This window comes from Nonomuraea sp. NPDC050680 (assembly GCF_040654555.1).
In the GTDB taxonomy this organism is placed as follows: Bacteria; Actinomycetota; Actinomycetes; order Streptosporangiales; family Streptosporangiaceae; genus Nonomuraea.
The window spans coordinates 572,050-629,262 of the sequence record NZ_JBFAIF010000001.1 but is presented as its reverse complement, the minus strand read 5'-3'; the positions used below and the strand labels follow the sequence as shown (position 1 = coordinate 629,262).

The 57,213-nt window shown below is 70.8% G+C and carries 51 protein-coding genes, 1 pseudogene and 1 riboswitch; of the genes and pseudogenes, 29 read left to right on the top strand and 23 right to left on the bottom strand.

Going from position 1 to position 57,213, the window contains the following annotated elements:
* Positions 1-26: 26 nt before the first annotated feature.
* The 3 genes from AB0H88_RS03010 to AB0H88_RS03000 form a co-directional block, all read right to left on the bottom strand.
* Positions 27-725 carry a response regulator transcription factor gene (locus AB0H88_RS03010; RefSeq protein WP_357640511.1) on the bottom strand — a complete coding sequence of 233 codons (699 nt, stop codon included), beginning with the start codon at positions 723-725 and terminating at the stop codon, positions 27-29.
* Positions 722-2,284, bottom strand: a complete 1,563-nt coding sequence (locus tag AB0H88_RS03005; protein WP_357640508.1) for a histidine kinase — start codon at positions 2,282-2,284, stop codon at positions 722-724. The genes AB0H88_RS03010 and AB0H88_RS03005 overlap by 4 nt, the downstream gene beginning before the upstream one ends.
* Positions 2,285-2,532: 248 nt before the next feature.
* Positions 2,533-3,429 carry an aryldialkylphosphatase gene (locus AB0H88_RS03000; RefSeq protein ID WP_357640506.1) on the bottom strand — a complete coding sequence of 299 codons (897 nt, stop codon included), beginning with the start codon at positions 3,427-3,429 and terminating at the stop codon, positions 2,533-2,535.
* A 175-nt stretch (positions 3,430-3,604) separates the two neighbouring features.
* Here AB0H88_RS03000 and AB0H88_RS02995 point away from each other — a divergent pair, with 175 nt between their 5' ends.
* Positions 3,605-4,060, top strand: coding sequence for a TIGR02611 family protein (locus tag AB0H88_RS02995; RefSeq protein WP_357640505.1), 456 nt, complete (start codon positions 3,605-3,607; stop codon positions 4,058-4,060).
* 55 nt (positions 4,061-4,115) lie between these two features.
* Positions 4,116-5,069: a hypothetical protein gene (locus AB0H88_RS02990; RefSeq protein WP_357640503.1), complete on the top strand. Its 954-nt coding sequence runs from the start codon at positions 4,116-4,118 to the stop codon at positions 5,067-5,069.
* 3 nt (positions 5,070-5,072) lie between these two features.
* Here AB0H88_RS02990 and AB0H88_RS02985 read toward each other — a convergent pair whose 3' ends face one another.
* Positions 5,073-5,393 carry a co-chaperone GroES gene (locus AB0H88_RS02985; protein WP_357640500.1) on the bottom strand — a complete coding sequence of 107 codons (321 nt, stop codon included), beginning with the start codon at positions 5,391-5,393 and terminating at the stop codon, positions 5,073-5,075.
* Between the two features lie 49 nt (positions 5,394-5,442).
* A complete protein-coding gene (locus tag AB0H88_RS02980) occupies positions 5,443-6,414 on the bottom strand; it encodes an endonuclease/exonuclease/phosphatase family protein (RefSeq protein ID WP_357640497.1) in 972 nt (323 codons plus the stop codon).
* Positions 6,415-6,480: 66 nt separating this feature from the next.
* On the opposite strand from AB0H88_RS02980, the gene AB0H88_RS02975 reads away from it, so the two are divergent.
* Entirely contained in the window at positions 6,481-7,734 is a 1,254-nt protein-coding gene (locus AB0H88_RS02975) for an ArgE/DapE family deacylase (RefSeq protein ID WP_357640494.1), read from the top strand.
* Between the two features lie 97 nt (positions 7,735-7,831).
* Here AB0H88_RS02975 and AB0H88_RS02970 read toward each other — a convergent pair whose 3' ends face one another.
* Complete coding sequence (locus AB0H88_RS02970; RefSeq protein ID WP_357640491.1) at positions 7,832-8,146, bottom strand: rhodanese-like domain-containing protein; 315 nt, start codon at positions 8,144-8,146, stop codon at positions 7,832-7,834.
* Between the two features lie 36 nt (positions 8,147-8,182).
* On the opposite strand from AB0H88_RS02970, the gene AB0H88_RS02965 reads away from it, so the two are divergent.
* The 3 genes from AB0H88_RS02965 (at position 8,183) to AB0H88_RS02955 (ending at position 11,403) form a co-directional block, all read left to right on the top strand.
* Positions 8,183-8,815 (top strand): helix-turn-helix domain-containing protein, encoded by a 633-nt coding sequence (locus AB0H88_RS02965; RefSeq protein ID WP_357640489.1) that lies wholly within the window; start codon positions 8,183-8,185, stop codon positions 8,813-8,815.
* A 241-nt stretch (positions 8,816-9,056) separates the two neighbouring features.
* Positions 9,057-10,280, top strand: coding sequence for an iron-containing redox enzyme family protein (locus tag AB0H88_RS02960; protein ID WP_357640486.1), 1,224 nt, complete (start codon positions 9,057-9,059; stop codon positions 10,278-10,280).
* Entirely contained in the window at positions 10,243-11,403 is a 1,161-nt protein-coding gene (locus tag AB0H88_RS02955; RefSeq protein WP_357640484.1) for a glycosyltransferase, read from the top strand. The genes AB0H88_RS02960 and AB0H88_RS02955 overlap by 38 nt, the downstream gene beginning before the upstream one ends.
* On the opposite strand, the pseudogene AB0H88_RS02950 reads toward AB0H88_RS02955, so the two are convergent.
* The 5 genes and pseudogenes from AB0H88_RS02950 to AB0H88_RS02930 all read right to left on the bottom strand — a co-directional run.
* Positions 11,367-11,480, bottom strand: a pseudogene (locus tag AB0H88_RS02950) (hypothetical protein); the annotation flags it as partial. The gene AB0H88_RS02955 and the pseudogene AB0H88_RS02950 overlap by 37 nt on opposite strands.
* A 60-nt stretch (positions 11,481-11,540) precedes the next feature.
* Entirely contained in the window at positions 11,541-12,014 is a 474-nt protein-coding gene (locus AB0H88_RS02945) for a hypothetical protein (RefSeq protein ID WP_357640481.1), read from the bottom strand.
* 45 nt (positions 12,015-12,059) lie between these two features.
* Positions 12,060-12,878, bottom strand: coding sequence for an ABC transporter ATP-binding protein (locus tag AB0H88_RS02940; RefSeq protein ID WP_357640478.1), 819 nt, complete (start codon positions 12,876-12,878; stop codon positions 12,060-12,062).
* Between the two features lie 51 nt (positions 12,879-12,929).
* A complete protein-coding gene (locus AB0H88_RS02935; RefSeq protein ID WP_357640476.1) occupies positions 12,930-13,937 on the bottom strand; it encodes an iron chelate uptake ABC transporter family permease subunit in 1,008 nt (335 codons plus the stop codon).
* Positions 13,934-14,974: an iron chelate uptake ABC transporter family permease subunit gene (locus AB0H88_RS02930; RefSeq protein WP_357640474.1), complete on the bottom strand. Its 1,041-nt coding sequence runs from the start codon at positions 14,972-14,974 to the stop codon at positions 13,934-13,936. The genes AB0H88_RS02935 and AB0H88_RS02930 overlap by 4 nt, the downstream gene beginning before the upstream one ends.
* A 95-nt stretch (positions 14,975-15,069) precedes the next feature.
* Here AB0H88_RS02930 and AB0H88_RS02925 point away from each other — a divergent pair, with 95 nt between their 5' ends.
* Together AB0H88_RS02925 and AB0H88_RS02920 are read left to right on the top strand one after the other, a co-directional pair.
* Positions 15,070-16,083 carry an ABC transporter substrate-binding protein gene (locus tag AB0H88_RS02925; protein WP_357640471.1) on the top strand — a complete coding sequence of 338 codons (1,014 nt, stop codon included), beginning with the start codon at positions 15,070-15,072 and terminating at the stop codon, positions 16,081-16,083.
* Positions 16,084-16,274: 191 nt separating this feature from the next.
* The gene (locus AB0H88_RS02920; RefSeq protein ID WP_357640469.1) at positions 16,275-18,305 is read left to right on the top strand and encodes a zinc ribbon domain-containing protein; all 2,031 of its coding nucleotides are present in this window, start codon (positions 16,275-16,277) and stop codon (positions 18,303-18,305) included.
* On the opposite strand, the gene AB0H88_RS02915 is transcribed toward AB0H88_RS02920, so the two are convergent.
* Entirely contained in the window at positions 18,302-20,722 is a 2,421-nt protein-coding gene (locus AB0H88_RS02915) for a helicase-associated domain-containing protein (RefSeq protein ID WP_357640466.1), read from the bottom strand. The genes AB0H88_RS02920 and AB0H88_RS02915 overlap by 4 nt on opposite strands.
* Before the next feature lie 79 nt (positions 20,723-20,801).
* Positions 20,802-21,308 carry an ATP-binding protein gene (locus AB0H88_RS02910; RefSeq protein WP_357640463.1) on the bottom strand — a complete coding sequence of 169 codons (507 nt, stop codon included), beginning with the start codon at positions 21,306-21,308 and terminating at the stop codon, positions 20,802-20,804.
* Positions 21,309-21,529: 221 nt separating this feature from the next.
* Here AB0H88_RS02910 and AB0H88_RS02905 point away from each other — a divergent pair, with 221 nt between their 5' ends.
* From AB0H88_RS02905 to AB0H88_RS02890, 4 genes are all read left to right on the top strand, one after another.
* Positions 21,530-22,351, top strand: a complete 822-nt coding sequence (locus tag AB0H88_RS02905; RefSeq protein ID WP_225299863.1) for a helix-turn-helix transcriptional regulator — start codon at positions 21,530-21,532, stop codon at positions 22,349-22,351.
* The gene (locus AB0H88_RS02900) at positions 22,352-22,588 is read left to right on the top strand and encodes a DUF397 domain-containing protein (protein ID WP_225299640.1); all 237 of its coding nucleotides are present in this window, start codon (positions 22,352-22,354) and stop codon (positions 22,586-22,588) included.
* 87 nt (positions 22,589-22,675) lie between these two features.
* The gene (locus tag AB0H88_RS02895) at positions 22,676-22,927 is read left to right on the top strand and encodes a hypothetical protein (protein WP_357640460.1); all 252 of its coding nucleotides are present in this window, start codon (positions 22,676-22,678) and stop codon (positions 22,925-22,927) included.
* Between the two features lie 46 nt (positions 22,928-22,973).
* On the top strand, positions 22,974-23,732 hold the full coding sequence (locus AB0H88_RS02890; RefSeq protein WP_357640457.1) for a hypothetical protein: 759 nt from the start codon (positions 22,974-22,976) through the stop codon (positions 23,730-23,732).
* A gap of 84 nt (positions 23,733-23,816) precedes the next feature.
* Here the strand turns inward: AB0H88_RS02890 and AB0H88_RS02885 are convergent, their stop codons facing one another.
* Positions 23,817-24,401, bottom strand: a complete 585-nt coding sequence (locus AB0H88_RS02885; protein ID WP_357640455.1) for a histidine phosphatase family protein — start codon at positions 24,399-24,401, stop codon at positions 23,817-23,819.
* Positions 24,402-24,460: 59 nt separating this feature from the next.
* Here AB0H88_RS02885 and AB0H88_RS02880 point away from each other — a divergent pair, with 59 nt between their 5' ends.
* Positions 24,461-25,477: a zinc-binding dehydrogenase gene (locus AB0H88_RS02880; protein ID WP_357640453.1), complete on the top strand. Its 1,017-nt coding sequence runs from the start codon at positions 24,461-24,463 to the stop codon at positions 25,475-25,477.
* On the opposite strand, the gene AB0H88_RS02875 is transcribed toward AB0H88_RS02880, so the two are convergent.
* From AB0H88_RS02875 to AB0H88_RS02865, 3 genes are all read right to left on the bottom strand, one after another.
* Positions 25,467-26,378, bottom strand: a complete 912-nt coding sequence (locus AB0H88_RS02875) for a TIGR03621 family F420-dependent LLM class oxidoreductase (RefSeq protein ID WP_357640451.1) — start codon at positions 26,376-26,378, stop codon at positions 25,467-25,469. The genes AB0H88_RS02880 and AB0H88_RS02875 overlap by 11 nt on opposite strands.
* Positions 26,379-26,430: 52 nt before the next feature.
* Entirely contained in the window at positions 26,431-26,556 is a 126-nt protein-coding gene (locus tag AB0H88_RS02870; protein WP_357640450.1) for a hypothetical protein, read from the bottom strand.
* A gap of 71 nt (positions 26,557-26,627) precedes the next feature.
* The gene (locus AB0H88_RS02865) at positions 26,628-31,052 is read right to left on the bottom strand and encodes a cation-translocating P-type ATPase (protein WP_357640448.1); all 4,425 of its coding nucleotides are present in this window, start codon (positions 31,050-31,052) and stop codon (positions 26,628-26,630) included.
* A 189-nt stretch (positions 31,053-31,241) separates the two neighbouring features.
* On the opposite strand from AB0H88_RS02865, the gene AB0H88_RS02860 reads away from it, so the two are divergent.
* The 10 genes from AB0H88_RS02860 to AB0H88_RS02815 all read left to right on the top strand — a co-directional run bounded on the left by AB0H88_RS02860 (position 31,242) and on the right by AB0H88_RS02815 (position 40,596).
* Positions 31,242-31,739 carry a hypothetical protein gene (locus tag AB0H88_RS02860; protein WP_357640446.1) on the top strand — a complete coding sequence of 166 codons (498 nt, stop codon included), beginning with the start codon at positions 31,242-31,244 and terminating at the stop codon, positions 31,737-31,739.
* Between the two features lie 385 nt (positions 31,740-32,124).
* Positions 32,125-32,886 carry a phytanoyl-CoA dioxygenase family protein gene (locus tag AB0H88_RS02855; RefSeq protein ID WP_357640444.1) on the top strand — a complete coding sequence of 254 codons (762 nt, stop codon included), beginning with the start codon at positions 32,125-32,127 and terminating at the stop codon, positions 32,884-32,886.
* A 30-nt stretch (positions 32,887-32,916) separates the two neighbouring features.
* Positions 32,917-33,873, top strand: a complete 957-nt coding sequence (locus tag AB0H88_RS02850; RefSeq protein ID WP_357640442.1) for a phosphotriesterase-related protein — start codon at positions 32,917-32,919, stop codon at positions 33,871-33,873.
* On the top strand, positions 33,870-35,144 hold the full coding sequence (locus AB0H88_RS02845) for a cytochrome P450 (protein ID WP_357640440.1): 1,275 nt from the start codon (positions 33,870-33,872) through the stop codon (positions 35,142-35,144). The genes AB0H88_RS02850 and AB0H88_RS02845 overlap by 4 nt, the downstream gene beginning before the upstream one ends.
* A complete protein-coding gene (locus AB0H88_RS02840) occupies positions 35,141-35,956 on the top strand; it encodes an SDR family NAD(P)-dependent oxidoreductase (protein WP_357640437.1) in 816 nt (271 codons plus the stop codon). The genes AB0H88_RS02845 and AB0H88_RS02840 overlap by 4 nt, the downstream gene beginning before the upstream one ends.
* Before the next feature lie 31 nt (positions 35,957-35,987).
* Positions 35,988-36,851, top strand: coding sequence for a Gfo/Idh/MocA family oxidoreductase (locus tag AB0H88_RS02835; RefSeq protein ID WP_357640435.1), 864 nt, complete (start codon positions 35,988-35,990; stop codon positions 36,849-36,851).
* Between the two features lie 7 nt (positions 36,852-36,858).
* A riboswitch (cobalamin riboswitch) is annotated at positions 36,859-36,979 on the top strand.
* Positions 36,980-37,051: 72 nt separating this feature from the next.
* Positions 37,052-38,020 carry an ABC transporter substrate-binding protein gene (locus tag AB0H88_RS02830; RefSeq protein WP_357640432.1) on the top strand — a complete coding sequence of 323 codons (969 nt, stop codon included), beginning with the start codon at positions 37,052-37,054 and terminating at the stop codon, positions 38,018-38,020.
* An 11-nt stretch (positions 38,021-38,031) separates the two neighbouring features.
* Positions 38,032-39,030 carry an iron ABC transporter permease gene (locus AB0H88_RS02825; RefSeq protein ID WP_357641987.1) on the top strand — a complete coding sequence of 333 codons (999 nt, stop codon included), beginning with the start codon at positions 38,032-38,034 and terminating at the stop codon, positions 39,028-39,030.
* A complete protein-coding gene (locus AB0H88_RS02820) occupies positions 39,027-39,896 on the top strand; it encodes an ABC transporter ATP-binding protein (protein ID WP_357640429.1) in 870 nt (289 codons plus the stop codon). The genes AB0H88_RS02825 and AB0H88_RS02820 overlap by 4 nt, the downstream gene beginning before the upstream one ends.
* Before the next feature lie 49 nt (positions 39,897-39,945).
* Positions 39,946-40,596 carry an adenosylcobinamide amidohydrolase gene (locus tag AB0H88_RS02815; RefSeq protein WP_357640427.1) on the top strand — a complete coding sequence of 217 codons (651 nt, stop codon included), beginning with the start codon at positions 39,946-39,948 and terminating at the stop codon, positions 40,594-40,596.
* Here AB0H88_RS02815 and AB0H88_RS02810 read toward each other — a convergent pair whose 3' ends face one another.
* Positions 40,597-42,444, bottom strand: coding sequence for a hydantoinase B/oxoprolinase family protein (locus AB0H88_RS02810; RefSeq protein ID WP_357640424.1), 1,848 nt, complete (start codon positions 42,442-42,444; stop codon positions 40,597-40,599).
* A gap of 27 nt (positions 42,445-42,471) precedes the next feature.
* Positions 42,472-44,487, bottom strand: coding sequence for a hydantoinase/oxoprolinase family protein (locus AB0H88_RS02805; protein WP_357640421.1), 2,016 nt, complete (start codon positions 44,485-44,487; stop codon positions 42,472-42,474).
* Positions 44,488-44,593: 106 nt separating this feature from the next.
* Here AB0H88_RS02805 and AB0H88_RS02800 point away from each other — a divergent pair, with 106 nt between their 5' ends.
* The 5 genes from AB0H88_RS02800 (at position 44,594) to AB0H88_RS02780 (ending at position 51,479) form a co-directional block, all read left to right on the top strand.
* Positions 44,594-46,114, top strand: a complete 1,521-nt coding sequence (locus AB0H88_RS02800) for a hypothetical protein (protein WP_357640417.1) — start codon at positions 44,594-44,596, stop codon at positions 46,112-46,114.
* A gap of 5 nt (positions 46,115-46,119) precedes the next feature.
* A complete protein-coding gene (locus tag AB0H88_RS02795) occupies positions 46,120-47,652 on the top strand; it encodes a serine/threonine-protein kinase (RefSeq protein ID WP_357640414.1) in 1,533 nt (510 codons plus the stop codon).
* A gap of 88 nt (positions 47,653-47,740) precedes the next feature.
* Positions 47,741-49,810, top strand: coding sequence for a DUF6421 family protein (locus AB0H88_RS02790; RefSeq protein ID WP_357640411.1), 2,070 nt, complete (start codon positions 47,741-47,743; stop codon positions 49,808-49,810).
* Entirely contained in the window at positions 49,807-50,436 is a 630-nt protein-coding gene (locus AB0H88_RS02785; RefSeq protein WP_357640408.1) for an SDR family NAD(P)-dependent oxidoreductase, read from the top strand. The genes AB0H88_RS02790 and AB0H88_RS02785 overlap by 4 nt, the downstream gene beginning before the upstream one ends.
* Positions 50,433-51,479, top strand: a complete 1,047-nt coding sequence (locus AB0H88_RS02780) for a low specificity L-threonine aldolase (RefSeq protein WP_357640406.1) — start codon at positions 50,433-50,435, stop codon at positions 51,477-51,479. The genes AB0H88_RS02785 and AB0H88_RS02780 overlap by 4 nt, the downstream gene beginning before the upstream one ends.
* A 70-nt stretch (positions 51,480-51,549) precedes the next feature.
* Here AB0H88_RS02780 and AB0H88_RS02775 read toward each other — a convergent pair whose 3' ends face one another.
* On the bottom strand, positions 51,550-53,022 hold the full coding sequence (locus tag AB0H88_RS02775; protein ID WP_357640403.1) for an NAD(P)/FAD-dependent oxidoreductase: 1,473 nt from the start codon (positions 53,020-53,022) through the stop codon (positions 51,550-51,552).
* A gap of 81 nt (positions 53,023-53,103) precedes the next feature.
* On the bottom strand, positions 53,104-53,757 hold the full coding sequence (locus tag AB0H88_RS02770; RefSeq protein ID WP_357640401.1) for a DUF305 domain-containing protein: 654 nt from the start codon (positions 53,755-53,757) through the stop codon (positions 53,104-53,106).
* A 121-nt stretch (positions 53,758-53,878) separates the two neighbouring features.
* Between AB0H88_RS02770 and AB0H88_RS02765 the strand changes: the two genes are divergently transcribed.
* The gene (locus tag AB0H88_RS02765) at positions 53,879-54,586 is read left to right on the top strand and encodes a DUF3105 domain-containing protein (RefSeq protein ID WP_357640398.1); all 708 of its coding nucleotides are present in this window, start codon (positions 53,879-53,881) and stop codon (positions 54,584-54,586) included.
* Positions 54,587-54,906: 320 nt separating this feature from the next.
* Here AB0H88_RS02765 and AB0H88_RS02760 read toward each other — a convergent pair whose 3' ends face one another.
* Together AB0H88_RS02760 and AB0H88_RS02755 are read right to left on the bottom strand one after the other, a co-directional pair.
* Positions 54,907-55,704 (bottom strand): RloB family protein, encoded by a 798-nt coding sequence (locus AB0H88_RS02760; protein WP_357640395.1) that lies wholly within the window; start codon positions 55,702-55,704, stop codon positions 54,907-54,909.
* Complete coding sequence (locus tag AB0H88_RS02755; RefSeq protein WP_357640392.1) at positions 55,701-56,975, bottom strand: ATP-binding protein; 1,275 nt, start codon at positions 56,973-56,975, stop codon at positions 55,701-55,703. The genes AB0H88_RS02760 and AB0H88_RS02755 overlap by 4 nt, the downstream gene beginning before the upstream one ends.
* Between the last annotated feature and the right edge of the window lie 238 nt (positions 56,976-57,213).

Sequence of the window (57,213 nt, the reverse complement as noted above, 5' to 3'; positions counted from 1 at the left end):
TACGCCGGTAGGGCCAGGTCGGCTGGCTACGTCGGTACGGCCAGGCCGGCGCGCATCGCGAACACGACCAGCTGGGCGCGGTCGCGGGCGTGCAGCTTGACCATGGCCCGGCTGACGTGCGTGCGGACGGTGTCGGGGCTGATCACCAGCTCCTTGGCGATCTCCTCGTTGGACCGGCCGGTGGCCACCCAGGCGACCAGTTCGCGTTCGCGCGGCGTGAGGGTGTCGAGGCCCTCGACCGGTTCGGTGCCGTGGCGGCCGAACAGGCCGATGACCTTCCTGGTGATCGCGGGCGACAGCAGTGCCTCGCCCGCGGCCACCACCCGGACCGCGCCGGCCAGCTCGTCGGGGGCGCTGTCCTTGAGCAGGAACCCGCTGGCACCGGCCTGGAGCGCGGCGAAGATGTACTCGTCCACGGCGAACGTGGTCACCACCACGATCCTGGTGCCGCTCAGCTCACGGTCACCGGCGATGGCCCGCAGGGTCGCCAGGCCGTCCATACCGGGCATGCGGATGTCGAGCAGGAGTACGTCGGGACGGGTGCGGCGGATGAGCTGGAGCGCCGCCGCGCCGTCGGCCGCCTCGCCGACGCACTCCAGGCCAGGCTCCCGATCCAGCAACGCCCTGAGCCCCATCCGTACGACGGCCTGATCGTCGGCGACGGCCACCCGGATCACCGGCTCCTGCCCGGCTTCCTTGGGTACCTCGGCTGGGGCGGGGGTCACGCGAGGTCTGCCGGGGAGTCGGCGGTGTCGTGGTGGGCTGAGCCGTTCGGGGATGAGGGCTGCCGGTTGTGGTGAGCTGAGCCGTTCTGAGGTCCGGGTTGCCGGTTGTGGTGGGCTGAGCCGTTCTGAGGTCCGGGTTGCCGGTTGTGGTGGGCTGAGCCGTTCGGGGATGAGGGTTGCCGCGGGAGTGTGGCGAGGACCTGGAAGCCGCCGCCGTCCCGTGGGCCCGCCGTGAAGTGTCCGCCTGCGGCGACCACCCTGGCCCGCATCCCGGCCAGCCCCCGGCCCTCGGTCATGCCTGCCCGGCCGCGCTCCCCAGTCGTCCCTGCTCGGCCGCGCTCCCCAGTCGTCCCTGCTCGGCCGCGCTCCCCGATCGTGCTTGCTCGCCCGCGCTCCCCGGCCGTCCCTGCCCGGCCGCGATCCTCGGCCGCTCCCGGCTGGTCGGCGCCTTGGTCGGTGCCCCGGTCGGCGATTTCCAGGACGAGCGGCCCGGCCGGGTCGCCGGACAGCCGTACGAGCGCCTGCGTCGGGCCGGCGTGGCGCAGGACGTTGGTGAGCGACTCGCGTACCACTGCGTAGACGGTCGCGCTGAGGTGGGCGGGCACGGCGGGGTCGGCGGGTTCCATGTCCACCGCGAGCCCCGCGGCCCGGACCCCGTCGATGAGGCTCGGCAGGTCGTGCGCGCCGTCCCGCGCGTCATCGGCGCTGGCGTGCGGGTCCTGGGTGCTGTCGCGCGGGTCGAGCCGGTCGAGTGCGGCGCGTAGCTGGGTGAGGGCCGTCGTGCTGGTCTCCTTGATCGCCAGCAGCGAGGCGCGCGCCTGCTCGGGGTCGTCGTCGAGCGTGACGAGCGCGAGCCCGGCCTGCAGGGCGATGGCCGCCAGCCCGTGCCCGGCGGCGTCGTGCACCTCCCCGGCGATCCGCGCCCGCTCGGCGGCGAGCACGTTCTCCCGGCGCTCGTCACCCGATACGCCGTCACCCGATACGCCGTCGCCCGATGCGCCGTCACCCGATACGCCGTCACAGGGGACGTCGCCACGGAGGGTATCGCTATGGAGGGCGTCGCCACAGGGCGCGCCGTCACGGAGGGCACGGACCGTGCGGTGTGCCGGGGTGAGGCTGTGGGCGGCCGGGATGCCCCAGGCCATGGCGGGTGTCGCGGTCGCCAGCGAACCGGTTCGCACGGCATCGGCGGTGGCGCCGGTTCGTACGGCATCGGCGGTGGCGCCGGTTCGTACGGCTTCGGAGGGCAAGCCGGTTCGTACGGCTTCGGAGGGCAAGCCGGTTCGTACGGCATCGGAGGGCGTGCCGACTCGTAAGGCATCGGTGGAGGTGCCGGCTCCGGCCGTGCCCGTGGAGATGATCGGCGGCGGCTCGGCCTCCGCAGCGGCGGCGGCAGCGGCGGCGCGTGCCTGGGCCAGGCCGCTGAAGGACCACGGGACGGCCAGCCAGCCCGCCCAGGCCAGCATGATCACGACCGGGACGTCACCCAGCCGGGCCATGCGGGACAGCGCCTTGAACGGCCCGCGCGGGCCGTCACCGCTGTGCGTGTGCTCGGTCACCGTCCCCCTACCTGGCCAGGCTCACTCAGCCCATAATCCTAGCCAGTTTCCCGCCCTCCGGTTGGCGGCCGGACCACCCGGACCCCCAAGAGACGATCTTGTGGTGGGCGGTCAGCCGCCCACCTGGAGCGCAGCCGCCCACCTGGTGCGCTGTTCGGGGTCAAGCGGCTCCGCCCGGAGTGCAGCCGCCCACCTGGTGTGCAGCCGCCCACCTGGTGCGCGGCCGCCCACCTGGAGCGCTGTTCGGGTCAAGCGGAACCGCTGGTCAGCCAGCGCAGCGGGTTGTCCCGAGTGACGAGGCGGATCGTGTCGTCGGTGACCCCGGACTCGCGCAGGCGCGGCAGCAGCGTGTGGAACAGGTGCGCGTAGCCGGGCCCGCCGTACCGGTTGACCTGCGCGATCCGGCTCACGCCGGTGCTGAGCAGGAGGCGGTCGGCGTGGCCGTCCTCGATGAGGCCGAGCGCGATCCTGGCCGACTGGTCCGTGCCGAGGCTGAGTGAGCCCAGGCTGACGTACGCGCCGGCCTCGGCGATCTTGCGGGCGACGGCCGGGTCACCGCCCGCGTAGCCCACGCTCACCCTGTCGCCGGTCAGGCCCTGGGCGAGGAGGATCTCCAGCATGGCCAGCCCGTTGTGCCCGTACGTGGCCACGGGCAGGCGGGAGGCCAGCGCGGCGCGGGCGGCGGCGATCAGGCAGCGTTCCTCGGCCGGGGTGGGCTCTTTGCCGCAGCAGCCGGCCTGGCCGATCACGCCGGGGAAAACGCCGATGTCGTCGAGGCCGTCGGAGATCTCGCTCATCAGTCGCCTCGTGAGCGTCTCGACGTCCGCGTCGCGGGGACCGCTGAACGGCCCGGCGAACAGGCCCGTCGCCGCGATCACCGGAACCCGGCTGCCCATGGCGATCCGGGCCAGGGCGGCGGCGTCGCGGCCCATACCCTGGCAGGTAAGATCGATGATCAAGCCGAGGTGGTCGGACTGGCGCACCTCGCGGAGTTCTGTGGTGACGGTCTGGTCCTCGTCGAGCCACCGATAGGGGTCGGAGTCGATGCCGGTCGCCCAGCGCATGTCGGTGCGCAGGTGCTCGCGGGGAAGGACGGCGCCGTCGATGGCGGTCGCGGGTACGGGACCGGTGACGGTACGAAGCATGGCCTCGGGCATAGGAGACGGTAACCGATTTTTGCCCGAAGTCGCCTATAAAAGCATGAAATTTTACGTTTCGTGCGGTTTGTCGATTTGGCGGGTTGCCGGGTTGGTAAGGCAGCCTATTTCAGGTCGCTTCGGCCGTATCCTTGGGGGCACATCGACCGTGCGGGGGAGTACGTTGCCGATCCAGGACTCCGAGACCGGAGACGCCGACGCGATCAAGGATGAGTCGGCCGACCGTTCCAGCATGCCCGAGCGCCGCTCGGGCATCCACGGCTGGCTGGACGGCGTGCGGTCCACCCGCGCGGGCGCGCTCACGCTGAAGATCGTCATCGGCGCCATCGGCGCGATCATGGTGGTGGGCGGCCTGATCATGGTGCCGTTCCCCGGGCCGGGCTGGCTGGTCGTGTTCGCGGGGCTGGCCGTGCTGGCCACCGAGTTCCACTGGGCGCGCCGGGCGCTGGAGTTCGGCAAGCGGGTGCTGCACGACTGGACCGAATGGTACAAACGGCAGGGCTGGACGGTCCGTGTCATCGTGCTCATCGTGACCGTGGCCGTCGCGGCCGTGATCGTCTACTTCGGCCTCAGGACGCTCGGCATCGATCTGATCGAGCTGGCCCGGCGCATTATCTAGACCGGGTCGTTATCGCTGCCGGAAATCAGGCCATCCGGTGCCTATTCTGCGGGGCGTGATCGCCCACATCGCCGTCGCCCTGTCGCTCGCCCTGCTCGCTCCGGCCACGCCCGCCGCCGCCGGCACCGCCGAGCTCCTGACCGCCCAGGAGGACACACTGCCCCTTCCCGGCGTCAGTGTGAAATATCAGGAAAAGGTGGGTGATCCCGTACGGCTCAGCAGCTACGGCCTGGGCACCAAGAGCACCTTCCTCAGGGCCAAGACCGGCAACACGTTCGTCAATCAGCCGACCCTGTCGGAGGCGGCGGTCTCGCCCGACGCCGCCACGGTGGCCGGTGTCCCGAAGTCCTACCGGGCAGGCTACGACTCGCTCCTGCTCACCGACCGCGCCAGCGGCCAGACCAGGCGGGTCCGTACGGTCAAGAAGCCCCTGGCCGCCTCGTACATCTCATGGTCGCGGGACGGCAAGCGGGTGGCGCTGACCGTCGAGCAGAAGGCCGGCGGGAAGTGGCGGACCGTCGGCTTCACCGTCGTCGACGTGGTGGCGGGCACCGCGCGCACGGTCCGCCCGGCCGGGCTCGACGAGAGCGCGGACTTCTGGTGGAGCCCCGGCGGCGACCTCGTCGCCAGGTTCGGCGACGGCCTGCGGACCTACCGGGCCAGTGACGGCGCGGCTCTGCGCACGTTCGCGGGCGTCGGGCTGCCGACCGGGCCGGAGGACGCCTTCTCGCCGTCGGGCAGCCGCCTGACCACGTGGTGCCCCACCCGCTTCAAGGAGCAGCTCTGCCTGGTGAACCCAGCCACGGGCAAGATCGCGGGCCGGGTGGCGGTCAGCCCCGAGATGCTCTGGGGCTGGTGGGACGAGAGCCATGTCATCGCGGTCATGGCCCACCAGGGCGCCTACCGCCTGTCGGTGGTCGACCTGACAGGCAAGGTCACACGGGTGCTGGCCGGCATCCCGTCCCAGACGTGGAAGGCGAGCCTTTGGATGACCTTCAGGCGCCCGTGAAACCTACAGGTAGAGGCCGGTGCCGTGGTCGGTCTCCTGCGTGGCCACGGCGTGCAGGTCGCGCTCGCGCATGACGAGGTAGACCTGCGCGTGCAGCTCCACCTCGAACTGGTCCTCCGGGTTGAGCAGCACCTTGTCGCCCACCTTGACCGCGCGCACGTTCGAGCCGACCCCGCAGACCTCGCCCCAGGCCAGCCGGTTGGCCAGCTTGACCGTCGCGGGGATGACGATCCCGGAGCCGCTGCGCCGCTCCTCGGTCTCTTGCTCCAGCCGGATCATCACCCGGTCGTTGAGCATCTGGATCTCGAACTTGGGTGCTACCACGCGCTCAGTTTACGGTCATCCGGACTCCCGCGAACCGATAACCGCGACGTCAGGGCAGTGTGAGCTCGGCGAAGACGGGCCGATGGTCGGAGTTGGCCAGCGACTCGACCGAGAACGCGCGTACCCCTATCCCGGCGGAGGCCAGCACATGGTCGATCACCACGCCGGGAGCCCGCCCGCCGCTGGGCCAGTACGTCGCGGTGAAGCCCCGTCCGGTGACGTCGGCCGCGTCGCGGTAGCCGGCGGCCAGTAGGTCGCGCATGGGCATGTGGTCGAGCGTGGCGTTGAAGTCGCCGGCGAGCACCCGCGCGGCCCCACCGCCGCGAGGCAGCGCGACCAGCCCCTGCCGCCAGCAGGGCGTGCGTCCCTCGTACTTGGGCGCGCACGGGTGCACCGACACCACCTCGATCTTCGTCCCGCCCGGCTCCGCGAGCACCGCCCTGGCCTGCCCGAACGCGCCGAACTGGATGGCCGGCCCCGCCGTGAGCGGATGGCGCGAGTAGATGCCGGAGCCGCCCACGCCCGGCAGCGCCCGGACCACGGCCTGCGGCAACGTCTTGCGCAGCCCCGCCCGGTCGAGTGCCGCCGCGGCCTTCGGAGTGAGCTCCTGCAGCGTCAGTACGTCCGGTCGGAGCCTGGCGACCAGGTCCATCAGCCCCGCCGTGTCGGCCGAGCCCACCATCAGGTTGGCCGCCAGCACCCGCAGCGTCCGCCCGCCCGCGGCCGACTTGCCGCCCGCGACCGACGCGCCGCCCGCGACCGGCTCGCCGTCGGCGAACCAGCGAGGCAGTACGGCCAGCGCCAGGGCGGCCACGGTGACGAGCGCGACCGCCCCGGCGACCCACCGCCGCAGCGCCCCGGCCAGGACGAGGGCGAGTACGGAGGCCGCCGCGGCGTACGGCGTGAACGCCACGATCGGCACCCAAGGCCACAACGCGTCGTACGGGCTCACCCGCAGCGCCGCCCACACCGCGAGCGGAGCCACTACCAACCACACCAGAACGCTCACCAAAGTTCGCACCCGCACCTCCTCCCATGTATTGCCACAAATCATCACAAAGGTTCACGTCATGAGATGGTGGGCTCCATGCGCGACGCGGAAGCCAGGGTCCTCCAGGCCATCGACGACACCGACACCGTGAACCTGCTGGCCGAGACCGTCAGGGTGCCCAGCGTGACGGGCACCGACGCGGAGTCCGACCTGCAGCACCGCCTGGCTCGCCTGCTCACCGAAGCCGATCTGGACGTGGACGTCTGGAAGCTGGACCTCGACGACCTCGGCCGCCGCGCGGGTTTCCCCGGCACCGAGGCGCCCAGGGCCGAGGGCTACGGCGTGGTGGCCGTGACCGGCGGCGAAGGCACACCGGCACTGGCGCTGCAGGGTCACGTCGACGTCGTGCCCATCGGTGACCCGGCCCAGTGGGAGGGGAACGACCCGTTCGCCGCCAGAATCACCGGCGACACCCTGCACGGCCGCGGCGCCTGCGACATGAAGGCCGGGCTGGCCGCCAACCTCGCCGTCGTCCGCGCTCTCAAGAGCGCCGGTGTACGGCTGGCCCGGCCGCTGGCCGTGCACTGCGTGATCAGCGAGGAGGACGGCGGCCTCGGCGCGTTCGCCACGCTGGCCAGGGGCCACACGGCGGAGGCGGCGGTCATCACCGAGCCCACCGGGGGCGCCGTCATCACGGCCAACGCGGGCGCGCTGACGTTCCGCATGGAGGTGGTGGGCCGGGCCGCGCACGCGGCCACCCGGTACGAGGGGGTCAACGCGGTCGAGGTGTTCTGGCCGGTGTTCGAGGCGATCCGGCGCCTGGAGGCCGAGCGCAACCGTGACGTGCCGGCCGTGTTCGCCGGGAACGCGATGCCGTACCCGATCGAGATCGGCACCGTGCGGGCGGGCGACTGGGCCAGCAGCGTGCCCGACCTGCTCGTCGCGGAGGGCCGGATGGGCGTCCGGCTCGACGAGGACCCGGCGGCGGCGCGGGCCGCGTTCGAGGAGGCGGTGCTGTCGGTCGCGCACCCGTGGCTGCGCGACCACCCGCCGGCGATCACCTGGCCGGGCGGCCAGTTCGCCAGCGGGCGGCTGCCCGAGGCGCACCCGCTGCTGGCGGAGCTGGCCGGGGCGGTCGCCGACACGACGGGCGCGCGGCCGATGGAGAAGGCCGCGCCGTACGGGAGCGACCTGCGGCTCTACGCGGCGGGCGGGATCCCGGCGCTGCACTACGGCCCCGGCGACGTACGGTACGCGCACGCCCCCAGGGAACAGGTCGAGCTGCGGGAGCTGCGTGAGGTCACACGAGCGCTGGCAACGCTCGTGGTGCGCCGTTGCGGAACACTTTGAGCAGCGCCCCCGGACTCATCCCTGAGAAAACTGTGGCTTCCAGAGGGTCACCTGGCCCTGCCTTCCCCTTCCTTTGGCACGCTCCAAGAACTACGTTCTACGAGGACTCCACCGGCAGGCCCGCCGTCACCCAGTCCTCGATCCCCTCGACGTACCTGCGCACGTTCGTGTAGCCGAGGGCGGTCAGGCGGCGGGCGACGGCCTTGCTGTTGTTGCAGGCCGGGTTCGAGCAGTAAGTGACGATCGGCGCGTCCTTGTCGGGCAGCAGCGCGGGCGCCCGCTCCACGACCTCGCTCTCGACCAGCGCGATGGCACCCGGCAGGTGCTGCTGGTCGTAGTAGGCGCCGCCGAGCGTGTCGAGCACGGTGACCGTGCCGAGTGCCGCTCGGAGCTCATCGCGGGTGATGGTCATTGTGGCCTCCGGTTCAAATGGACTACAGTCCGGTTTGTGGATGGCTCGAAAGCTAACGGACCGCGGTCCGGTTCGTCAAGACAGAGACTGGAACTGCTTCGCGGGGGTCCGGTCAACGAGCGTGCGGACGCGGCGCGCAACAGGGAGAAGGTCCTGGCCGCCGCGGCCAGACTGTTCGCCGAGAAGGGGGTCGAAGCGGTCTCCATGGACGCGATCGCGACGGAGGCCGGGGTGGGGAAGGGCACGCTGTTCCGCAGATTCGGGGACAAGTCCGGGCTGGCGGTGGCGCTGCTCGACGAGCGCGAGCGGGTGCTGCAGGAACGCATCCTGTCCGGCCCGCCGCCGCTGGGTCCCGGCGCGCCCGCCCGCGACCGGCTCACCGCCTTCGTCGACGCCTATCTGGACTACTTGTTCGCCCACCTCGACCTGGTACGCATGTCCGAGACGGCCAGTCCGGGCGCCCGCTACCGGATCGGGGCCTATCGCTTCTGGCACCGCCACGCGGCCATTCTGCTGGCGGCGTCGCGTCCGGGTTCCGACGCGGACGTGCTGTCCCACGCGCTGCTGGCGGCCACCGCCGCGGAGGTGGCGGGTGTGCTCAGGCAGGAGTACGGCGAGGCCCGCGCACGCGACGCGATCACCGCCCTGGTCGGGGCCCTGGTGGGGTGAGGGGATGAAAGGGGGCAAGCCGGTGAACCAGGGCGGCGGCCCCTGCCGGAAAGGCGGGCACGACCGGACGGGTCAGCGGTGCTCGGTCTGGCTGCCCTCCTCGCGTGTCCTTGAGGCGCCCGGTTTGAGCGGGTAGCGGCAGGGCAGGTGACGGCGACGGGGCATTCGGGGGTGAAGTGTCGGCTTTGGACGCACGCGGCCGTTGCGGAGCAGCTCGCAATCTTGCTTCAGGAGGTGCGTGATGCGCCTGCCCACTGCCCGCGGCCCGATCACCGCCGAAATCTTCGCCCGGCTCGGCGGCCCGCCGGGTGAGCTGGAGCCGCCGCCGAGCACTCCTCCGCCTACCTGGGCGCTGTACGACGGCGATCTCCAACTCGCCCTCTTCACCTGCTATGAGCTGCACTACCGCGGCTTCGATGACGTGGACGACCGCTGGGAGTGGCAGCCGTCTCTGCTGGCCGCCCGCCGGGAGCTGGAACACTGCCTGGAGTCGGCGCTCGCGCTCGCCGTGCCGCGTCGCCCGCCGGCCGTACCGCCGCAGCAGGTGCGTCACGCGCTGACCGAACTGGTGGCCAAGGAGGAGGCGAGCGGCCCTTCGCTGGCGGCCCACCTCCAGCGCGAGGCCGACCTGGAGCGGTTCCGCGAGTTCGTGGTGCACCGCTCGATCTATCACCTCAAAGAGGCCGACCCGCACACGTGGGCGATCCCGCGCCTGCACGGCGGCCCCAAGGCGGCCCTGGTCGAGATCCAGGCCGACGAGTACGGCGGCGGGCGGGCAGAGCGCATGCACGCCGAGCTGTTCAGGACCACGATGACCGGGCTCGGCCTGGACGACTCCTACGGCGCTTACCTGTCGCGGGTGCCCGGCATCACGCTGGCCGTCTCGAACGTCATGTCGCTGTTCGGGCTGCACCGGCGGCTGCGCGGCGCGCTGGCGGGACACCTCGCGGCGCTGGAGATGACCTCGTCGCTGCCCAACCGCCGCTACGCCCTGGCCCTGCGCCACCTCGGCGGCGACGCGGCCACCACCCGCTTCTACGAGGAGCACGTGCAGGCGGACGCGGTGCACGAGCAGGTTGCCGCGCACGACCTCTGCGCCGGTCTGGCCGCCCAGGAGCCGTCGCTGAGCGGCGACATCCTGTACGGCGCGGCCTGCGCCCTGGCCGTCGAACGCCGCTGGGCCGAGCACGTCATCGACCGCTGGCAGCAGGGCGCCAGCTCGCTGGAAGGCCACGGTGACCCGGCAGGCCACGGTGACCCGGCAGGCCACGGTGACCTGGAAGGCCACGGTGACCTGGAAGGCCACGGTGACCTGGAAGGCCACGGTGACCTGGAAGGCCACGGTGACCTGGAAGGCCATGGGCCAAGGGGCCATGCGCTGGAGCGCGACGCCCTGGAGAGTGAGGTCGCGGCGGAGAGCCCATGCCATGTCACCAGCCGTTTCCCCGATCGCCATGCCGGGTGAGCGACCCGCCACGGCAGACGGCAGGTGGCTCGACTACGTGCTCCCGCTCCGCTGGGAGGACGACGCGGGCCTGGACGAGCTGACCGGCTACCTTCGCACCCTCACCCAGCACGCCCGCGTCATAGTCGTGGACGGCAGTCCGGCCGCCCTGTTCGCCCGCCACGCCCGCCGCTGGCGCGGCCTGGTCACCCACGTGCGTCCCGACCCTGGTCTCCGCCACGCCAACGGCAAGGTGGCCGGGGTGACGACCGGGCTGCGGCTGGCCCGGGCGGAGCGGGTGGTGATCGCCGACGACGACGTGCGGTACGACGGGGCCGCGCTGGCCGCCGTCCACTCGCTCCTCGACCACGCCGACCTTGTCCGGCCGCAGAACCACTTCGATCCGCTGCCCTGGCACGCCCTCTGGGACACCGCCCGCACGCTGCTCAACCGTAGCCTCGGCGCGGACTATCCGGGCACGTTCGGCATCCGCCGCGCCTTCTTCGAAGAGATGGGCGGCTACGACGGCGACGTCCTGTTCGAGAATCTTGAGCTAATCCGCACCGTACGTGCGCATGGTGGCACGGAGGCCCGCCCGCCCGGCCTCTACGTGCGCCGCCTGCCACCGGACGCGGGGCGGTTCTGGTCGCAACGGGTGCGGCAGGCCTACGACGATCTGGCGCAGCCACTCCGGCTGGCGACGTTCCTGGCCGTTCTCCCGGCGGTTGCCACCGCGCTGCTCCGGCGCCGGTACGCGCCGCCTGCCGCCGCCGCGCTACTGGCCATCGCGCTGGCCGAGGCCGGTCGTCGCCGGGGCGGAGGCCGCCGGGTGTTCCCGTGGGCGGCGTCGTTGTTCGCACCCGTCTGGGTGCTGGAGCGGGCCGTCTGCACCTGGCTCGCCGTAGCTGCGGCGCTGCGGGGCGGTGTTCCCTACGCGGGCCGCCGCCTGCGGATAGCCGCCCACTCCACCCGAACGCTGCGGCGTCGGGCGCGCCTGCAGAATCAGAGGGGCGGGTCCGGCTCGCTGGCGGCGCGGAAGCCGATCGCCTTGTGCGAGCCGTCGCAGAACGGCTTGGCGGAGGAAGCCCCGCACCGGCACAGCGCCACCGTCGCCCGCCCCGGCTCCACGACCGTCCCGTCCTGAGTCACCAGCGAGAACGACCCTCTGAGCAACAGCGGACCGTCCTCGCACAGGGTCACCCTCGCCACCTCATCGTCCATCAGCCCCTCCTGCCCCGCAGGTCATAGCCAAAACGACGTCCCAGGTGCGAAATCGACACGCTAGCCGGTGATGAAGGGGGCGTATCCAGTCGGGACCTCGCTGACCTGTAGGTCCGAGAAGAGCAGGGTGAGATGGTGCGCGTTGGTTTCGAGGCGAACCTCGTGGAAGTCGATTCCGACGGCTTGGGCCCAACGCTGGGTCGCTTGCGACTCAGGGAGAACCGTCGCGCCTGGGTACAAGCCGTGCCACTTCACACCCCAGACGTATCCGTCGAGGTCGACACCGGTCTGGTAGTCGATGAGGCGGTCGTCGAGAGAGACACGCCAGATCTCGGGCGCCAGCGACGACTCGCAGCGGGCCTCGACGCAGTACCTGAAGAGATACCGCAGGTAGGCCGGCTCGACCCCAGTCCGAGGATCGGCTGTCACGTAGACGATGACCTCGTAGTCGCGCATGTAGTTGGTGTATCCGTGGTGCACGACGGCGTGATCGAAGGTCTCGTCCAACATCTGCGCAAGTACTGCGGCGTCCATGCCGCCGTTCTACCTCACGTGATCAGCCCTCCGGGGAGAGATGGATCAGGCCGTCGTTCTCACCTGGCGGCGCGCCTCGGGAATGATGAGCGGGGTGCCCGACTGGGGATCCTCGATGATCTCGCATCGCAGGTCGAACACCTGGGCCACCAGGTCGGGCGTGACGATCCCGGCCGGTTCGCCCTCGGCCACGATGGCGCCCTCGCGCATGACGATGAGGTGGGTGGCGTAGCGGCACGCCTGGTTGAGGTCGTGCAGGACCGCCACCATCGTGCGTCCGGCCTCGTGCAGGTCGGCGCAGAGGTCCAGCACCTCGATCTGGTGGGAGATGTCGAGGAACGTCGTCGGCTCGTCGAGCAGCAGGATCGGCGTCTCCTGGGCCAGCGCCATGGCCAGCCACACGCGCTGCCGCTGGCCGCCGGACAGCTCGTCCACGATCCGGTCGGCCAGTTCGGACACGTCGGTGGCGCGCATCGCCTCGGTCACCGCGGCCTCGTCCGCGCGTGACCACTGCCGCATCAGCTTCTGGTGCGGATAGCGGCCGCGGGCCACCAGATCCGTCACGGTGATGCCGTCGGGCACGATCGAGCTCTGTGGCAGCAGGCCGAGTCGCCTGGCCACCTCCTTCGACGGCAGCGAGGTGATCACGCTGCCGTCGAGGTGGACGGCGCCCTTCCTGGGCTTGAGCATTCTGGCCAGGGCGCGCAGGAGGGTGGACTTGCCGCAGGCGTTCGGGCCGATGATCACGGTGAACGACTCGTCGGGGATCGTCACGTCCAGCTCGGCCGCCACGACGCGCTGGTCGTAGGCGAGGGTGAGGTCGCTGCCCGACAGCCGGGCGGACTCGGACTGGGGGAGGGCCATCAGGGGCGGTCCTTTCGCGCGAGCATCAGTGGCGGTCTTCTCGAAGGAGCATCAGTGGCGGTCCTTCCGCAGGAGCAGAGCGAGGTAGGCGCCGCCGATCGCGGCCGTGAGCACGCCGACGGGCAGCTGGGTGGGGGCGAGTACGCGCTGGGCCGCCAGATCGGCGCCGGTCAGGAGGACGGCGCCCATGAGCGCTGACGCGCCCATCGTCACGCCGGGCGACCGGGTCAGCCGCCTGGCCAGCTGCGGAGCCGCCAGGGCGACGAAGATGACCGGCCCGGCGGCGGCCGTGGCGACCGCGCACAGCAGCACGCCCACGGTGATGGCCGTGGCCCGTACGGCCTCGACCCTGATACCCATGGCCCGCGCCGAGTCGTCGCCCATCTCCAGCATCCGCATCGGCCGCGACACCGAGGCGCAGACCGGGAGCAGCACCGCGAGCGCCACCGCCACCGGGATCGCGTGGTCCCAGCCGCGCCCGCTGAGGCTGCCCGTGAGCCACGCGCCCGCGGTCGCGGCGTCGTTGATGTTGGCCCTGGTCAGCAGGTAGGAGTTGGCGGACAGGAGCAGCGCGTTCGCGCCGATCCCGACGAGGACCAGCCGGTAGCCCTGCACGCCCCCGCGATGGGCCAGCGCGTACACCAGCACGGCGGTCCCGACGCAGCCCGCGAGCGCGCCGCCGGCGATCTGCAGCGCCGTGCCGCCCGCGATCACCCCGAGGATGCCGCCCGTGGAGGCGCCGGCGGTGAAGCCGATGAAGTCGGGGCTGCCGAGCGGGTTCCTGGTCAGGCTCTGGAAGATCGCGCCGCTCAGGCCGAACGCCGCGCCCACCAGCAGCCCGGTGACCACCCGGGGCGCGCGCAGCTTGCCCACGATCAGCTCGGCGACGGGCGTGCCCTGGCCGAACAGCGCGGTCAGCACGTCGGGTACGGACACCGTGAACTCGCCGGTCGAGATCGCCGCCACGGTCACGGCGAACGCGATGAGGACGAGGACCAGGGCGACGACGAGGGCCCGCGGCGCCAGCCGTACGGACCAGGGACCGAAACGGATGCTCATAGCGCGGCCAGCCTCCTGCGCCTGGCCATCAGGATGAAGATCGGCGCGCCCACCACCGCGCACATGATGCCCACCTGCACCTCGCCGGGCCTGGCGATGAGCCGCCCGGCCACGTCCGCCGCCAGCAGCAGCACCGGCGCGGCCAGCACCGTGTACGGCAGCACCCACCGCTGGTCCTGACCCACCACCGCGCGTACGGCGTGCGGCACGGCCAGCCCGACGAACCACAGCGGCCCGGCAGCGGCCGTGGCGGAGCCGCAGAGCAGCGTGACCGACACGGCCGTGAGGACCCGGGTACGGGTGACGGCCACGCCCAGCGCCTTGCCGGCGTCGTCGCCCAGCGCCAGCATGTTCAGCGGCCTGGCCAGCAGGAGCCCGACCACCAGGCCGACGACCATGAAGGGCGCGATCCGCAGCAGCACGTCGGAGGTCTGCCCGGCCAGCGAGCCGGTGAGCCAGAACCGCATCCGGTCGAACGTCTGCGGGTCCATGCGCAGGATGGCCGAGGCCACCGCCGTGAACACCATGCCGACGGCGATGCCGGCCAGCGCCAGGCGTACCGGACCGGCGCCCGAGCGGCCGGCCGAGCCCAGCGCGTAGACGACGACGGAGGCCACGGCGGCGCCACCGAACGCGAACCACACGTAGACCGTCGGATCCGAGAGCCCGAACAGCCCGAGCGCCAGGGTGACGCCCAGCGCGGCGCCCTCGTTGATGCCGAGCAGGCCCGGATCGGCCAGCGGGTTGCGGGTCAGACTCTGCATCAGCGCCCCCGCCAGCCCGAGCGCGGCACCCACGCCGATGCCCAGGAGGGTCCGCGGGACGCGCAGCTCGCGGATGACCGTGTGGTCACCGGACCCGTTGGGGGCGGTCAGCGCGTCCAGCACCGTGGACAGCGGCACCGACCGCGCGCCCAGCGCCACGCTGGCCATCGCCGCCAGCACCAGCACGCCGAACACGACCACCAGCCCACCGGCCAGCGCCGCCGGACGCCCCCGGGACGCCACCGGCTCGACCTCGGCCGGGCGCTCTTTCACCGCGGGCAACCCGCACCCCTTTCGTCACGGTCACATTGAGGCGAGGCTAAGGTAAAGCCCCACAACCAAGGCAAGCCTAACCTTAGGAGATGGACATGTCGGGACCGGTACTGCCTCGCAGGGGCTTTTTCGCGGCCACGGCGGGCATCGCGGCGGCCCTGACGCTGGCGGCCTGCGGTGGCGAGGGCGCCGCCACGCAGGCGGGTGGCGAGGGCGCCGCCACCCAGGCGGCCCCGACCGGCGCGGCGGGCGGGTGGACGTTCACCGACGACCGGGACAAGAAGCTCAGCCTGCCCAAGCGTCCCACCCGGGTGGTCGCCCAGGTGGGCGCCGCGGCGGCGCTGTGGGACTTCGGTGTGCGCCCGGTCGGCGTCTTCGGCCCGCACAAGCTCAAGGACGGCGCCAGGGACCCTCAGGTGGGCAACGTCGACATCGCCAAGGTCACGGGGCTGGGCAACGTCTGGGACGAGTTCAACGTGGAGCAGTACATCGCGCTCCAGCCGGACCTGCTGGTCAGCAGCATGTACATCAAGGGCACGCTCTGGTACGTACCGGAGAAGTCGAAGGCCATGATCGAGCAGGTCGCCCCGACGGCCGGCATCATGCTCACCGGCCGCAGCGCCATGGAGGTGATCGGCACGTACGAGGAGCTGGCCACATCGCTGGGCGCGGACCTGCGGGGGGTGCCGGAGGCCAAGGCCCGGCTGGCGGCGGCCAGCAAGGAGCTGGCGGCGTTCAAGGACCTCAAGATCCTCATGGTCTCTGCGGGCCCCGACGCCCTGTGGGTGGTGAACCCGCCGGAATATCCGGACATCGTGCACCTCACCCAGAACGGCCTGACCGTCGTCACGCCCGCGAAGGTCGACGAGGGCGGCTTCTTCCAGACGCTGAGCTGGGAGAACGCCGACACCTACGACGCCGACGTCATCCTCTACGACACTCGCACCCAGTCGCTCAAGCCCGCCGAGATGATGAAGAAGCCCACCTTCGCCAAGCTGCCCGCCGTCAAGGCCGGGCAGCTCTACCCGTGGAGCGCCGAGGCCCCCTACAGCTATCAGGGCTACGCCGACTTCGTGGAAGGCCTCGTGGCCAACCTGAAGAAGGTATGAACGGTTGTCCTGATTCGCTGAGTGAATGTGGGTGGAGATGTGTTTCGGATCATCCGATCGTCTGTTTCGTGCCGGGATCGGCGAGCGGTGGGGTTGGGTGACTCCGAGAATTGTCGGTGACGGTGTGTAGCGTCGCGTGCACATGATGTGACTGATGGTTTGGGGAGGGGCGGGTGCGCATGGTGGCGTTGGTGGCGACCGCATCCTGTACCGGGTATCGGGCTGTGGTGGAGGCGAGTGGGGAGGTGGTGGCCGGGCCGGTGCTGGGTGAGCGGGTGGCCTGGCTGACCGCGCTGACCCAGGCGATGACGGCCGGGATCGTCGCTGAACGGTGGGATGCGCGGGATCTGGATCTTCTGGCCGGTGGGGTGGGGCCGGATGGGCGGGTGCTGCCGGTCAAGGGGTGGGTGGCGATCCGCCGGCTGGGCTGGGGATGTGCTGCCGCAGCGGGCAGTGGTGGGGTGTATCTCTCGGATCGGGTGCGGCGGTGCGCGGAGGAGCAGGCGGCTCGCATGTTGCGGGCGGCGGTGCATCGGCGGGGCGTCGTAGCGGCGATCTTGGCCACGTGGCCGCGGGATCCGCGGCGGCGTGACGAGGTGGAGCGGAAGGCGTTGCGCGCGGCGCTGCCGCAGGGGGTCAGCGCCGCCGAGATCCGTAACCGTACCCGGCAGATCCGCGCCGTGCTGGAGCGCGATGGCGTGTTGCCGGGTGACCTCACCGAGGTGGAGGAGCCGCCCCGGGTGGCCGCCCAGGCAGTGCTGGCGGCGGCCGACAGGCAACTGGTCACCCTGATTCGCACCGGCGAGTCCAGCGCGATGTTGCGGGTGCAGTTGCCGCTGAAGGCGACTCCGGCCTCCCGCAAGGATTGGGCGTGGCATGCCATCGCGATGACGCTGCCGCCCACTGTCGGAGCCCAGGCCCGGCCGTGCACTCCCACGGTGCGCATCGCCGACGGCCGGGTGCGTATCGATCTGCCGTTCCAGAGCCCGATCCCCTCAGCGCGGGCAGTCGGCCACACGGTGGCTCCGGGCTTGGACTGGGGCGTGAACACGCTGCTGACCGGCTCCGTCGCCCGGCTGCGCGACGGCCAACCGCGCGAGGGCCGGGTGTGCGCCGACGGGCGGATGCTGCGCTACGACGCCACGGTGATCTCGGCCAAGCTGCACCGGCTGCGCGGCCACCGTGAACACCTGGCCGCCAAACGCGATCACTGCGCGGCACTGCTGTCCGGGCTGAATACCGCCGATGCCCATGATGTGCGCCGTGTGGCGCTGGAGCGCGGGCTACGGGTAGTGGCGGTGGAGCATGAGCGGGTGTGTGCCCGGATCCGGCGGCTTGATCATGCGCTGGCCTGGTCGGCGGCGCGGTGGGCGGTGGATCAGGCGGTCGCGCTCGGTGCCGGGGTGATCTATCTGGAGGATCTGGCCACGCTGGAGGCGCGTGGGGTCCGCCGGGGCAATGCGGCGTTGTCGGGGCAGGTGCGCGGCATGGTGATCGAGGCGATCCGGCATCTGGCCGCCAAGGACGGTGTCGCGGTGGTGACGGTGCCCGCACGGGGCACCTCCCGCTACTGTCCACGCTGCGGTGAGGGTGGCAGCGTGCTGCGGCATGTTCCGGCGCCTGACCGGCCGGGCGAGCGTGGCTGGAAGTGGGCCTACTGTCCGGCGTGCGGGCTGTCGTGCGACCGCGATCATGCCGCGGCCGAGCGGATCGCCGCCCGCGGCCTGCTCGGCCAGCGCCACACCCGGACCGCCCCGGGCACCGGCGTGCGCACCATCGCGGTGGTGGTGGAAGGCAACGTGACCCGGGCGCGCCGCCGCAACAGGCCCACCCGCGCGGCTCGTCGGGCCCGGCGCACCCAGACCGATGTGCATCCACGCCCACCGGCCCGGGCGCGCGCCAAGACCCGGCCGACCCCCAAACGGCGGCAGGTCAGCCGCACCAAGACGTTCAGCCGTGTGCCCGACCGGCGCACGGTGCCCGCCCCCGACCCCGGCACGCCCGGGATGGGAAAGCGTCCGGCGGGCCAGGCACCCCAGGCATCCCGCTCACCGGCGGGACGTACAGGGCCTGTACGCAATCCTCACCACCGGACTGGCTTCCACCGTGTCGCAGCCACCCCCGTACTCCCCCTGGGAACGTACGCAGGTGGCCCGCCACGCGCCACGCCCGCCCGGAATGCCGGAAATCTCCAGGCAAACACAGAGAATCGCAGACGCTAGTAAGCTCCCGTGACCTCGACGATCTCGGCCAGCGGGAACTCCAGGTAGTCGCCGGCCTCCTCGCACCAGGCGTCGAGGGCGCCGCCCTTGAGCTCGCCGTGGCTGATCGTCGCGGTCAGGCCGTCGGTCAGCGTGATGCCGGCCCGCACGCCCCGGTCCACGACGAAGCCCAGCAGTGACTGCTGCGCCGTGGGCAGCCTGGTCGCCATCCGGCCGATGACGGCCCAGGTGCGCCCGGCGCGCTCGTTCGCCGCCCGGCTGGCGGTGATCAGACGGGCGGCGTGCTCGTGCGGGTCGGGGATCGGCTCGGCGATGATGTGCGGGATCGCCTCGGCCCCGCCGATCGCCGACAGCTCCGACAGCTCGGCCACCTGGCCGCCGGGCAGCAGGATGAGCTTGCCGTTGTTGGGTTCCTCGACGCGGGTGCGACGGATCGTGATCTCGCCGCCGTCGGCGACCGGGACGGGCGAGTAGCCGTGCTCGCGCAGCGCGGCGAGTGTCCGCTCGGCGCCCGCGGAGCTCACCAGTACGGTGGGCGCGAGCAGCCGCAGGCCGAGCCGGCCCAGCCGCCGGTGACCGGCGATCTCGGCGAGCAGGGTCGGGTCGGAGGCCTGCACCACGCAGCCCACCGTGGTCACCGTCACCTCGCCGTGCCTGCGGGCGACGTCGCGTATGAGGTATTCGAGCGGCTGCGGGATGGTCCCGACGCCGGACAGCTCCTCCAGCAGCTCGTCGGCCTCGTAGCCGTGATCCAGCGCGCGGCGCACGCTCTCGGTGGTGAACCGCCACACCGAGGCCGCGCCCCGCGACTCCCGCTCGGCCACCCGGTCGAGCAGCGCGGCCAGCTCGGCGGACGGCGGTCCCGTCACCACCGCGGTCAGGTCGGGGCCGAACAGCGCGCTCCTGCGCACGCTGGCCAGCGCCCTGGTCGACGCCTCCGCGAGCATCGGGTCGTGCTCGACCAGCGGCACCGCGTCGTCGCTCTCCTCGCCCGCCTTGGCGGCCAGCCCGGCCAGCGCCCTGCCCAGGTCGGTCAGCGAGTCGTTGGCCAGCAGGCCGAGCAGCCGCGCCTCGATGAGCACCGCCGACGCGCACTCGGCCAGCAGGTCCTGGTCGAGCATCGGGGAGTGCCAGTGGACGTTGCGGACCAGGCCGGCGCGATCGGCGAAGGCCGTGCCGGCCGGCAGGTGGGACAGGACCGACAGCACCGCCCGGCGCACGCGCGCCACGGCGGCCCCCGACTGGTCGTCGCCCAGCACGGTGCCGTACTTTCCGTCGATCTTGCGCAGCGACGAGCGCTCCATGCGCCACCAGGCCGACAGCAGCACCCGCAGCCGGGCCGAGCCCTCGTCGAGCCGCCAGCGGTCGAACCGCTCGGTGGGGACCATGCCGCCGGACGGCTCGTCCCAGGCCAGCAGCCTGGCCACGGTACAGATCTCCAGCAGCAGCCGGGTCTCGTCCTCGTCGCAGCCGGTCTCCTTGGCCACCCTGCGTACCTCGCGCACGCCCACGCCACCGGTCTTGAGCAGCGGCAGCGGCGTCTTGGAGGCGTTGTCGAGCAGCGCCGCGCACCGCTCCACCACATGCGGAGCGGCCAGCGTCATCAGGTGGTCGACCTCTTCCGGGTCGATCGGGATGGTGGCCACCTCGGGCGGTTCGGGGGTGAACGGCGGGTGGTAGCCGGGGCCGCGCAGGCCGAGCGCCACCTCGCGCGGCATCTCGGCCACATGCCAGCTCGGCCGGTAGAGGATGCCGTGGTCGGCGGACCACTTCTCCGGCGTGCCGGGCATGACGAACCGGCCGCCGTCGACGTCGCGTACGGGGCCCTCCCAGGCGAAGCGCTCCAGCAGCCGGACCGTGCCCTCGGGGGCATCGCGCAGCAGCGCGTCGAGCCGGGCCCGGTCGCCGAGCACCTCGCTGGCCCGGCTGACCGTGCGGCGCTTGTTGCCGTCAGGCGGGAGCCCCAGGTTGCGGGCGAGCGAGCGCAGCGTGTCGTTGCTGATCGTCCAGGAGTTGAGGTAGTGGTCAAGCGGCTCGCCCAGGCCGAGAGGCGCGGTCCACCACCGCGACACGGCCTCGGCCAGGCGGATGACGCCCTCGCTGTCCGGCCAGGCCAGCGCGTGGTCATGCAGGAGGTCGAGCCAGGGGGTCAGCTCCCCGGCCGGCACGCCGAGGAAGGCCGCCAGCCGCTCGGGAGTGGCGTGCCGGACGACCAGGCACGCCTGAGCCAGCTCAAGGCAGGGAAGGGGCAGGCCGCGCAGGGCCTCCATCACGGCGAATCCGTTGCCGAGCCGCTGGGCAAGGGTGTCGAGCCGCCGCGGCCAGGGGGCCGCGATGGCGTCGGGCCGGGTCGCCAGGATGCGGCCCAGCCTGTCTTCGTCAAGTGTTCGTAGCCAGCCGAGCAGGTGATCTTCCATCTGTCAGCACTCTCATGGGGTCGCACGCAGGGACTCACCGTGAGCCATGAGCATCCACGGTAATGCAGATCACCCCCGGTCAGGAGAGGACTGCCCAGACGATCTTCCCGTGGGGCGCGAGTGCGGACCAGCCCCATCGGTGGCTGAGCGATTCGACGATGTGGAGTCCGAGGCCGCCGGTGTCGAGAGGGCCAGGGTATCTCAGCACGGGCACCGATGAGCCTGGATCGGTGAAGGCGCTGGTAACCAGTGCGCCGCGGCGCACCAGGGACATGTGGACCGGCCGCTGGCAATGCGGCTCGGCCAGGTGTAACCCGTGCCGCAGCGCGTTGGTGGCCAGCTCGGAGACCACCAGCTCCATGTTCTCGATCAGCTCGCCGAGGCCCCATGCCGTCAGGGTGCCGTGGGTGAAGCTGCGGACGGCGTGGATCGAGGACGGCGTGGGCGGGAGGACGAATGTGGCGCTCGAGGCCGGGCCTGGGACCAGCAGGTCACACGCGGCCTCCGGCCACCACCCGACCGGGGGCCACCAGTCGAACGTGGTCCATGTGCCCTGCGTCGCCGTGGTGGATTGCACGTTGATCATTCTGGAGCAAACTCTCGTGCAGGTGCAAGAGCGAATGCACGTGCAGACACCGTGTGCAAGCGCTACCGTTGCCCCAAAAGGTCAATTAGTGGGAAAGGGGATCTTGTCCGCGGCATATGATCTTTCGGCCGTGGAGTGACAGACTGTGTGCTAAGGAAACGACCAAGGAGCAGCACGTGTCCCTCGATCCGCCCGGTTCAGGTTCGACCGTTCGGCGCATCATGCTTGGCGCCAGTTTGCGGCGGCTGCGTGAAGCCAGCGAGCTCACCCGCGACCAGGCCGGATTCCACATCCGGGCGTCCGAGTCGAAGATCAGCCGTATGGAACTCGGTCGCGTCGGATTCAAGACACGCGATGTAGAGGACCTGCTCACCCTGTACGGCGTCGTCGACGACGCCGAGCGCCGTGCCCTGCTGGAGATGGTCCGCGAAGCCAACACCCCCGGGTGGTGGCACAAGTATTCAGCCGTTCTGCCCGCGTGGTTCACCACGTACGTGGGGCTAGAGGAAGCAGCCAGCGTGATCCGTACCTATGAGGTGCAGTTCGTGCCCGGTCTGCTGCAGACGGCCGCATACGCACGCGCGGTATACCAACTCGGCAACCCCGATGAGACCCCTGGGCAGATCGAGCGCCGCGTGCATCTGCGCATGCAGCGACAAGAGCGCTTCACGCAGAAGGACGGCCCGCGACTGTGGGCCGTCATCGACGAAGCGACCCTCAAGAGGACCATCGGCGGGCGGGAGGTCATGTCCGAGCAGCTTCAGCATTTGCTGGAAGTCGCTGCCCTTCCCAACATCACCATTCAGGTGATGCCCTTCAGATATGGCATGCACGCCGCTGAAGGTGGCGCGTTCAGCATCTTGCGATTTCCCGAGTCCGACTTGTCGGACGTTGTCTATGTCGAGCAGCTCTGGGGTGCCCTGTACCTGGACAAGCGTGAGGACATCGATCCATATCTCACGGCTATGGAGCAGTTATGCGTGGAGAGCACCACGCCAGGGGGCACCGTCGAGCTCATCGGCGGTCTTCTCAGAAAGATGTAGATGAAGCAGACCTACAACGGCATGCCCGCGACCGACCTGCAGCAGGTCGCCTGGCGCAAGAGCCACTACAGCAACTCACAGGGGAACTGCGTCGAACTCGCGAAGCTCCCCGACGGCGGGGTGGCGGTGCGCAACTCGCGCTTCCCCGATGGCCCGGCCCTGATCTACACCCGCGACGAGATCCGAGCCCTCGTGCTCGGAGTGAAGGATGGGGAGTTCGACGGTCTCCTGGTGTAACAGGCTGTTAACCTCCGGCGGGCCCCCTTAACGGGGGCGCGCCGGAGGCGTAACCGCCCCGCCACCTGCGGACTCCATGATCAGCACATGCTCGACCAGATGACCCTTTATCCGATCGCCGACGACGTGCTCTTCGCGCCCGGCGGCAAGGTCGTGATCCGCACCTATGGCGTCGCGCCCTCCGGCGCCGCCGTCTCCTATCGCACGTGGGTCACGGGCGTCCGTGACCAGCCGCGTTACTGGCACTGGGGCCACTTCGAGGACGCCGCCTCCGGGCATCGCAGAGTGCTGGAGTGGCTGACAGGGAGAGGGCCGGAGCCTACCCAAGCGGTCGCTTGATCAGCTAGGGTTGAGGCCGAGCAATCGCTTGGTCAAAGGAGTCCGGATGCGGCGTGGGATCTACCTTCTCGAAGAGGTCGACTTCCGGCCGATGAACTCCCGGCGCCCGATGGAGTACCTCACCTGGCTGACCCGCTACAAGCGCGAGGACGAGGCCCGCCAGGCGCCCACGCTGACCTCGGGCATGTCCATCAGGTCCCGCGAGATCGACCTGGCCGGCGCCTTCTATGCCGTGGGCATCACCGGGCACCCGCAGTTCAAGGCGGTCACGCTGTGGGAGTGCCACGGCGGCTGGGACGGCGGCTGGCGCCAGATGATGGAGATCTACCGAGGGGTGGACGACCGCCTGTTCCTGTCCGACATCGACGACCTGCGCTTCTCCGCCTTCTCCCGCCCGCTCGGCGCCGTGCCGGGCTGTCCGGACCTGGGCCAGGTGGCCACCGCCGAGTTCTACGTGTTCGAGAGCGCCCGCGTGCGACCCGGCGCCGCCCTCGACTACCTGGAGGCGGTCCGCACCGAGCGCGCCCCGCTGCTGGCCGAGCACGGACACCACCTGGTCGGCCTGTACGAGGTGCTGTTCTGCGACACCGAGGCCGTCACGGTCTGGGGCGTGTCGCTCGACGACCACCTGAGCACGCAGCGGGCCCGGGACGCCGCCCTCGGGCTGGACGACGAGGTGCCGCCGGACCCGCGCCTGCTCGACTGGGCCAAGCGGGCCCGCGACTTCCTCGACGGGCCGTGGCGCGAGACCCTCCTGTCGCCCTTCCCCGGCAGCCGTCTGGCACCCGGAGGCACATCGGGTTAGCGTCGGGCCGCGGAGGTGGCCGTGACGGACTCGCGTCGGCGGTAAGAGCGTCGGCGGTAGGAGCGTCGGCGGTAAGGGCGTGGGTCAGGTGACCGGTGCGTTCCAGGTCGTCACCACGGGTTCGGCGTGTTCGTAGCCGAGTCGTGAGTACGTGCCGGTGTCGAGCTTGAACAGGCGGCCGTCGGTGGGCGGCAGGCCCAGCCAGCGGGCCGTCAGCACGCGCAGGAAGTGCCCGTGCGCCACCAGCGCCACCCGCCCATCGGCCGCCTTCGCCCTGGCGATCACCCGGTCGGCGCGCGCGCCGACGTCGGTCGCGCTCTCCCCGGGATGTTCGGCGTCGCCGGGGGTCACGCCGTCGCGCCACAGGTACCAGCCCGGCCGGGTCTCCCGGATCTCGGGCGTGGTGATGCCCTCGTAGCCGCCGTAGTCCCACTCCCACAGATCCGCGTCCACCTCGTACGCCTCCAGCCCGGCCAACTCCGCCGTCCGGCGGGCCCGCTTGGCGGGGGACACCAGCACCAGGTCGAACGTCATCTCCTTGACCAGCGGCGCCAGCGCCCGCGCCTGCTCCTCGCCCGCGGGCAGCAACGGCACATCGGTGCGGCCCGTGTGCTTGCCCGCCGTACTCCACTCTGTCGCGCCGTGCCTGAGCAACACCATCTCGTCCATGACTTCCATCATCCGGCACGGTTGACCTCAACCGTGGTTCAGGTAGCAGGCTGGGCGGCATGCACGCGATAAGGCTCTATTCCTTCGGCCCTGCCGAGAACCTCCGCTATGAGTCCGTCCCCGATCCCTTGCCGGGCCCCGGCGAGGTCCGCATCGCCGTACACGCCGTCGGTGTGCACTTCATCGAGACGCTGTTCAGGCAGGGCATCCCCATCGGCCCGCACCCCGCGCCCGACCTGCCCACGACGTTCGGCCGCGAGGTGGCGGGGGTGGTGGAGTCGGTCGGTGAGGGCGTCGGCGCCGGCGTGCTGGGCAGTCGCGTGGTGACCAGCCAGGTGACCTCGGGCGGCTACGCCTCGCTCGCTGTCGCGCCCGCCGCCGGTCTGACGGTGCTTCCCGACGGGCTGGAGTATGACGCGGCGGTCGCCATGCAATCGACCGGCGCCACCACGCTGGGACTGCTGGAGGTCGCGCCCGTGACGGCCTCGGACGTGGTGCTGGTCATGGCCGCCGCCGGGGGGATCGGCACGCTGCTCGTCCAGCACGCCCGCCGGGTGGGCGCGACGGTGGTCGGAGCGGCGAGCGGCCCGGCGAAGGCGGCCCGGGTCCGCTCGCTGGGCGCCGACCTGGCGGTCGACTACGGCACGCCAGGCTGGACGGACGTCGTACGGGAGTCGGTCGGTGACGTCACGATCGTCTTCGACGGGGTCGGCGGCGAACTCGGCAGAGCCGCCTTCGAACTCCTCGGCGGGGAAGCCGCGGATCGGCGCGGGGAGGGCACTTTCGGGCCGGGCGCCGAAGGTGGGCGGCAGGTCGTGTTCGGGCAGGCGTCGGGGGAGTGGTTCCATCCCGAGGAGGACGAGCTGAAGGCCCGCGGCGTGACCTCCTACGACGGCATCGCCTACCTGCTCGGCCGCCAGGGCGGCATGGACGACCTGCGGGACCGGGCACTGGAGGCGGCGGCGAACGGCGAGCTCACGCCCGCCGTCCAGTCCTTCCCGCTGGAGCGGGCCGCGGCCGCCCATGCGGCACTGGAGAGCAGGAACACCATGGGCAAGGTGATCCTCACCCCGTAGCGAGCTCCTCGACGATCGGGGTGAAGGCGTCGAGGTCTCGCTCGTGGTGCACCACGAAATACGAAATATCGTGCTCATCCCGCCAATAGCGGAGCTTGTCGACTATGTCGTGGTGGGTGCCGAGGAGTACCTGGGGCGTCTCGTCCAGCTGTGAGGTGTCGGCGGCGCTCCAGGACTCCTCCGGCTTGCGTACGCCCACCTGCACCACGCTCGTGCCCAGCTCCAGCCGGTCGTAGCGGTCGCCGGCGGCCGCGCGTACCGTCCGCAGCTTGTCCATGAACGCCTGCCGCCCGCCGTCGCTCCCGTCGGGGCCGGTGCCGTCGGCGCGTACCCGCATCCCCAGGTTCACCACGTCGGCCTCCCGGGCGGCCAGTCGCAGCATCCGCGGCCCGCCGCCGCCCAGCAGGAGTCGCGGATGCGGCCGCTGCACGGGCTTGGGCTGCTGGTCGAGCGCCCGGATCCGGTAGTGCGCCCCGTCGAAGGTGTACGGCCCGTCGCCCCACAGCCCCTTCAGTACGGCTACGGCCTCAGCCAGCCGGTCCACCCGCACCCCGGGCGGCTCGAACGGCAGGCCGGCCCGCTGGTAGTCGTCGGCCATCCAGCCGGTCCCGAGCCCCACGTCGAGCCGCCCGTCGGACAGCACGTCGAGGGTCGCCGTCTCCTTGGCCAGCACGGCCGGATGCCGGAAGTCGTTGGCGAACACGAGGGTCCCCACGCGAAGCCGCGTCGTCGCGCTCGCGGCGGCGGCCAGCGCCGCCACGGGGGCGAATCGCGGGCCGACCAGGTGGTCGGGCACGAGCAGCACATCGAACCCGGCACTCTCCAGCCGCCTGGCCTTGTCCGCCCACGCCTTACCCGACTCCGCCTGCCGCACCACCGCCCCGAACCTGAACCGCCGCACGGCATCTCCTCGCTTGAGCAAGCGCTTGTGTAGATACGCTTGCCAGCGTAGCTCAGGCCAGGCGGAACGCGGTGCGGCCAGCGAGGGATGTGACCAGCGCCTGGACGATCCGCGCGATCAACATTTCCAGGAGCATCATGCCCGCCTTCGCGAGCAGAGAGGCTAGAAATTCAGACACCGAGTACCTCACCTCAATAAACCTATCGTTATGAGGATAATCGGCCACAAAAGTTGCGATAAGGCCACAAATCAGGTGTCTATATGGTGAACCGCTGATGACTGCTCCGCGCTCGCCCGCTCCATCAGCACCGCCACCAGCGCCGCCGCCCCGGCGCAGCCCAGCCCGATGGCCCAGCCGAACGGGCCGACCGGACGGCAGCCGAACACCTGGCTCAGCCCCGGGACGGAGATGATCACCATGAGGGCCGCCAGCGACGACACCGACGCGAGGAACACCAGCCGATCCCCGTCCCCCACCGACAGCGTCTGCAGCAGTTGCGCTCCCACCAGGCCGATGAGCCCGACGGTGGACGCGCGGCCCGGCGTGCCGGTCATCCGGCCGAGCAGCCACGCCGCGGTCGCCGCCGCCGCGGTGGTGACCGCGCGTACGTAGATGTCGCGGGTCAGGGCGGTGCCGAGCGAGACCTCCGGCCCCTCGGCGAGCAGTTTCTCCGGGCTCTCGGCGTTCGGCGGGCGAACGGCCACGGCCATGGCGGGCAGCATGTCGGTGAGCAGGTTGACCAGGAGCAACTGGCGGGCGTTGAGCGCGCTGCGCCTGGACAGCAGGCTGGAGCCGACGGTGAAGGCGATCTCTCCGACGTTCCCGCCGAGCAGGATGCCGAGCGCGTCGCGGACCGAGCCCCACATCGCCCGGCCCTCGGAGATCGCGTCGATGATCGTCTCGATGCGATCGTCGATCACCACGATGTCGGCGGCGGCCCTGGCGGCCGGGACGGCCCGCGGTCCGAGGGCGATGCCGATGTCGGCGAGCCGGATCGCGGGGACGTCGTTGGCGCCGTCACCGGTGACGGCCACCACATTGCCGGCCCGCCGCAGGCAGGAGACGATGCGGGCCTTGTGCTCGGGCGTGGTGCGCGCGAACACCGCCACCTCGGGCAGCACCTTGGTCAGGGCGTCGTCGTCCAGCCGTTCGAGCTCGGGTCCCGTCATCACCCGCTGGCCGTTCAGAACGTGGATCTCGGCGGCGATGGCCTCGGCCGTGCTCGGATGGTCGCCAGTGATCATGATGACCCGGACGCCGGCGCGCATCAGGCCGTCGACGCTCCGCGTCGCCGTGGGCCGTACGGGATCGGCCAGGCAGAGGAAGCCCAGGAAGCACAGGCGCTGGATGCGGGACTCGTCGAGATCGGCGCGGCTGGACGCCCCGCGCTCGGCGACGGCGAGCACGCGGAAGCCCTGCAACGCCTGCCTGTCCACCTCCTTCTCCAGCTCACGCCTGGTCCTCGCGCCCATGGGTACCTGCTCGCCGCCGCGGATCAGGTGGGTGCAGCGGTCGAGGACGACCTCGGGGGCTCCCTTGACGCTCAACAGGTGACCCGACTCGGACAGGCCGAGCACCGCGTGGTAGCCGCGCGCGGGTTCGAACGGCAGCTCGTCGATTCGGTGCCACTCCCGAAGGCCGTCCTTGGGCGCCACGTGGAGCTTGGCGGCACCCTCCACGACGGCGCGGTCCGTCGGGTGGGGGATGGCCCGCCCGCCCTCGAAGCGGGGGCCCGCCCGGAGCGCCGCGCCGACGATCACCTTCAGCTCCGGCGTCAACGTCTCCAGCGGCCGGGCGTGGCTTCCGTCCGAGACCTGACGCAGGCTGATATGGCCTTCGGTCAGCGTCCCGGTCTTGTCGAAGCAGAGTACGTCGACCCGGCCCAGGGCCTCGATCGTCGACGGATTGCGGACCAGCGTGTTGCGCTGGGAGAGCCGTTTGCTGGAGGCGAGCTCGGCCACGGTGGCGATGAAGGGCAGCCCTTCGGGGACCGCGGCGACGGCCAGGCTCACCGCGGGGGCGAGCGCCGCGGACAGGGGTGAGCCGCGCAGCAGGTTGGTCACCATCAGGACCAGGCCCGACCCGATCGCGGCGGGCAGGATGCGGCGGCTCAGTTTGCGCAGCCGCAGCTCCACGCCGCTCACCGGCGGCCTCTCGGCGGCCAGTCCGGCGGTCCGGCCCGCCTCGGTCTCCTCTCCCGTCGCCACGATCACGGCCAGGCCGTGGCCGGCCGCGACGGTGGCGCCCTCGTACACCATGGATCGGCGATCCGCGATGGCGGCGGCGACAGTGGGCGCCGCGGTCTTGGACACGAGCTGCGACTCGCCGGTCAGGGTGGACTCGTCGATCTCCAGGCTGACCGCCTGGATCAGCCTGCCGTCGGCCGGTACGGCGTCACCGGCGCGCAGCTCGATCACGTCCCCCTTCACCAGGTCGTCGGCGACGCCGGAGACATCGCCGCCGGGCCTGCGCAGCCGGACCCGGACGGCGGTGACCTCGGTGAGCCGGTGCACCTCCCGGTCGGCGCCGCGCCGCTGCGCCCCGCCGATGACGGCGTCGACCACCATCACGCCGCCGATCAGGACGGCGTCCAGGACCGAACCGACCGAGGCCGACAGCCCCGCGCCCACCGCCAGGACCGGCGTCAACGGGTTGGCGAGCTCCTCCAGGGACGCCATGGCCAGGGAAGTGGGCCCGGCGGAATCCGGCCGCGCCGGCTTCGTCCTGCGGCGCTCGGCCTCCTTCTGGTTCAGCCCGTGCGGCGAGGTGCGCAGCAGGTCGAGGACGTCGGCCACCGCCATCGCGTGCCACGGCGTGCGGTCGGCGGGCACCGGCGGCGCCGTCCGCCTGACCTTCCGTCCCACCCACTCCCCGGTGACGAGGGCGGCCACCGAGGTGCAGTCGCGTACCAGGTTCGCCCGCGCCACCGCCGTCGAGGCCGGGCCGAGCACGGCCAGGCCCGCGCCGACGACCCCCGCCGCGGCGGCCACCCGCACACTGTGCCTGCTGGCCTTCTTCGCGTACGGGACGCAGCGCAGCAGCAGGTGGATCCCGTCGAGGTCGCTGATCACGTCGGCGTCCCACGGCACCCGCCGCGCCCCCCTGAGCACGCCGATGCCCAGGTCCGCCTGGCGCAGGCCGCGCCTCGACGTGCGGGACACCACGGCCACCATGTGTCCTTCGGACTGCAGCGACCGAAGCGCGGCGACCAGCCGGGAGCCGCCGTCGACCACCCGGTCCACCCCGAGTCGCGGGCCGAGGTACGCCTCCCCGCCGGCCAGGACCACGTCACCCGCGCCCTTCGCGGCGGCGACCACGGCTTCGGCCAGCGGGTGGAGCTCTGGCGCCACCCCGACCAGGGCGACCGGGACGCCCTCCCGCGAGATCCTGATCGGCTGGATCCCCTGGCGGCGCCACTTCCGCACCTCCGCGGGCTCGCGCGTCGCCGAGTACGGCTCTGCCGACCAGCCGTCCCGCTCGCGCTGGGCCGCCGGATCGGTGAGGTCGAGCAGCGTGTAGATCCGCGCGTGCAGCTCGTCCAGACCCCCGCTCGTGCTCCCGTCCAGACCCCCGCCCGTGCTCCCGTCCGTGCTGTGGTCCGTGCTGGGATCCGCTCGGATTTTCGTGCCGTGGTTCGCGCCGAGCGGGAGGATGCCGTCGATCGTCCACCCGCCCGTGGTCAGCGCGGCGGCGTCGAGGAGGACCGTGTCGACGCGATCCAGGCGGCCCAGCGCGCGGCGATGGAGCACCATGCCACCGCGATTGGCCAGGGCACGCGCGAGAACGCTGGTGAAGGCGTCCCTGCCGAAGTGCGCGGCCTTCGGGATCCCCGTGATGAGTACGGAGAGCCCCTGCTCGTGATTGCGGCCCACCACGGTGGTGACCGCCTGCGTCACCACCGTGGCCGCGCTCGCGGCGTTGGCGTACAGCTCGACGGGCCCGTGCGGCACGGGAACAGGCCGAGGCTGCCCCACCACCTGGAGGTGCCGGTAGGCCCCGTCGGCGTCGGCGAACTCCTCCTCGCGCAGTTCCCAAGCCCGGCGCCCGGCGCACGAGTCGACGAAGCGGATGGCCGCCGCGACGGAGTCGATGAGCATCGACAAGGGCCGCACCGCGAGCGTCTGCGAGATGAGGCGAGACGACACGACCACCGCGTCCGCGGTGGGGATGCTCATGTACCGCTCCAGCTCTCGCCGGATCCGCGGGGTGTGCTCGGCCAGCGACAGGACGGCGGGGACGGCCGGCGACACGCTCGGCAGGCGGGCGACCCGGCCGGCCAGCGCGAGCCCGGTGCCCAGGACGTGCAGGCCGAGGCTCATCGCGGCGCGGGCCTGCTGCTGCACGGCGTCGAGCGCCACCGGCCCACCGGCGCGGGCGCCGTCCAGGTCGAGTTCGTCGACGATGGTCGTGAGCTTGTCCAGGTCGGCCGTGGCCGCGTCGCAGCCCGCGAACACGCAGCCGAGCGCGCCGTTGACCTCGGCCCGGTCCACCCCGGCCGAGCGCAGCCGATCTTCGAGGACGCGCGCGGCCGGCTCCGTGCCGGGGCCGCCGACGTGCCGCAGTTCGATGCGTACGCCACCCGCGCACTTCTGTATCCGGCGTGGGCGGGGGAGCATGCTCCGCACGGGCTCCGGGAGCACGCTCAGGACCGTGTCAGCGGAGAACGGCCACATGTCGTCCCCTCGGCGGAACCGTCCGGGCGGCGCGCAGGCTGTTCGGCTGAACCGTCCGGGCGGCGCGCGGGCGGCTCAGAACACGCCGAACCGTCCAGGCGCGCAGGCTGCTCAGAGCACGTGCCAACCCGATCTCACCGGCCCGACCGCGCACGCCCGGCGGTGCTCGCCCGAGCGCCTCGTGACGTGGTGGAAGAAGCCCTCCTCGAGGAGCCGGCGGTCGAGGCGGTGCTCGTCGAGGACGTGCTGCGCCTGCCCGAGGCGGTACGCCGACCCGAGGTGGCGGTCTCTCCCGAGGCGGCGCTCTTCGGTGTGGCGGTGCTCCTTGACGTGGAAGTGCTCTTGGGTGTGGCCGAGCTCCTGGACGTGGCGGCGCTCTTCTGTTCGGTGTCGCTCTTCGGCGTGGCGGCCGTGGCGGTCGCGGTACGGCTTCGCGCGCCGGAGGCCGCGGCACGGCTGCGGGTCGTGGCGGACGTGCCGCGGCTGCGGGGCGTGGAGGTCGTGCGGGTACCGGAGGTCGTGGCGCGACCGCGGGCGGTGGCAGGCGGAGACGCCTGCATGCCGCGGGCGGGTGTCCCGCTCTCCCCTTGCTGGCCGCGCCGCGCGATCAGCGCACCGGCGCCGATGGCGGCGGCCACCGGCCAGTCGAGCACGCCGAACGCCGCGAGCGCGCCGAGCGCGCCATAGTACGCGAGGCGCTCGGGCGGCGGAAGGAACGTCCGCGCCACGTCCACGGCGTGACCGAGCTCCCGCCGGGAAAGGCGCGGCAGCCCCAGACGCGGCATCTCGACGTGCGGCATCCGCAGATTCGGGGGACGGACCTGGACACTCATCATCGGCAGGTCAATCGCCAGTTCTTTGGACGAACGCGCTCGAGACTGGGCAACGGCCATGATTCCTCCCCCATTTCTAGGACGTCGGACGCCTCCCGGCGCGCGACGAACAAGAGTTCCGTGCCCACTTCTATGGCTGCGTATCCGTTTTGTGGTTCTCCTTCCGTATTTGAGGGCTCGAGTTGACGGAAGAGACAAGAGCACTTACCAAGCGCTTGCTCAGGTGCCAGACTGTGGGAATGGAGATCCCCGTGCGCGCCGCGTCGGACGACGAGGCGGGCTTCTTTCACGAGCACGGATGGGTGCGGCTGCCCGCCCTCGTGCCCCCCGATGCCGTGGCCGAGCTGAGGCAGCGGGCGAGCGGCTACCTCGCGGCCCGCGCGAAGCAGCGGCGGACACTGGTGGACCAGGCATTCGGGCAGTCGCGCGACATCGCCGAGAGCGACGCGGCGTTCCGGGCGCTGGCCCTGAGCCCGGTCATGGGCGAGAACGCGACCCGGCTGCTGCGCGGTGTGGAGGCCGTGCGCGTGCAGGTCACGAACCTGCTCGTCAAGGAGCCAGGGGAGCACGCGGCGACCGAGTTCCATCAGGACTTCCCGTGGATGCCGATGGACCGCTCGGCGATGCTGACGATCTGGCTGGCGCTGGTGGACGTACCGGCGGACATGGGATCACTGCGCTTCTTCAGCGGTTCGCACCGGTACGGGCTGCTCGGGCGGAGCTTCATCCGGACCGGGGACGACCAGCTCAGCCAGCACCCGTGGCTCAAGCAGCTGGAGCTGTCGCCGCCCCTCGACCTCGCGGCGGGCGACGCGACCGTGCATCACGCTCTGACCGTGCACGGAGCGCCCGCCAACCACCGCGACCAGCCGCGCCTGTCGTTCACTGTCACGTACTTCGACGCCAACGCCCTTTACACCGGCACGCCGTACCAGCAGACGGACGGGCTCGACCTAGAGGTGAACCGGCCGTTCGACCACCCGAGGTTCCCGTGCGTGTGAGCGCCCCAGCGAAGGACGTGAGAGACGCCCATGCCTGAGACCGTGAGAGGGCCGGTGGGCGAACTGGGCGCCACGCTCATGCACGAGCATGTGTTCGGGCTCAGCCCGGAGATTCTCTGGAACTGGCCGGACATCCCGGAAGGCTGGGACCTCGAGCGGCGGGCGAGGGAGGCGGCGGCCAAACTGGACGACCTCCGGGCCGAGGGCATCGACACGATCGTGGACCTGACGGTCATCGGGCTCGGCAGGTACGTCCCCGCCGTCCAGCGGGTGGCCGAGCTGACCAGCGTGAACATCGTCGCCGCCACCGGCCTCTACACCTACGACGCCCTCCCGCCGTACTTCGGCAACCGGGGTCCCGGCTCGCTGTTCGGCGGGCCCGATCGGCTGGCGGAGTTCTTCGTACGGGACATCGTTCAGGGCATCGGCCGGACCGGGGTCAAGGCGGGCATGCTCAAATGCGCCACCGACCATCTCGGTATGACCAAGGGGACCGAACGGGTGTTCCGGGCGGTCGCCGAGGCGCACCTGGAGACGGGCGTGCCCATCACCACCCACTCCCACAGCGCCTCCAGAGGCGGCCTGGAGCAGCAGCGGCTGCTCGGCGAGCTCGGCGTCGACCTCACCAGGGTCGTCATCGGCCACGCGGGCGACTCGACCGACGTCGCCTATCTGGAGGAGCTGGCCGCGAACGGCTCCTACCTGGGCATGGACCGCTTCGGCATCGAGATGCTCTCGCCGTTCGAGGACCGGGTGTCGATCGTGGCGACGATGTGCGCGCGCGGCCACGCCGACCAAATGGTGCTAAGTCACGACTCGTACTGCTTCAACGATCGATTCGACGCCGAGGTCGTACGGCAGCGCCACCCGAACTACCACCTCCTGCACATCTCCCGCGACGTCCTGCCCGAGCTGCGCAAGAGGGGCGTCACCGAGGACCAGATCCACCAGATGCTCGTCGACAACCCCCGGAGGATCTTCGCATGATCGAGGGCACGACGGACGGCACGACCGAAGACGCGGCCGATGGCACGATCAAGGACGCGACCGACGGCACGATCGAGGACGCGATCGAGGACTTCGACGTCGGCTCGGACTGGCACGTCGCCTCGCCGTACGCGTTCCTCGGCAGGCTGCGGCGGGAGCGGCCGGTGTTCCGCAGCGAGCACCTCGGCGCCTACGTGCTGACCCGGCACGCCGACGTGCGCGCGGCGTACGGCGACCCGAGGCGGTTCTCCTCGAAGGGCTCGCTGACCATCTCCCGCAGCCTCACCCGCGAGACGCGCGACCGGCTGGGCGAGCACGGATCGTTCCTGTCCAGCTTCGTGGCGAACGTCGATCCGCCCGACCACACCAGGCTGCGGCGTTCGGTGTCGAAGGCGTTCACGCCACGGGCGGTCTCGGCCATGGAGCAGCACTTCCGGCGGCTCAACGAGGACCTGCTCGATCGCGTGGTGCCCAGGGGCGAGGCCGACTTCGTGTCCGAGATCGGGCACGAGCCGTCGATCAAGCTGACCGCCCGGTTCATCGGGGTGCCCGAGTCGGACGAGGGCTTCGTGCAGGCGCATGTGAAGGACTGGTTCCAGCTCTTCCTGTCGCCGCAGCCGCCCGACCGCCAGCTCGAACTGGCCGACAGTTTCCTGACATATCTGGATTACGTGGATCGGCTGGTCGCCTCCCGGGCCAAGGAGCCGCGCGACGACTTCACCTCGCTCATGACCTCGCTGATCGGCTCAGAGCTCAGCCACCGCGAGGTGGTGGAGCTGATCTCCACGATCCTGCTCGGCGGCAACGACACCGTGCCGAACCAGCTCGCCAACAGCGTCCTGCGACTGCTGCGCGAGGACGCCTGGCCGCTCGCGCCGCCGCTGATCCAGAACGCGGTGGAGGAGTGCATGCGCATCGACGGCGCCTCCCTCGGGTCGTTCCGGTACGCCACCACGGATATTTCACTCCACGACGTGATGATTCCGGAGAAGTCGCTAGTACTGCTCTCCACCGACTCCGCCGCCCACGACGAGACCGTCTTCCCCGACCCGGACCGGTTCGTCATCGACCGGGTCAACGCAGACGCCCACATGGTGTTCGGCTACGGCATCCACTTCTGCGTGGGCGCCGCGCTCGGCCGTCTGCAACTCCGCACCGCGCTCGACGTGCTCGGCCGCCGCCTGCCCACCCTCAGACTCGCCGACGAACCCATCGTCTACCGCAAGTCCATCGTGGGCCGGGGACTGACGGCTCTGCGGGTGACGTGGTGAGTGCCGCGCCGGGTCGGTTCGACGGGCGGGTGGCCCTGGTGACGGGCGCGGGGTCGGGCATCGGTGCGGCGTGCGCGTCGCGCCTGGCCGCCGAGGGGGCCTGCGTGGGTGTCCTGGACGTACGCGCGGCGGGCGCCAAGTCGGTCGCCACCGCCATCCGCGCCGGGGGCGGCAAGGCCACGGCGCTCGTCTGTGACGTGTCGGACGAGAAGCAGGTGGCCGGGGCGGTCGGCGACCTGATCGCCTCGTTCGGCCGCCTGGACGTCGTCCACTCCAACGCCGCCGCGCTCGACCCCGGCACCTACGGCCGCGATCACGACCTTGAGGATCTCGACGTCGCCGTCTGGGACCGCACGATGGCGGTGAACCTGCGCGGCTGCCTGCTCATGGTCAAGCAGGCGGCCCCCGTGATGGCCGACGGCGGCGCCTTCGTCGTCACCTCATCGGTGTCGGGCCTGCTGGGCGACGTCGCGCATGTCGCGTACGGCACCTCCAAGGCGGCGCTGACCGGTTTCGTGCGGTACGTGGCCACCAAGTACGGCTCGCGCGGCATCCGCTGCAACGCCGTCGCGCCCGCGCTGGTCCTGACCGACGCGGCCGAGCGGGCCCTCGGCCGGGAGCGGCTGGCCGACAAGGCGGCCGAACGGCTGCTGCCCTGGGCCTGCACCCCGGACGACGTGGCCGACCTCGTCGCCTTCCTCGCCTCGGGTGAGTCGCGGTGCATCACGGGACAGACCATCGTCATCGACTCCGGCACCCTGGCCCACCGCCCTGAGCACGCCCTGCGCCAATGGCGCGACGCGGCGGGATGACTCTAGGGTTGTGGCGGATCAAGGGGGATGAATGGAGCCGGTGTCGGTCGGGTTGGTCGGGGCGGGGCCGTGGGCGGAGCGGGCGCACGCGCCGATGCTGGCCAAGAGTCCGCATCTCCGTTTCGCCGGGGTGTGGGCCCGCCGTCCGGAGGCCGCCGCCCGGCTGGGGGCGCCGGTGTTCGAGCGGGTCGAGGAGTTGTTCGACGCGTGCGAGGCCGTGGCGTTCTGCGTGCCGCCAGGCGTACAAGCCGAATTGGGGGTGCGTGCGGCGCGGGCCGGGAAGGCGTTGCTGCTGGAGAAGCCGCTCGCCGACTCGCTGGAGAACGCGCGGCGGCTGGCCGGCGCCGTGCGGGAGGCCGGTGTGGCCTCCCAGATGGTTCTCAGCATGCGTTATATGAAGCAGGTCAGGGCGTTCCTGGCGCGCTGCGCCGATATCGAGGCGTTCGGCGGCCATGCCGCGAACATCTCCAATGTCCTGCTGGGCGACCACCCGTTCGGCACTCCGTGGCGGCTCGAACGTGGGGCGCTTCTGGACGTCGGGCCGCACGTGGTCGATCTGCTCGACGCCGCGCTCGGCCGGGTGATCGGCGTACGCGCGCACGGCAACCCGCTCGGCTGGACCGGACTGCTGCTCGATCATGAGGGCGGCGCGGTCAGCGAGGCTTCGATGTGCATGGCCGCCGCCGGCGACCTGCCGCCGGCCAGCGTCGCGGTGTACGGCAGAACGGGCAGCGCGAGGCTGCTGCCCGGTGACGACGACGATCTGTTCGAGACCATCGCCGAGGAGTTCGCGCGGACCGTACGCCAGGGCGGCGGCCACCCGCTGGACGCGGCCCACGGGCTCAGGTTGCAGGAGATCATCGCGGAGGCGGAAGCCCAATTGGGCACCCCTTGACTTAGCGCCCATCTGGCGCATTGATAGCGTCTGTCCGACGCGCAGAGTTGCAGCGAAGTCCGGTGTGAGTCCGGCGCTGTCCCGCAACTGTCATAGCCAGGTCGCCTGCCTCCGCGCTGACGTCATCAACCCTCGTGGAAAAGGGTGATCCGTCGCTCTCGAGCGGGTCTCTCGGTTCCGACAGTGTGAAAGGACTTCTCGTGAGGCCCGTACGCACGGCCTTCGCGGGCGCGCTGCTGGGAACGCTTGTTCTGGCCGGATGTGGTCAGACCAGCACTACCACCACCTCGTCACCCGCGAGCCCCACCGGCTCCACCGGCACGACCGGCTCGACCAGCTCCGCCGCCTTCCCCGTGACGGTCGAGGCGGGCAACGGCAAGGTCACCATCGCCAAGAGGCCGGAGCGGATCGTCTCGCTCTCCGCCAGCCACACCGAGACGCTCTTCGCCATCGGCGCGGGTCCCCAGGTCATCGCGGTGGACGACCAGTCCAACTACCCGGCCGGTGTCCCCAAGACCGACCTGTCCGGCTTCAAGCCGAACGTCGAGGCCATCGTCGCCCAGAAGCCCGACCTGGTCATCGTCTCCAACGACATCGACAAGATCGTGGCCGAGCTGGGCAAGGTGAACGTGCCGGTCCTCCTGGAGCCCGCCGCCACCAAGCTCGACGAGGCGTACGACGAGATCGCCGACCTCGGCGCCGCCACCGGCAACACCGAAAAGGCCGGACAAGTCGTGACAGGGATGAAGACGTCCCTCGACAAGCTCTCGGCGAACGCCCCCAAGGACAAGAAGCTCACCTACTACCACGAACTCGATCAGACCCCTTACGCGGCGACGTCCAGTACGTTCATCGGGCAGATCTACGCCATGTTCGGGCTCACCAACATCGCCGACAAGGCGCCGGACCCGGCGGGCGGCTACCCCAAGCTGTCGGCGGAGTTCGTCGCCCAGGCCGACCCCGACCTGATCTTCCTGGCGGACGTGAAGTGCTGCCAGCAGAGCAAGGACACGCTGGCCAAGCGCCCCGGCTGGAAGGGACTGTCGGCCGTCAAGGGCGACCAGGTGATCCAGCTCGACGACGACATCGCCTCGCGCTGGGGCCCGCGGGTCGTCGACCTGGCGCAGACCATCAGTGACGCCGTCGGCAAGGCGGCCACCCGCCAGTGAGGTCCAGACCGATGTGGACGGCGGGCGCGCTGGCCGTGCTCGCCGTCTCCATGGTCGCCGGGCTGCTCGGCGGGGCCGCCGACATCTCGCCGTGGCAGGTGGTGCTCCAGGCGCTCGACTGGCTGCCGTACGTACACGTGGACTCGGGGCTGGCACCCGTGGAGCAGGGGCTGTTGTTCGAGTTGCGGCTGCCCAGGGTGCTGGTGGCGGCGGTGGTCGGCGGGCTGCTGGCCATCGCGGGGGCCGGTTACCAGGGGGTCTTCCGCAACCCGCTGGCCGACCCCTACCTGCTGGGCGCCGCGGCCGGAGCCGGGCTGACCACGACCGTGGTCATCGTGCTCGTGCCGACTCCCGTCGTCGGCATCCCGGTGGCCGCCTTCGCGGGGGCGGTCGGCGGGGTCTTCCTCGCGTACGTGCTCGGCAACACCGCCGGGCGGTCGGGCGGCACCGCCACGCTGGTGCTCGCCGGGGTGGCCGTCACCTCCTTCCTCACTGCGATCCAGACGTTCATCCAGCAGTTCAAGGTCGAGCAGCTGCAGCGCATCTACTCCTGGATCCTGGGTGATGTGGGCGGCGGCTGGGACCAGTTCTGGCTGGTCCTGCCGTACGCCGTCGTCTCGGCGGTGCTGCTGCTCGCGCACGGGCGGATGCTGGACGTGCTCTCGGTGGGGGACGAGGAGGCCACCAGCCTCGGCGTCCGCGCCGGGCGGGTACGGCTGGCGGTCCTGCTCGCCGCCTCCCTGGCCACCGCGGCGGCCGTGGCGGTGAGCGGGCTCATCGGGTTCGTCGGCATCGTCATCCCGCATGTGGTCAGGCGGCTGGCGGGCGGCTCCTACCGCATCGTGCTGCCGCTGTCGCTGATCTGCGGCGCCGCCTTCCTCGTGCTCGCCGACCTGGTCGCGCGTACCGTCATCGCCCCGGCCGAGCTGCCCATCGGGGTGGTCACCATGTTCGTCGGCGCGCCGTTCTTCGTGGCCGTCCTGCGCATGACCCGGCAGACCGCCACATGACCGCCGACACGGGCCGGGCAGACCGCGATGTGGCCGCCGACACGGGCCCGGCAGACCGCCATGTGGCCGCCGACACGGCCCGTCCGGCCCGGATGATCGAGACGAGCGCCCTGTCCGTACGGCTCGGCGAACGCGAGGTGCTCACCGACGTCGACCTCTCGGTACGGCGCGGCGAATGGCTGGCGATCATCGGCCCGAACGGCGCCGGCAAATCCACCCTGCTCAAGGCCGTTATGGGCGTCGTCGGCCACCGGGGCGAGGTCACCGTCGGCGGCCGGGCCGCGACCACGCTCAAGCCGAGGGACCGGGCCAGGCTGGTCGCCTACGCGCCGCAGACGCCCTCCCTGCCGCCCGACATGACCGTGTACGAGTACGCCCTGCTCGGCCGCACCCCGTACATTCCCTACCTCGGCAGCGAGAGCCGCCGCGACAAGGAGGTCACCAGGTCCGTGCTCGAACGTCTCGACCTCACCGAGTTCGCCGGCCGCCGGCTGGGGGAGCTGTCCGGCGGCGAGCGGCAGCGGGTGGTCCTGGCCAGGGCACTGGCCCAGGAGGCGCCCGCGCTCCTGCTCGACGAGCCCACCACCGCGCTCGACCTCGGGCACCAGCAGCAGGTGCTGGAGCTGGTCGACCGGCTCAGGCTCGCCGACGAGCTGACCGTGGTGACGACGCTGCACGACCTGACCCTCGCCGGGCAGTACGCCGACAGGCTCCTCCTGCTCGCCGGCGGCCGGGCCGTCGCCGCCGGACAGCCGGGACAGGTGCTCACGGAGGCGCTGGTCGGCACCCACTTCGACGCCCGGGTGGAGATCGCGCCGGGTCCCGGAGGCCGGCCCGTCGTGCACCTGGTCAGAGGTGTCTCGTGAAAGTGGAGCCGGCATATCGGGTCGAGGGCGTCGTCCTGAAGGGGGCCTGGTGGAGCTGACGTATCGGGTCGAGGACGGGGCGCGGCTCGGGTCGCTGCTGTGGGAGTTCGGGCCGGGGTGGCGGATGATCTCGTCGGCGCTCCTGGGCGGGGGGATCGGGGAGCGTACGTGGGTGCTGAACGCGCAGGTCGTGGCGGGCTACTCGCGGATGGACCCGGTCGAGCACCTGCTCGACCTCGGGCCTGACGGCAGCGGGGTGGGGATGATGACCGCCGCCTCGGTGGAGCGCTACGCGCGGGCGGTGGACGGCGGTGCGCAGGCCGTGGCGACGGTCGGGTTACGCGTCCCCACCTGGGCCGCCGCCCCCGAAGGCGCCATCGACCCCGAACTGGCCCCGATGCTCAGCACCCCCGCTCCGCCCGTGGGGACGATCAACCTGATGGCCGTGCTGCCGGTCGCGATGACCGACGCCGCCCTGGTCAACGCCGTGATGACGATGACGGAGGCCAAGTCGCAGGCGCTGATCGAAGCGGGCTTCCCCTGCACCGGCACCGCCTCGGACGCCCTGTGCCTGGCCGTACGCGCTGACGGGCCGCAGGAGCTCTTCGGCGGCCCGCGCTCGACCTGGGGCGCCCGCCTGGCCCGCGCCGTCCACTCCGCCGTCCACCAGGGCGCGGCCTCCTGGCGCCCCCGGAGCTAACTACCGGGTGAGGCCGTAGTCCTCCTGGGCGCCACGTTCCGTGACGTGGCCCGCGTCGAGGTCGGCGAGCACGGCTTCGCGGTCCCGCTCGTACGGGGAGCCCATTCCGCCCCCGCCCGTCGTCTCCACCACGAACGCCTCACCCGCGGCGAACCGCACGTTGTTCACCTTCGACGCCAGCCGTTCGACCGTCCCGTCCAGGTGGCGCTTGAAGAAGCCGCCGACCCGTCCCGGCAGCCCGCCGTCGCGGCCCGGCGGGGCCAGGCGCAGCCGGTCGCCGCGCGTGGTGACGTGGCAGTCCGCCAGGAACCGGTACACGGTCCGCGAGCCCAGCCCGCCCCGATTCCGTCCGGGGCCGCCGGAGTCGGGGATGGTCTCGATCGACTCCACGACCAGCGGGCAGCGGCTCTCCACCGGCTCGGCCTGCGGCACCGAGTTCCGGCCGATGCCGAAGTGCACGCCTGTCGCGTCCGGCCCGTCGAGCCCCCGCCGCGCGCCGACGCCGCCGAAGTCGTACGACAGGTGGATCCAGTACGGCGCCCCGACGGCCGCGATCGAGAACGGCTGGAGGATGCCGCTGGGCGCGATGGCCCTCTCCGGGACGGCGTCCGACAGCGCCTGGAAGATGGCCTCCATGGCCGCGTAGATCGGCACGTACCGGCCGCCGCACGGGTAGGGGGAGCGGGCGTTGAGCAGCGAGCCCTCCGGCAGCCGTACCTCGATCGCGCGCAGGCAGCCGTCGTTCATGGGGATCGTCGGATCGAGGAAGCAGCGCACCGCGAACACGGCGGCGGCCAGCGACTGGGACGCGGACGCGTTGATCGCCGCCGGCACCTGCGCCCCGGTCCCGGCGAAGTCCACCACGGCCCGCATCTGCGGCGGCTCGACGTCCGCCAGGACCCGCACCTGAGACTCGCCGTCCGGCGCCTGAGGTTCGACAGGCTCGCCGTCCGGTGCCTGAGGTTCGACAGGCTCGCCGTCCGGTGCCTGAGGTTCGACAGGCTCGCCGTCCGGTGCCTGAGGATCGACGTCCCCGCCGTCGGAGGGCTGTGGGTGGTGGCGTTCCAGGGTGATGGCCACCCGGACGTCATGTGATTTTTCGGGACTTATTCCGTCGTCGTCGATCGGGTACGACGCCTCGAAGCGGCCCTCGGGGAGGTCGGCCAGCGCGGTCCGCGTCCTGGCCTCCGTGTAGTCGAGGTAGTCGTCGATCCCGCTCGCCAGCCCCGCCGCGCCGTACTCCGCCACCAGCGCGCCCACCCGGGCGGCCGCCACGGCGGTGCCCGCGACGAGCGCCCGCACATCGCCCATGACCTTGTCCGGCGTACGGCTGTTGGCCCGCAGGATGGCCTCCACGGCCGGTTCCAGACCGGCGGAGGTGGCCAGCCGTACGGGAGGCAGCTGGAGCCCTTCGAGGAAGATGTCGGTGGCCAGCGGTGCCATGCCCCCGGCGGACAGCCCGCCCAGGTCCGACACGTGGATCATGGTCGCGGCGAAGTAGGCGGGCCGGTCCCCGACGAAGACGGGCCGGTAGACGAGCAGGTCGTTGGTGTGCACGCCGCCCCGGTAGGCGTCGTTGAGCACGTACACGTCACCGGGACGCATCATCTCCAGCGGCACGTCCCTGACGAGCTCCGGCAGGGCGACCTTGAGCGCCATGCTGTTCATGAGCGTGGTGGCCATGGAGTGCGCGATCAGCCGCCCGCGCGCGTCCAGGACGGCGGCGGAGGCGTCGGACCCCTCGACGATGAACGTCGAGTACGCCGACCGCACGACGACGATGCTGGCCTCCTCGGCGGCGACCACCAGCGCGTTCCGCAGCACCTCGGCGGTCAGCACGTCACTCATGCGGCTCCTTTCACTCATGCGGCTTCTTCACTCATGCGGCTCCCTTTTCAGGTGTACGGCCCGTGCCGGCCCCAGCGTGGCGACCCACCCGGGCGGCACCACGATCGTGGACTCGGCGTCCTCGATGATCCCCGGACCGGGCAGGACCGCCAGCGTGTCGCGGGTGTGCACCGGCACCTCGGCATACCCGCCCACCTCGGCGAAGTACGCGGACCGTACTCCAACAGGCCCCGAGGAAGCCGCGGGAACGCCGGCGATCGCCGGGACCGGGGCGGCGGGCAGGGTGACGCGGACTCGGTAGCTGACGATCTCCACCTCGCCCCGCTGCGAGATCCCGTAAACCCGCTCATACCGGTCGAAGAACCGCGCCTCCAACTCTTTTCGCGGCAGCTCCGTACCCGACGAGCTCCACGGCACGGTCAGATCATGCGACTGCCCCCGGAACCGCACGTCCACCGACCGCGAGACCCGCACCCCCGGATCGGCCGGCGACACCCCCAGATCCTGCGCCGCCGCCGCGGCCAGCGAGTCGAACACCTCCGAGGGATCCCCGGCGTCCAGCCGCGACAGCACGCGATCCGTCGACAGGTCGCCCACCAGCAGCCCGGCCGCCGACGCGACGCCGCAGTGGGCGGGCACCACCACGGTCGCGATCCCGAACCGCTCCGCCACCCGCGCCGCGTGCATCGGCCCCGCCCCGCCGAAGGCCACCAGCGCGTACCCACGCGGATCGATCCCCCGCTGCACGGTCACCACGTGCACGGCCGAGGCCATCGAGGCGCTGACGATCTCGTGCACGGCGTGCGCCGCCGCCGCTCTGGACACCCCGAGCGGCCCGGCCAGCCGCTCCAGCGCCTTGTCGGCGAGCGGCGCCGACAACGGGATGGACGCCGACGCCAGGTAGCCGAGCACCAGGTTCGCGTCCGTGACCGTCGGCTCGGAGCCGCCCAGCCCGTAGCAGGCGGGTCCCGGATCGGAGCCGGCCGAGTGCGGGCCGACGCGCAGCGCTCCGGCGGCGTCGAGCCAGGCGATGCTGCCGCCGCCCGCGCCCACCTCCGCCAGGTCGATGGCCGGGGTCTTGATCGGCACGCCGGTCCCGGCCCGCCGCCCGCCGAAGCTGCCCTTGCCGCCGACGTGGAACTCGTGCGTGATCTCCGGCCGCCCGTCACGCACCACACAGGTCTTGGCCGTCGTCCCGCCCATGTCGAAGGAGATGACGTTCGCGAACCCGCTGCCCGCCGCCGCGAGCACCCCGGCCGCCGGGCCGGACTCGATCATGGCGACCGCCCGCCTGGCGGCCAGCTCGGCGGAGATCACGCCGCCGCTCGACTCCATCACGTGGACGGGCGCCCGCACGCCCAGCGAGGCCAGCTGGTCGCGCAGCCTGGAGAGGTACGAGGCCATGATCGGTCCGATATAGGCGGACATGATGGTCGTCGTGGCCCGCTCGTACTCGCGGATCTCCGGCCACACCTCGGACGAGACGACCACGTTCTCCACCGATTCGCGAAGGATCGCGGCCACCTGCCGCTCATGGCCGGGGTTGGCGTAGGAGTGCATCAGGCACACCGCCGCCGACGTGATGCCCCGCCGCGCGATCTCCGCCGCCACCCGTCGTACGGACTCCAGATCGAGGGGCGTCAGTACCGCCCCGCGCGCCGACACCCGCTCCACCACCTCGAAGCAGTCGCCCGCGGCCACCGGCGGGGGCGGCGGGGTGAAGCGCAGGTCGTAGCGGTCCTCCTCGACCCGGGCGTAGCGGCCCAGGGGGACGACCGAGCGGAAACCCCGGGTGGTGACGTAGGCCACCCGCACGCCCTTGCGTTCGAGCACGGCGTTGGTGGCCAGCGTGGTGGCGTGCACGACCCGGGTGACCGACGCGGGGTCCACGCCGGCGAGCACGCGTGTAACACCGTCCGCAATTCCGGCGATGGGGTCGTAGGGGGTGCTCAAACACTTGGCTACCGTTACCTCGCCCACATGACCGCGCAGGACCACGTCGGTGAAGGTGCCGCCTACGTCGATGCCGATCGCGTAGCCCATTCCGGTACCGTAGACGGCCAAGCAAGCGCTTGTCTATGAGCTCGTCTATTGACTTCCGGCAGGTGATTGAGACCCTTATTTCGATAACTGCGAAATTGGAGCGGAGATGGCACGTCTCACAGCTCTTGCCGGGGGTGTCGTGGCGACACTCGTCCTGCTCGCCCTGCCCGCGGCGGCGCACGAGCACCCCAGCGGGATCACCGACCTGGTCACCCCGGCCGTGGTTCGCGTGGAAGCCTCCTCTCATGTCGAGATCACTCTGCTCGATCACATAGGCGAGCTGATGCATGTGGAACGGTCCTACGACATCCCCTTAGGCGTGGGAACGGGCATCGTGGTCAACCCCGAGGGCGCCGTCGTCACCCTCACCCGTGTGGTCAAGACCGACAAGGACGTGGCGGTCTACGCGGCCAACAAGATCTTCGCCGAGCACCACAAGGTGAAGATCCCGGTCGACTTCGAGCGGCACAAGGTCAAGGACGACCTGCTTGAGCACCACTTGAAAGAGTGCTACCCGCCCAAGACCAACGTGTCGACCTGCATCATCAACGTCACCACCAACGTCACGATATTTCCGAACGTCTCCCCGGCCGACCCCAAGGGCATCAAGGCCGACATCGTCAGGACCGGCTCGCAGCCCGACAGCCCCGCCGTCCTGATCCCCACGGGCCGGGCCGTCGGCAGCGTCGGCATGCCCACCGCGCCCCTCGCCGACAAGGTGCCCGACCAGCAGGGCTCGCCCACCAACGTGGCCGGGTTCACCGACCGGCCCGGCGCGAACGTCAAGGAGACGGTGGAGATCGCGCACCTGGGCAAGGGCGGCGGCGGACAGGACGCCGGCCGGAGCTTCGCCGACCCGGAGAAGAAGGTCGACGAGCCCGTGAAGCTCGGCGCCCTGGTCGATCGCGGCCTGCTCGGCGCGCCGGTCATCGGCGACAAGGACGGCCACGTCATCGGCATGCTGATCGGCGGCGGCAAGGAAGCCAGGATGATCGGCATCAGGGAGATCCTCGCCGCGCTGGCCAAGGCCGGGGTCGCGCCGCGCCGCGGCGCCATCGACGCCGCCTTCGAGGCGGCGCTGACCCGCTACCACACCAAGTACTACACCGAGGCCGCGCCGGGCTTCCAGCGTGTGCTGGAGCTCTATCCGGGCAACGTGGTGGCGGCCACGCTGCTGCAGACCTCCCTGCAGAAGCGGGGCGGCCCGGAGGACGCGGGCAGCAGGCAGGTCGTGGCGCCGGCGCCCAGGAGCATGCCGCTTTGGCCGTTCATCGTCGCCGCCGGGGTGCTGTTCGCGGCTGCGGGCGCCGGGGTGTTCCTGCTGTGGCGGCGCCGCCGTACTCCCGACGACCAACCGGACCAGCCACCACCGCTGGTCGCGGCGGCAGCGGCGGCGGCCGCGGCCTCGGCGATGTCGTCGGCGCCGACCTCACCGCCGCCGCTCGACGAGAGCGCGAACCAGACCGTCGTGGTCCGCCGGTCGCAGCCCTTCCAGGTGATCCCGCAGCAGAAGCAGGTGCTCACCGCGCAGGACCAGCCGTCGGTCAAATACTGCACCGCGTGCGGAATGCGGCTGGGGGCCGCGCACCGCTTCTGCGGCTACTGCGGCCACCCCATCGAGACGTGACGCCCGTGAACGACAGATCACTCGTGGGCCAGGAGGTGGCCGGTTACTACATCGAGGACATCGTGGGCAAGGGCGGCATGGCCGTCGTCTACCTGGCGCTCGATCCGAGGCTGAGCCGGCGGGTGGCGTTGAAGATCCTGAACCCGGTGCTCAGCGTCGACGACCGGTTCAGGCAGCGCTTCATCCTGGAGTCCCGGACGGTCGCCAGCATCGAGCACCCCAACATCATCCCGATCTACGAGGCGAACGCCGACGCCGACGGCGTGCTCTACATCGCCATGCGCTACGTCGACGGGCTCGACCTGCGCCGCCTCATCTACGACCGGGGGGCGCTGCCGCTCGCGCAGGCGAACCAGATCATCGCCCAGGTGGCCGCCGCGCTCGACGCCGCGCACGCGCACGACCTGATCCACCGCGACGTGAAACCGGCCAACATCCTGCTGGCCGGGGACCACGTCTACCTGACCGACTTCGGCATCACCAAGCACCGCACGTCCATCTCCGGGCTGACCCAGACCGACCAGTTCATCGGCACGCCCCGCTACATGGCGCCCGAGCAGATCAACAAGGAGCACATCGACGGGCGGTGCGACCAGTACGCGCTGGCCTGCGTCGCCTACGAGGCGCTGTCGGGGCGGCTGCCGTTCCCGCGCGACAACGACATCGCGCTGCTCTGGGCGCACCTGGCCGAGCAGCCCACGCCGCTGTCGCAGGTCAGGCCGGAGCTGCCGATCGAGGTCGACGGTGTGATGATGCGGGCGCTGGCCAAGTCGCCCGAGCAGCGCTACCCGTCGTGCACCGCGTTCGTCACCGCGCTGCGCGACGCGATCAGCGGCCAGCCCGCCGGGCCGCCGCCCACCCAGCAGTCGACCGTACGCCAGCGCCGGAAGGCGGCCTCCGCCACCTCCGGCGGCACCGTCGGTGGCACCGCCGGCCCGAGCCGGCTGCCGCTCGTGGTGGCCACGGTGATCGCGGCCATCGCGGCGCTGTCCCTGGTCGTGCTGCTCGTCATGACCCAGAAGGGCGACTCCTGGGCCCGCTACCAGAGCACCACCGCCGCGCCGCTCACCTTCGAGTACCCGGCCGACTGGACCGTCAGGACGCACGGGGATTTGTTCGTGGTGGCCTCGCCGCACGCCGCCGAGTTCGAGTCGATGTTCGTCTCCGGCGCGGCCGCGGACTGGACCACGGTGAACGAGGTCATCACCGGTGACGCCGACAACGCCGTGGGCGTGTACGTTCAGGTCTCCGACGCGCTCAGCGCGAGCGCGACCGCCGCCCAGATGAAGGCCATGCTCGAAGGGCTGCTGCCCGGCGAGATCGTGGTGGACCAGCCCGTACCCGACCGCGCGGGCGACAGCGACGCCACCCGGTACGACGGCTCCCTGCGCGACCGTAACAGCGGCAACCGGCTCGGCTTCGTCAGCTACGTCATCGACCGCCGGCCCAAGCCGCTGCTGGTGCTGTACTTCTGCGCCAAGAACCGCTGCGACGACAGCACCGAGGGCCGCGTCAGGCAGAGCGTCCACCTCTCCTGACATCTCACCATGCGGACATGTTTGTCGGTTTTGGGCATCCCTATATGTATATTTTCCTGTAGAAGATACCTATCGCGGGAGATATTTCATGCAGGCGTTCCCCAGGGTGCTGTTCGACGAGGCCCACAGCGAGTCGTGGACCATCCGGCGTGACGTCGCCGAGGCCATCAACCCGGCCCACCCCGACGACAACAGCTATGCCCGCGCGGCCGAGCTGCTGCGGCGCCTGGGGCACACGGTGACGGCCCGTCTGACCGGACCGCTGGACGCGGGAACGCTCCAGGACCAGGACGTCCTGGTCATCGCGCATCCGTCGGGGGAGCGGTGGGAGCGCACCACGGGCCAGGGCAGTCCGGTGTTCTCCGCCGCCGAGCTCGACGCGGTGGCGGCGTTCGTCGCCGGTGGCGGCGGGCTGGTGGTGCTGGCGGAGGAGGAGCAGGACAAGTACGGCAACAACCTGGCGGAGTTGCTGGGCCGGTTCGGGGTGGGCGTGACGCACGCCACGGTGCGGGATCCCGGGCATGCTCACCGTGGGGTGGCGACCTGGGTGCTCGGCGAGCGGGCCACGAGTGACGGGCTGCTGGCCGGGGTCAAGGCCGCCTGCTTCTACCGCTCCGGCGCGCTGACTCTCGCGGATTCGTCGGTGGACGCGACCGTGTTGTTCGCCAGTTCGGGGAGTGCGGATCCGGCGGGGGCGCCACTGGCGGTGGCGGTGCGGCACGGGCGGGGCCGGGTCGTGGTGTTCGCCGACTCGGACCTGTTCGGCGACGACTCGATCGAGGACTACGACCACCGCGCCCTGTGGGGGAACGTGGTCACCTGGGCGGCCCGCGTGCCGGACGACGGTGCCACCGACTCCTGGGACGACCGGAAGGCGGGCCTGTTCGCCGCCCTCAAGGCGACGGTCGAGGAGCTCCGGCCGCTCCAGGTCAAGGACGGCTCGGTGCCCGCCGACAAGCCGCGCGCGAAGGCGCTGGTGGCCACGATCGACAGCCAGCTGGCCGAAATATCGCCATATTTCCCGCAGGACGCCGCCTACCTGGCCGCCGTTCGCGCCGACCTGGCCAAGTGGAGCGCGCAGGATCTGGGCGTACCGGACTTCCTCGACTCCCTGGAGCTGTTCCACCCCGACACCCAGCGCGTGGACGGCCTGGAGCACCTCGTCGTGTTCCCCATGTACACCCAGAACGGCAATCCGAACCGCACCCTGGAGGCCGTCTGGCTCCGTACGATCTGGCCGGACTGGCTGGCCGAGCTGGAGTCGTCCGGCTACGACAACCCGATGTTCGTGCCGATCGCCTTCGAGGACTTCACCTCCGGCTATGACACGCACTCGGCCGTGCTCTTCCCGGAGACGGTGGCCGTACGCCAGGCGCCCGAGCGGTTCACCTGGGGCGGCATCTTCGCCGACCGTGAGGCCGCCAGGTTCCGGCGGGTCGCCACGGCCGCCACGGCGACGCTCAAGCTCGACCTGCCGCCGGACGCGGCCAGGCTGCTGGAGTCGCAGCGGCTGGCCCAGGACACCTTTGTCATGTGGGACCTGATCCACGACCGTACCCACAGCCATGGCGACCTGCCGTTCGACCCGTTCATGATCAAGCAGCGCATGCCGTACTGGCTCTACTCGCTCGAAGAGCTGCGCTGCGACCTGACGGCCTTCGGCGAAGCCGTACGGCTGGAGGAGAAGGGCGTGCCGCACGCGCGCTACGTCCAGCACGCCATCCTGTTCGACCGGCTGTTCCGCTTCCCGATCACCGGTGAGCGGGTGCGCAACTACGACGGGCTCGGCGGGCAACTGCTCTTCGCGTACCTGCACCGCAACGACGTGGTGCGGTGGACCGACAACCGGCTCACGGTCGACTGGGAGCGCGTGGCGGGCGGTGTGGCCGATCTGCGGGGCGAGGTCGAGAAGCTGTACCGGGACAGCATCGACCGGTCGAAGCTGGCGCACTGGCTGGCCGCGTACGAGCTGGTGAGCGGGTACGTCGAGCCGAGCCCCGGATCGACCTGGGCCAAGGGGATCCAGGCGCTGCCGGAGGAGCAGAAGGCCAAGGTGGACGCGGTGCTGCCGGACGAGTTCCCGCTGAGCATGTTCTATGAGGCGCTGCGCCGTAAGCTGGCCGAAGTGGTCGAATCGACTAGGGGGATCCGGGCATGATCATTCTGGTTACGGGTGCCGGCGGTCCCACGGGCCAGGCCGTCGCCGGATATTTCCGGAAAAATGGGCACACTGTGCTCGGGGTCGGCAGGGACGACGTCGACCTTCTCGACCGCGCGGCCGTACAAGCGCTCGCGGACCGGATCTCCGCCGAGCACGGTCACGTCGACGGGGTGGTACACCTGGTCGGCGGCTGGCGCGGCGCGAAGTCGTTCGCCGAGACCAGCCTCGACGACTGGGACGCCCTGCACGACCTGCTGATCCGCACGCTCCAGCACGTCTCGCTGGCCTTCGAGCCGCTGCTGCGCAAGAGCCAGAACGGCCGTTTCGTGATCGTCTCCGCCAAGGCGGCCGAGCACCCCACGGCGGGCGGCGCCCCCTACGCCGCCGCCAAGGCGGCCGCGGAGGCGTGGACCCTGGCCCTGGCCGACGCCCTGAAGGACACCGGCAGCGCGGCGGTCATCCTGGTCGTCAAGGCGCTGGTGAACGACGCCATGCGCGCCGCCAGGCCGGACGCCCGTTTCACCGGCTTCACCGACGTCAATACGCTGGCAGAGGCGATCGGCGACCTCTATGACCGGCCCGCCGCGCAGCTCAACGGCACCAGATTGGACCTCACTCAGTGATTGCCCGGCACGACCCGCAGCTCAAGAGCTTCGCCAGCGACAACTACGCGGGGGTGCACCCGGAGATCCTGCGCGCCATCGCCGACGCCAACGGCGGCCACCAGATCGCCTACGGCGACGACGTCTACACCGAGGCCCTGCTGAGCGTCTTCCAGCGGCACTTCGGCGAACGGGCCCAGGTCTGGCCGGTGTTCAACGGCACCGCCGCGAACGTCGTCTCCCTGCGCGCCATGACCGCCCAATGGGAGGCGGTCATCTGCGCCGAGACCGCCCACATCCACACCGACGAGGGCGGCGCGCCGGAGGTCGTGGGCGGCATCAAGCTGCTGACCGTACCCACGCCCGACGGCAAGCTCACCCCGGAGCTGATCGACCGCCAGGCCTGGGGCTTCGGCGACGTCCACCGCGCCCAGCCCCGCGTCGTGTCCATCTCCAACACCACCGAACTCGGCACCCTCTACACCCCCGAGGAGATCGCGGCCGTCTGCGCCCACGCGCACGAGCGCGGCCTCCTCGTCCACCTCGACGGCTCCCGCCTCACGAACGCCGCCGCCGCCCTCGACGTCCCGCTGCGGGCGCTGACCACCGACGCGGGCGTCGACGTCCTCTCCTTCGGCGGCACCAAGATCGGCCTGCTGTACGGCGAGGCGGTCGTGGTACTCAACCCCGAGGCGGCCACCGGCGTCGACTACATCCGCAAGACGTTCATGCAGCTGTCGTCGAAGATGCGCTTCGTGTCCGCGCAGTTCGAGGCGCTGCTCTCCGGCGACCTGTGGCTGCGCAACGCCCGCCAGGCCAACGCCATGGGACGACGGCTGGCGGCGGCGGTCCGCGACATCCCCGGCGTCGAGGTGCCGCGCCCGGTGGAGGCGAACGCGGTGTTCGCGGTGCTGCCGCGTGAGGTGACGGAGCGGCTGCAGAAGCGCTTCCGGTTCTACACCTGGAACGAGGCGACGGGGGAGGTGCGGTGGATGTGCGCCTTCGACACCACGGAAGCGGACGTGGACGCCTTCGCGGCCGCGATCCGGGAGGAAATGAGCTGACTTTTGGGGCTCTCGCGTGCTCTGTCAGCTCTCGCGCGCTTTCTCAGCGCTCTCAGGGCTCTCAGGGCTTTCAGGCGTTGAGGGCGAGGCGGGCGGCCTGCCAGCCGCCCATGCCGTGTACGGCCGCCCCGGGCGGTGTGGCCGCCGAGCAGAGGAACACCCCCGGCAGCGGCGTCCGCCAGGGCGCCGCCGACCACACCGGCCGCCTGACGAACTGCCCCAGGCCCGCCAGCCCGCCCCCGATGTCACCGCCCACCAGATTGGGGTTGGCCGCCTCCAGCTCGGCGGGCCCCATCGCGTGCCTGGCCAGCACCCGGTCGCGGAACCCCGGCGCGAACCGTTCGATCTGCCCCTCGATGGCGTCCGTCATGTCGACCCGGGACCCGTTCGGCACATGACAGTAGGCCCACAACGTGTGCCCGCCCCGGCTGTCATCGGCCGCGTAAGGCTGCACGAGCAGCACGTACGGCCGCGGTGAGTGCCGCCCGTGAGCCATCTCGGCCTCGCTGAGCGCGATCTCCTCCAGCGTGCCCCCGAGGTGTACCGTCCCGGCCGCCGCCACCGCCGGATCCCGCCAGGGCACGGGCCCGTCGAGCGCCCAGTCCAGCTTGAACACCCCTGGCCCGTACCGATAACGCTCCAGCCCCCTGCGATACCCGGCCGGCAGCTCGGCCATCGTCAGGAACTGCCGGGGGGTCACGTCGAGCACCACCGTCTCGGCGTCCAGCTCCCGCAGATGACGTACCCGATGGCCGGTGACCGCCTCCCCGCCCAGCGCCCTGAGCCTGGCCACCAGAGCGTCGGCCAGGACCTGCGACCCACCCTTCACCACCGGCCACCCCACCAGGTGAGCCAGGGCCGCCAGAAGCAGGCCGTATCCGCTCGTCATGGGCGAGCGCAGGTCGAGCATCGAGTGGGCGGCCATGCCCGCGAGCACCGCCCGCCCCTCGACGGTCCGGAACGCCCGCCGGCTGAGCGTCGTGACCGGCAGCGCCGCCGCCGCCCCGAACCTGGCCGCCTGCGCGAACACCCGAGGCTGCTGCTCCCACGGCCCGAGCGGCTTGAGCAGCAGATCGACCAGCGGCAACCCGGCCCGCGCCGCCGCCCCCACCGTCCGCTCCCACACCGCCGCATCCCGCCCCAACCCGGCCGCGGTACGGCGGGCATCACGGTGTACGAGTACGGCGGGGCGATCATCGAGCGGATGAGCGGCCACGACACCGGGATGCACGAACTCGACCGAACCGAACTCGACCCCACGAGACTCGACCCCACGAGACTCGACCCCATGGAGACCGCGCTCTTTGGGGCCGGATCCACTGATGCCGAGCTCCCTGAAAGCAGGAGAGGCCAGCGCCATGGCCATCACGGTCGCACCCAGATCGTGCACCCGCCCAGGCAGCGTCACCTCAGCCGACCGCAGCCCCCCGCCGAACTGGTCGGCCGCCTCCAGCAGCAGCACCTCACGCCCGGCCTGAGCCAGCAGAACGGCGGCGACGAGCCCGTTCGGCCCGGACCCCACCACAACGGCGTCAGCACTCACCTCAGCCCCGCCTCAATCCGTGACGCCGCGCGCCCACTTCAAGCCCGCCTCAGTAGCTCATTGCCCTGAGATGCCGCGCGCTCACTTCAGGATCGTCGGGTACGGCTGCGCGCCGCGCTGCTTGAGCATCTCGGTCATGAGCTTGATCTCGCCGGTCTGCCCGGTGACGATCTTCTGCGCCATGCCGACCACCTCGTCTCGCGTGGACAGCTTCAGCAGACCCTCGGCCATCTGCACCCCGCCCTCGTGGTGGCGGATCATCAGCTGCAGGAAGAGCACCTCGGCCGCCGTGCCCTGCAGTTCCTTGAGCTTGGTCAGCTGGTCCGGCGAGGCCATGCCCGGCATCAACCCGCCCACGGGAACGGCCGCGGGGGCGGCCGCCGTGCCCGACCCGCTGTGGCCGTGCCCGGCCATCCAGGCCATCGGCCGGCGGTCGGTGGCCTGGTCGAGCTCCCACTGCTGCAACCACCCCTGGAACATGCCCCGCTGGTTGGACTGGGTGGTGATGATGTCGTAGGCCAGGTTTCTGATGTCCTTGGACTGCGTCTTGTCCCTGATCGTGAACGACATGTCGACGGCCTGTGCGTGATGCGTGGCCATGTCGCGAGCGAATCCGGCCTCCGCCGAGGCGTCGCCGGGGGTGCCGCTCCGACCCCATACGAGGAAGATCACCGCTGCGGCGAGGACGAGCACGGCGCAGGCGATGAGCAGTGAGTTCTTGGCGGGCTTTTCCATGGCTCGTCCAGCGTACCCATCTCATCGCCGAGGCGTGCCCGGACACTTAGGACGCTCTTATTCTCCGCATACTGACCTAGGGCATAGGGTGACCCGGAGTTGGCATGCCGATGGAGGAACGATGACGAAGGAGAAGGCGCAGGCGCGGCGCGAGCATCTGCAGAAGATGCGAGCGCAGCAGAAGAGCAAGGAGCGCCGCGCCGCGCTGTTGATGTGGGGGGCAGGCGGACTCGTCATCGTGCTGCTCGTCGGAGTGGTCGGTTTCTACTTGGTCAAGCAGGCCAAAGAGACGTCATTGGGGGCCGTGGCCAACTACAAGTACGAGGCGGGCCAGCACGTCTGGAACGCGGTCACCTACAAGGAGACCCCGCCGGTCGGCGGCCAGCACAACAACTACTGGCAGCAGTGCGCGGTCTACGACAAGCCGATCCACAACGAGCACGCCGTCCACTCGCTGGAGCACGGCGCCCTGTGGATCACGTACCGCCCCGACCTGCCGAAGGCGCAGGTCGACGCGCTGAAGAAGACGGCTACCTCGACGGGCCAGCAGGACTACATGCTGGTCAGCCCCTACCCGAACCTGCCCGCTCCGGTCGTGGCATCGTCCTGGGGCCACCAGCTGAAGCTCGACAAGGCCGACGACCCGAAGCTCGCGGCGTTCATCAAGAAGTACCAGAACGGCCCGGACACCCCTGAAGCCGGCGCCATCTGCGGCGGCCCCGACGCCATCACCACGACGGCGGACCAGGCCCCCCTCCCTCCGGAGCCCAAGGGCCAGGCAAGCCAGCCCCCCACGGAAATGATCAGCCCCAGCCCCACCAACAAGTAACCCCCAAAGCGCGGGCCTCCGGGCGTGTCTCCCAGGGGGCTCCGCCCCCTTCGACCCCCGAAATGCATGGTCTTCGCTTTCGCTCAGGCTGTCCTTCTCGGGGGCTCCGCCTTTCGGCGGGGGCCTGCCGGCCCCCGCTGCCCCCGGACGTGATCCCGTTGTCATCGGCCAGGCACGGTTGACCATTGCCGCTGCCTGGCAGTGTTTGGTTGGACACGATCGCCAATGGCATAGTGGTGACGCCCACCGGGCGTCGTCAAGATCGTGCGGCTCTCCGCGGTGGAGAAGCCACACTAGACATATGCGGCCATGTGCGTCGCTCAGCCTCCGTCCGGGTGAATACCCAGCGTCGCCAGTAGGCGCCACATGTCAGTGGATGGGTCACGCTGGAGAATCTGGCAGTCCGGGGCATGTCCAGAGCGGGCCATCCACTGTTGCGCGGTCTGCGGTTCGGTGTCGCGGCCAACTGGTTCGGTCTTCGCGTGAGCAGGTTTGCAGCGACCATGAGCACAAGAGGCGACCAGGCTCCGGGCATGTGTCACCGCTTGGCCTTCTCTTCCATTCAGAGCATCGCGCCGGGCGCCTTTTATGCTCTTGTCGTTTCTCTTGTCGTAGCCCTTGAACGGGCTCGCCCCCTTGGCTTGCCGAAGCTTGTCGACCACGATCCTGCTGCTGCCGCTCTGTGCCCCCCCGAACGCCTGGAAGTGCAGAAGCAGCCACAGGTCGAATGACGGGTGCGAGAACGCGAGTTCGATCTTGGAATCGGCCGCGATCTTGACCGCCTGCGGGATGTCATGATGCTGGTCGCGATCGAAAAGCGCCCATGCCTCGTCTTCGGCAGCGGCCTTTCCCGCTGCTTCGACGGCCTCGGAAGGAGTCATCCCATTCTTCCGATAGACCGGCTGGATCCGAAAGGGCGGTCTACCCTGGCCGTCGCCATCCCCGAATTGTTCATTCAGATACCGCAGGTAATCCGGTTCGGTGGATTCTCCCTCGCAGGCCACATACAGGACTCGTACCTCGCGCGAGCGTGTTTCGGATCTCGGCGCCAGCGAACGCTCATCTTCCGAGCGTCCGCGACGTCTCAGCCCCTGCCCGTTTCCAGTTCGCCCGCTCACGCCGTCGCCTTCGTTTCCCGCCAGGACAGTTCACGGACGATCTCACCCGCAGTGACTCGGGGAACACCACCGTAACGACCGCGGAGGTACCCGCGCTCAAGATTCTCCTCCTTGCGCGGCTTGGCATCCGTCAGCGGGTACAACTCGGTCTCGCCGGAGCGTTTCTTCACCGTGATCCATACCTGATCGCGGTTGAGTGGACGATCCAGCACCGCGCTGCCCAGCAAGGTCGCGTCATGCGTCGTGAAGATCACCTGCGCGTCGTGTGGATTGGACGTGGGGTCCTGGAAGACACGCACGACCTCGGCGGCGAGTGCGGGGTGCAGGCTCGAATCCAATTCGTCCACCAGGAGAATCGACCCCCGATCCAGCACGGTGAGCATAGGGCCCAGAAACGCGAACCACGCATGAGTGCCCAGTGATTCTTCGGTGCGGAAGTCCAGCGGCGCCTCGCCACCATCCGGGGTGCGGTGCCACAGCCTGATCTCGCCGGTTTCTGGGTCGGTATCAAGGCCGGTGATCCCTAGATCGGCCGACTGCAGCAACCGCACGATTCGCTGCTCGTAGATCCCCGCTCGATCTGGACGGGTCAGCAGGCCTCTGGTCGAGTTCGTTGAGGATTTCAGGTCCCTGCCCGGTGTGACGAGCTGCAGATCATTCAAGAACCATCTGTGTATCGCGGACAATTGGGGATCGTTGAGGGTTGCGCCCACGGACAGGAACAGAGCGTTGGGGCGGGTCAACTTGACCAGGGAGTCTCGTTCTCCCCTGAAGCCCTCTCCTCTGAAGACGAACTCCCCGCCGGCTGATTCGGGGCGGTCCGCCTCTCGGTCGAACCAGACGTTGCGCCGACCATGCGGATAAGCGTGCAGCCACTCCGCTTCCACTCTCTCGTCCGACAGTTCGAAGCCGTAGGTGTAGCGAACAGGATCTCGGCCCAGTGTGAGGTCCACTTCGAACAGGCTCGTTTCCTCGCGGGATGCGGAATCGAGCTTGAAGGGCTCTCTGGGAACCGTGCCTGGAGTCTTGGCCCAGTCCGCGAAAGAGTCCCGCACCGCCTCGGCCATGAGCTGGAAGGCGCTCAGCAGATTGGACTTCCCAGACGCATTTGCTCCAAAAACACCGAGCACAGGCTGCAGCGCGACATCTCGCCCCTTGTGCTGGAGGCCGGTCCTGCGACCCGTTCCCTCGTCGAACTCGGTGGCGATCAGGGACAGGTCCTGCTCATGGCAGATGGACCGATGGTTGGCTACCCGAAAACGGATCAGCACCGCTGACCTCCAGTCGAGACGGGGTTCTGCTACCGATTATCTACGGTCTGGTGCGCATAACCTGCATGTAACAGCCTATGACACTCCCCATATAGATGCCACCAGCTGCTGGCGCGCACCTGCGCCGTGTCTCGTCGTGGGCACGCTCTACGTTCAGGATGGCGACCAGCGGGTTTCGTCAGATCGATCGCTCCGCGTGGTCGAGGATCGGCGGAGGCCGCAGAGCGGACCATGCGGC

Bases quoted from the DNA above. Each gene is read 5' to 3' on its own strand.
- AB0H88_RS02845 (WP_357640440.1), top strand. From the start codon at position 33,870: ATGATCGAGGGCACGACGGACGGCACGACCGAAGACGCGGCCGATGGC.
- AB0H88_RS02935 (WP_357640476.1), bottom strand. From the start codon at position 13,937: ATGAGCATCCGTTTCGGTCCCTGGTCCGTACGGCTGGCGCCGCGGGCC.
- AB0H88_RS02970 (WP_357640491.1), bottom strand. From the start codon at position 8,146: ATGACCATCACCCGCGATGAGCTCCGAGCGGCACTCGGCACGGTCACC.
- AB0H88_RS02825 (WP_357641987.1), top strand. From the start codon at position 38,032: ATGTGGACGGCGGGCGCGCTGGCCGTGCTCGCCGTCTCCATGGTCGCC.
- AB0H88_RS02895 (WP_357640460.1), top strand. From the start codon at position 22,676: ATGCTCGACCAGATGACCCTTTATCCGATCGCCGACGACGTGCTCTTC.
- AB0H88_RS02785 (WP_357640408.1), top strand. From the start codon at position 49,807: ATGATCATTCTGGTTACGGGTGCCGGCGGTCCCACGGGCCAGGCCGTC.
- AB0H88_RS02770 (WP_357640401.1), bottom strand. From the start codon at position 53,757: ATGGAAAAGCCCGCCAAGAACTCACTGCTCATCGCCTGCGCCGTGCTC.
- AB0H88_RS03000 (WP_357640506.1), bottom strand. From the start codon at position 3,429: ATGCTTCGTACCGTCACCGGTCCCGTACCCGCGACCGCCATCGACGGC.
- AB0H88_RS02890 (WP_357640457.1), top strand. From the start codon at position 22,974: ATGCGGCGTGGGATCTACCTTCTCGAAGAGGTCGACTTCCGGCCGATG.
- AB0H88_RS02945 (WP_357640481.1), bottom strand. From the start codon at position 12,014: ATGGACGCCGCAGTACTTGCGCAGATGTTGGACGAGACCTTCGATCAC.
- AB0H88_RS02865 (WP_357640448.1), bottom strand. From the start codon at position 31,052: ATGTGGCCGTTCTCCGCTGACACGGTCCTGAGCGTGCTCCCGGAGCCC.
- AB0H88_RS02915 (WP_357640466.1), bottom strand. From the start codon at position 20,722: ATGGAAGATCACCTGCTCGGCTGGCTACGAACACTTGACGAAGACAGG.
- AB0H88_RS02885 (WP_357640455.1), bottom strand. From the start codon at position 24,401: ATGGACGAGATGGTGTTGCTCAGGCACGGCGCGACAGAGTGGAGTACG.
- AB0H88_RS02820 (WP_357640429.1), top strand. From the start codon at position 39,027: ATGACCGCCGACACGGGCCGGGCAGACCGCGATGTGGCCGCCGACACG.
- AB0H88_RS02925 (WP_357640471.1), top strand. From the start codon at position 15,070: ATGTCGGGACCGGTACTGCCTCGCAGGGGCTTTTTCGCGGCCACGGCG.
- AB0H88_RS02850 (WP_357640442.1), top strand. From the start codon at position 32,917: ATGCCTGAGACCGTGAGAGGGCCGGTGGGCGAACTGGGCGCCACGCTC.
- AB0H88_RS02975 (WP_357640494.1), top strand. From the start codon at position 6,481: ATGCGCGACGCGGAAGCCAGGGTCCTCCAGGCCATCGACGACACCGAC.
- AB0H88_RS02900 (WP_225299640.1), top strand. From the start codon at position 22,352: ATGAAGCAGACCTACAACGGCATGCCCGCGACCGACCTGCAGCAGGTC.
- AB0H88_RS02940 (WP_357640478.1), bottom strand. From the start codon at position 12,878: ATGGCCCTCCCCCAGTCCGAGTCCGCCCGGCTGTCGGGCAGCGACCTC.
- AB0H88_RS02765 (WP_357640398.1), top strand. From the start codon at position 53,879: ATGACGAAGGAGAAGGCGCAGGCGCGGCGCGAGCATCTGCAGAAGATG.
- AB0H88_RS02800 (WP_357640417.1), top strand. From the start codon at position 44,594: ATGGCACGTCTCACAGCTCTTGCCGGGGGTGTCGTGGCGACACTCGTC.
- AB0H88_RS02805 (WP_357640421.1), bottom strand. From the start codon at position 44,487: ATGGGCTACGCGATCGGCATCGACGTAGGCGGCACCTTCACCGACGTG.
- AB0H88_RS02790 (WP_357640411.1), top strand. From the start codon at position 47,741: ATGCAGGCGTTCCCCAGGGTGCTGTTCGACGAGGCCCACAGCGAGTCG.
- AB0H88_RS02955 (WP_357640484.1), top strand. From the start codon at position 10,243: ATGTCACCAGCCGTTTCCCCGATCGCCATGCCGGGTGAGCGACCCGCC.
- AB0H88_RS02910 (WP_357640463.1), bottom strand. From the start codon at position 21,308: ATGATCAACGTGCAATCCACCACGGCGACGCAGGGCACATGGACCACG.
- AB0H88_RS02905 (WP_225299863.1), top strand. From the start codon at position 21,530: ATGCTTGGCGCCAGTTTGCGGCGGCTGCGTGAAGCCAGCGAGCTCACC.
- AB0H88_RS02855 (WP_357640444.1), top strand. From the start codon at position 32,125: ATGGAGATCCCCGTGCGCGCCGCGTCGGACGACGAGGCGGGCTTCTTT.
- AB0H88_RS02835 (WP_357640435.1), top strand. From the start codon at position 35,988: ATGGAGCCGGTGTCGGTCGGGTTGGTCGGGGCGGGGCCGTGGGCGGAG.
- AB0H88_RS02960 (WP_357640486.1), top strand. From the start codon at position 9,057: ATGCGCCTGCCCACTGCCCGCGGCCCGATCACCGCCGAAATCTTCGCC.
- AB0H88_RS02880 (WP_357640453.1), top strand. From the start codon at position 24,461: ATGCACGCGATAAGGCTCTATTCCTTCGGCCCTGCCGAGAACCTCCGC.
- AB0H88_RS02810 (WP_357640424.1), bottom strand. From the start codon at position 42,444: ATGAGTGACGTGCTGACCGCCGAGGTGCTGCGGAACGCGCTGGTGGTC.